Origin of the sequence: Bacillus salacetis, from assembly GCF_003581585.1 — a bacterium.
GTDB classification, from domain to species: Bacteria; Bacillota; Bacilli; order Bacillales; family Bacillaceae_B; genus Rossellomorea; species Rossellomorea salacetis.
In genome coordinates this window covers 1-54,423 of sequence record NZ_QXIR01000034.1, presented here as the reverse complement: position 1 = coordinate 54,423, position 54,423 = coordinate 1, and the positions used below count along the sequence as shown (strand labels likewise).

At 43.4% G+C, this 54,423-nt stretch carries 47 protein-coding genes and 1 other annotated feature; of the genes, 42 read left to right on the top strand and 5 right to left on the bottom strand.

What is annotated here, in order from left to right:
- Positions 1–282 precede the first annotated feature (282 nt).
- The 30 genes from dpaA to D3H55_RS19310 all read left to right on the top strand — a co-directional run bounded on the left by dpaA (position 283) and on the right by D3H55_RS19310 (position 33,975).
- Positions 283–1,176, top strand: a complete 894-nt coding sequence (gene dpaA, locus D3H55_RS19460; RefSeq protein WP_119548965.1) for a dipicolinic acid synthetase subunit A — start codon at positions 283–285, stop codon at positions 1,174–1,176.
- A 5-nt stretch (positions 1,177–1,181) separates the two neighbouring features.
- Positions 1,182–1,778 (top strand): dipicolinate synthase subunit B, encoded by a 597-nt coding sequence (gene dpaB, locus D3H55_RS19455; RefSeq protein ID WP_119548964.1) that lies wholly within the window; start codon positions 1,182–1,184, stop codon positions 1,776–1,778.
- 268 nt (positions 1,779–2,046) lie between these two features.
- Entirely contained in the window at positions 2,047–3,099 is a 1,053-nt protein-coding gene (gene asd / locus D3H55_RS19450; RefSeq protein ID WP_119548963.1) for an aspartate-semialdehyde dehydrogenase, read from the top strand.
- A gap of 99 nt (positions 3,100–3,198) precedes the next feature.
- Positions 3,199–4,437 carry an aspartate kinase gene (dapG, locus tag D3H55_RS19445; protein ID WP_119548962.1) on the top strand — a complete coding sequence of 413 codons (1,239 nt, stop codon included), beginning with the start codon at positions 3,199–3,201 and terminating at the stop codon, positions 4,435–4,437.
- Between the two features lie 43 nt (positions 4,438–4,480).
- Complete coding sequence (gene dapA, locus D3H55_RS19440) at positions 4,481–5,323, top strand: 4-hydroxy-tetrahydrodipicolinate synthase (protein WP_119548969.1); 843 nt, start codon at positions 4,481–4,483, stop codon at positions 5,321–5,323.
- Positions 5,310–5,495 (top strand): hypothetical protein, encoded by a 186-nt coding sequence (locus tag D3H55_RS24520; RefSeq protein ID WP_119548961.1) that lies wholly within the window; start codon positions 5,310–5,312, stop codon positions 5,493–5,495. The genes dapA and D3H55_RS24520 overlap by 14 nt, the downstream gene beginning before the upstream one ends.
- A gap of 163 nt (positions 5,496–5,658) precedes the next feature.
- Complete coding sequence (locus D3H55_RS19430) at positions 5,659–7,326, top strand: ribonuclease J (RefSeq protein ID WP_119548960.1); 1,668 nt, start codon at positions 5,659–5,661, stop codon at positions 7,324–7,326.
- A 138-nt stretch (positions 7,327–7,464) separates the two neighbouring features.
- A complete protein-coding gene (locus tag D3H55_RS19425; protein WP_420808777.1) occupies positions 7,465–8,199 on the top strand; it encodes a ClpP family protease in 735 nt (244 codons plus the stop codon).
- Positions 8,196–8,402 carry a YlzJ-like family protein gene (locus tag D3H55_RS19420; RefSeq protein WP_119548958.1) on the top strand — a complete coding sequence of 69 codons (207 nt, stop codon included), beginning with the start codon at positions 8,196–8,198 and terminating at the stop codon, positions 8,400–8,402. Before D3H55_RS19425 ends, D3H55_RS19420 begins: the two co-directional genes overlap by 4 nt.
- Before the next feature lie 239 nt (positions 8,403–8,641).
- Positions 8,642–10,990, top strand: coding sequence for an FtsK/SpoIIIE family DNA translocase (locus D3H55_RS19415; protein ID WP_119548957.1), 2,349 nt, complete (start codon positions 8,642–8,644; stop codon positions 10,988–10,990).
- A gap of 488 nt (positions 10,991–11,478) precedes the next feature.
- The gene (locus D3H55_RS19410) at positions 11,479–12,201 is read left to right on the top strand and encodes a GntR family transcriptional regulator (protein WP_119548956.1); all 723 of its coding nucleotides are present in this window, start codon (positions 11,479–11,481) and stop codon (positions 12,199–12,201) included.
- A gap of 58 nt (positions 12,202–12,259) precedes the next feature.
- A complete protein-coding gene (locus D3H55_RS19405) occupies positions 12,260–13,345 on the top strand; it encodes a BMP family lipoprotein (protein WP_205685510.1) in 1,086 nt (361 codons plus the stop codon).
- Positions 13,346–13,551: 206 nt separating this feature from the next.
- The gene (locus D3H55_RS19400; protein WP_119548955.1) at positions 13,552–15,087 is read left to right on the top strand and encodes an ABC transporter ATP-binding protein; all 1,536 of its coding nucleotides are present in this window, start codon (positions 13,552–13,554) and stop codon (positions 15,085–15,087) included.
- Positions 15,080–16,123 carry an ABC transporter permease gene (locus D3H55_RS19395; RefSeq protein WP_119548954.1) on the top strand — a complete coding sequence of 348 codons (1,044 nt, stop codon included), beginning with the start codon at positions 15,080–15,082 and terminating at the stop codon, positions 16,121–16,123. The genes D3H55_RS19400 and D3H55_RS19395 overlap by 8 nt, the downstream gene beginning before the upstream one ends.
- Positions 16,124–17,089, top strand: coding sequence for an ABC transporter permease (locus D3H55_RS19390; protein WP_119548953.1), 966 nt, complete (start codon positions 16,124–16,126; stop codon positions 17,087–17,089).
- A gap of 641 nt (positions 17,090–17,730) precedes the next feature.
- Positions 17,731–19,005, top strand: coding sequence for an EF-P 5-aminopentanol modification-associated protein YfmF (yfmF, locus tag D3H55_RS19385; RefSeq protein ID WP_119548952.1), 1,275 nt, complete (start codon positions 17,731–17,733; stop codon positions 19,003–19,005).
- A 3-nt stretch (positions 19,006–19,008) separates the two neighbouring features.
- Positions 19,009–20,301 (top strand): EF-P 5-aminopentanol modification-associated protein YfmH, encoded by a 1,293-nt coding sequence (gene yfmH / locus D3H55_RS19380; RefSeq protein ID WP_119548951.1) that lies wholly within the window; start codon positions 19,009–19,011, stop codon positions 20,299–20,301.
- Between the two features lie 67 nt (positions 20,302–20,368).
- Complete coding sequence (gene ymfI, locus D3H55_RS19375) at positions 20,369–21,091, top strand: elongation factor P 5-aminopentanone reductase (protein ID WP_119548967.1); 723 nt, start codon at positions 20,369–20,371, stop codon at positions 21,089–21,091.
- Positions 21,092–21,245: 154 nt separating this feature from the next.
- Complete coding sequence (locus D3H55_RS19370; protein ID WP_119548950.1) at positions 21,246–21,503, top strand: DUF3243 domain-containing protein; 258 nt, start codon at positions 21,246–21,248, stop codon at positions 21,501–21,503.
- 348 nt (positions 21,504–21,851) lie between these two features.
- Positions 21,852–22,643 (top strand): DUF3388 domain-containing protein, encoded by a 792-nt coding sequence (locus tag D3H55_RS19365; RefSeq protein WP_119548949.1) that lies wholly within the window; start codon positions 21,852–21,854, stop codon positions 22,641–22,643.
- A 9-nt stretch (positions 22,644–22,652) separates the two neighbouring features.
- Positions 22,653–23,576, top strand: coding sequence for a helix-turn-helix domain-containing protein (locus tag D3H55_RS19360; RefSeq protein ID WP_240628681.1), 924 nt, complete (start codon positions 22,653–22,655; stop codon positions 23,574–23,576).
- A 48-nt stretch (positions 23,577–23,624) separates the two neighbouring features.
- Positions 23,625–24,203: a CDP-diacylglycerol--glycerol-3-phosphate 3-phosphatidyltransferase gene (gene pgsA / locus D3H55_RS19355; RefSeq protein ID WP_119548948.1), complete on the top strand. Its 579-nt coding sequence runs from the start codon at positions 23,625–23,627 to the stop codon at positions 24,201–24,203.
- 126 nt (positions 24,204–24,329) lie between these two features.
- A complete protein-coding gene (locus tag D3H55_RS19350; protein ID WP_119548947.1) occupies positions 24,330–25,577 on the top strand; it encodes a competence/damage-inducible protein A in 1,248 nt (415 codons plus the stop codon).
- Between the two features lie 309 nt (positions 25,578–25,886).
- Positions 25,887–26,924 carry a recombinase RecA gene (gene recA / locus D3H55_RS19345; protein WP_119548946.1) on the top strand — a complete coding sequence of 346 codons (1,038 nt, stop codon included), beginning with the start codon at positions 25,887–25,889 and terminating at the stop codon, positions 26,922–26,924.
- A 273-nt stretch (positions 26,925–27,197) separates the two neighbouring features.
- A complete protein-coding gene (rny, locus tag D3H55_RS19335) occupies positions 27,198–28,760 on the top strand; it encodes a ribonuclease Y (RefSeq protein WP_205685509.1) in 1,563 nt (520 codons plus the stop codon).
- Between the two features lie 257 nt (positions 28,761–29,017).
- Positions 29,018–29,818: a TIGR00282 family metallophosphoesterase gene (locus D3H55_RS19330; RefSeq protein ID WP_119548943.1), complete on the top strand. Its 801-nt coding sequence runs from the start codon at positions 29,018–29,020 to the stop codon at positions 29,816–29,818.
- A gap of 364 nt (positions 29,819–30,182) precedes the next feature.
- Entirely contained in the window at positions 30,183–30,443 is a 261-nt protein-coding gene (gene spoVS / locus D3H55_RS19325; protein WP_119116493.1) for a stage V sporulation protein SpoVS, read from the top strand.
- A gap of 138 nt (positions 30,444–30,581) precedes the next feature.
- Positions 30,582–31,505 (top strand): dipeptidase, encoded by a 924-nt coding sequence (locus D3H55_RS19320; protein ID WP_119548942.1) that lies wholly within the window; start codon positions 30,582–30,584, stop codon positions 31,503–31,505.
- Between the two features lie 471 nt (positions 31,506–31,976).
- Complete coding sequence (gene miaB / locus D3H55_RS19315; RefSeq protein WP_119548941.1) at positions 31,977–33,542, top strand: tRNA (N6-isopentenyl adenosine(37)-C2)-methylthiotransferase MiaB; 1,566 nt, start codon at positions 31,977–31,979, stop codon at positions 33,540–33,542.
- 1 nt (position 33,543) lies between these two features.
- Positions 33,544–33,975 carry a YlbF/YmcA family competence regulator gene (locus D3H55_RS19310; protein ID WP_119548940.1) on the top strand — a complete coding sequence of 144 codons (432 nt, stop codon included), beginning with the start codon at positions 33,544–33,546 and terminating at the stop codon, positions 33,973–33,975.
- A gap of 20 nt (positions 33,976–33,995) precedes the next feature.
- Here the strand turns inward: D3H55_RS19310 and brfA are convergent, their stop codons facing one another.
- A complete protein-coding gene (gene brfA, locus D3H55_RS25560; protein ID WP_119548939.1) occupies positions 33,996–34,220 on the bottom strand; it encodes a ribosome rescue factor BrfA in 225 nt (74 codons plus the stop codon).
- Between the two features lie 79 nt (positions 34,221–34,299).
- Positions 34,300–34,977, bottom strand: coding sequence for a class I SAM-dependent methyltransferase (locus D3H55_RS19300; protein ID WP_240628683.1), 678 nt, complete (start codon positions 34,975–34,977; stop codon positions 34,300–34,302).
- A gap of 486 nt (positions 34,978–35,463) precedes the next feature.
- On the opposite strand from D3H55_RS19300, the gene cotE reads away from it, so the two are divergent.
- The 5 genes from cotE (at position 35,464) to glpK (ending at position 43,011) form a co-directional block, all read left to right on the top strand.
- Positions 35,464–36,000, top strand: a complete 537-nt coding sequence (cotE, locus tag D3H55_RS19295; RefSeq protein ID WP_119548937.1) for an outer spore coat protein CotE — start codon at positions 35,464–35,466, stop codon at positions 35,998–36,000.
- 254 nt (positions 36,001–36,254) lie between these two features.
- On the top strand, positions 36,255–36,623 hold the full coding sequence (locus D3H55_RS19290) for a VOC family protein (protein WP_119548936.1): 369 nt from the start codon (positions 36,255–36,257) through the stop codon (positions 36,621–36,623).
- A 172-nt stretch (positions 36,624–36,795) separates the two neighbouring features.
- A complete protein-coding gene (gene mutS / locus D3H55_RS19285; protein WP_119548935.1) occupies positions 36,796–39,420 on the top strand; it encodes a DNA mismatch repair protein MutS in 2,625 nt (874 codons plus the stop codon).
- 12 nt (positions 39,421–39,432) lie between these two features.
- Entirely contained in the window at positions 39,433–41,328 is a 1,896-nt protein-coding gene (mutL, locus tag D3H55_RS19280) for a DNA mismatch repair endonuclease MutL (protein WP_119548934.1), read from the top strand.
- A 192-nt stretch (positions 41,329–41,520) separates the two neighbouring features.
- Positions 41,521–43,011 carry a glycerol kinase GlpK gene (gene glpK, locus D3H55_RS19275; protein WP_119548933.1) on the top strand — a complete coding sequence of 497 codons (1,491 nt, stop codon included), beginning with the start codon at positions 41,521–41,523 and terminating at the stop codon, positions 43,009–43,011.
- Positions 43,012–43,388: 377 nt separating this feature from the next.
- On the opposite strand, the gene D3H55_RS19270 is transcribed toward glpK, so the two are convergent.
- Positions 43,389–43,724, bottom strand: coding sequence for a DUF948 domain-containing protein (locus tag D3H55_RS19270; protein WP_119548932.1), 336 nt, complete (start codon positions 43,722–43,724; stop codon positions 43,389–43,391).
- Positions 43,725–43,878: 154 nt separating this feature from the next.
- Positions 43,879–44,113 (top strand) — a binding site (T-box leader).
- Positions 44,114–44,150: 37 nt separating this feature from the next.
- Here D3H55_RS19270 and D3H55_RS19265 point away from each other — a divergent pair.
- A complete protein-coding gene (locus D3H55_RS19265) occupies positions 44,151–45,146 on the top strand; it encodes a tryptophan--tRNA ligase (protein ID WP_119548931.1) in 996 nt (331 codons plus the stop codon).
- A 108-nt stretch (positions 45,147–45,254) separates the two neighbouring features.
- Here the strand turns inward: D3H55_RS19265 and D3H55_RS19260 are convergent, their stop codons facing one another.
- Positions 45,255–45,509, bottom strand: a complete 255-nt coding sequence (locus D3H55_RS19260) for an alpha/beta-type small acid-soluble spore protein (RefSeq protein ID WP_119548930.1) — start codon at positions 45,507–45,509, stop codon at positions 45,255–45,257.
- 127 nt (positions 45,510–45,636) lie between these two features.
- On the opposite strand from D3H55_RS19260, the gene D3H55_RS19255 reads away from it, so the two are divergent.
- The 5 genes from D3H55_RS19255 (at position 45,637) to spoVK (ending at position 50,433) form a co-directional block, all read left to right on the top strand.
- Complete coding sequence (locus D3H55_RS19255; RefSeq protein ID WP_119548929.1) at positions 45,637–47,094, top strand: FAD-binding oxidoreductase; 1,458 nt, start codon at positions 45,637–45,639, stop codon at positions 47,092–47,094.
- Positions 47,091–47,666, top strand: coding sequence for an MFS transporter (locus D3H55_RS19250; RefSeq protein ID WP_119548928.1), 576 nt, complete (start codon positions 47,091–47,093; stop codon positions 47,664–47,666). Before D3H55_RS19255 ends, D3H55_RS19250 begins: the two co-directional genes overlap by 4 nt.
- A 367-nt stretch (positions 47,667–48,033) precedes the next feature.
- Positions 48,034–48,975, top strand: coding sequence for a tRNA (adenosine(37)-N6)-dimethylallyltransferase MiaA (gene miaA / locus D3H55_RS19245; protein WP_119548927.1), 942 nt, complete (start codon positions 48,034–48,036; stop codon positions 48,973–48,975).
- 39 nt (positions 48,976–49,014) lie between these two features.
- Entirely contained in the window at positions 49,015–49,248 is a 234-nt protein-coding gene (gene hfq, locus D3H55_RS19240; protein ID WP_119548926.1) for an RNA chaperone Hfq, read from the top strand.
- A gap of 234 nt (positions 49,249–49,482) precedes the next feature.
- Positions 49,483–50,433 (top strand): stage V sporulation protein K, encoded by a 951-nt coding sequence (gene spoVK / locus D3H55_RS19235; RefSeq protein WP_119548925.1) that lies wholly within the window; start codon positions 49,483–49,485, stop codon positions 50,431–50,433.
- Positions 50,434–50,705: 272 nt separating this feature from the next.
- Here spoVK and D3H55_RS19230 read toward each other — a convergent pair whose 3' ends face one another.
- A complete protein-coding gene (locus D3H55_RS19230; protein WP_119548924.1) occupies positions 50,706–52,739 on the bottom strand; it encodes a sigma-54 interaction domain-containing protein in 2,034 nt (677 codons plus the stop codon).
- A gap of 160 nt (positions 52,740–52,899) precedes the next feature.
- On the opposite strand from D3H55_RS19230, the gene yfcC reads away from it, so the two are divergent.
- Positions 52,900–54,402, top strand: a complete 1,503-nt coding sequence (gene yfcC / locus D3H55_RS19225; RefSeq protein WP_119548923.1) for a putative basic amino acid antiporter YfcC — start codon at positions 52,900–52,902, stop codon at positions 54,400–54,402.
- The last annotated feature ends 21 nt before the right edge of the window (positions 54,403–54,423 follow it).

Genomic DNA, 54,423 nt, shown 5'->3' with positions numbered 1-54,423 from the left:
TCAAAGGTTTTACTCTCGAAAAAGAAAGAGCAGCACTTTTCTTTCCTGCTTCCCTGGGGTTTAACGTGACAACGATTTACCAGGAAAATATCTGATATCTAATAAATAGGAGCAAAGTCCACGAAAAAGACTTCCAAATAGAGGGTTTTACATACAATGATTTATCTCTATTCCTTATTTTCCTAAGGCTACTCACCTATTGCCCCTGCCCTTCATACAATGTTGAAGTGATAAACCTTTGCAGGTGCAACGCGATTACGTTAAAAGAAGGTGAAAGCATTGATGTTGACTGGAATGCAGATCGCAGTCTTAGGCGGAGATGCGCGTCAACTCGAGATTATTCGAAAGCTTACTGAGCTCGATGCGAAAATTTCCTTGATAGGATTTGAACAATTGGACCATGCTTTTACAGGTGCGCTGAAAGAGAAGATAGATGAAGTCGATTTTGAGACTGTAGATGGCATCATCCTCCCGGTTCCGGGGACGAATCTGGAAGGGGAAATTGAGACGATTTTCTCTAACGAAAGGATCGTGCTGACAGAAGAAATATTGCAAAGCACTCCCTCACATTGCAAAATTTATTCCGGCATTACAAATAAGTATCTGGATGAGATTACTTCTTCGGCGAATAGACAACTTATTCAATTATTTGAACGGGATGATGTGGCAATTTTCAACTCGATTCCTACAGTGGAAGGAACAATCATGATGGCTATTCAACATACAGACTTTACGATACATGGTTCAAATCTGATCGTACTTGGGCTGGGCCGTGTTGGTATGAGTGTAGCGAGATCCTTTCATCATTTGGGGGCGAGGGTAAAGGTCGGAGCAAGAAAAAGTGAACATTTGGCCCGCATAACCGAAATGGGGCTTAAACCGTTTCATTTGGATGATTTTGAGAAAGAGGTCGGCGACTGTGATATGTGTATTAACACGATACCGGCTCAGGTCGTTAATGCCGGTGTCATTGCCAGGATGCCTGCCCACACATTGATCATTGACCTTGCGTCAAAGCAGGGCGGTACAGATTTCAGGTATGCAGAAAAGCGGGGGGTAAAAGCGCTGCTTGCACCAGGGCTCCCTGGAATAGTAGCTCCGAAATCAGCGGGACAGATTCTCGCAAATGTACTATCCCAACTTTTGCTTCAAGATTTATCATCAAGAAAGGAGTAGTTTGAATGAGTGTAAAAGGAAAACGAATCGGATTCGGGTTAACTGGTTCCCACTGTACTTACGATGCAGTTTTTCCAGAGATTGAAAGACTGGTCAAGGAAGGGGCCGATGTCATTCCCGTTGTCACTTCGACTGTAATGAATACGGTCACCAGGTTCGGAGATGGAGAAGATTGGATCAAGAGAATTGAAGAAGTGACAGGAAACGCTGCAGTGGACACCATTGTAAAGGCAGAGCCCCTTGGCCCGAAACTTCCTTTGGACTGTATGGTCATAGCTCCTTTGACAGGGAACTCAATGAGCAAGTTTGCAAATGCAATGACAGACTCCCCTGTGTTGATGGCTGCTAAAGCAACATTAAGGAACCACCGTCCGGTTGTGCTCGGCATATCCACAAATGACGCATTAGGTTTAAACGGGGTTAATCTTATGAGGCTAATCTCTACAAAAGATATTTACTTCATACCATTCGGTCAGGATGATCCTGAGAAAAAGCCAAAATCAATGGTAGCCAGAATGAACAGGCTAATGGATACAGTGGAAGCTGCGATGGAAGGAAAACAACTGCAGCCAGTAGTAGTGGAAAGGTATCTGGATTCATGACTCATCTCTGTTAACACTTTTAGAATGCTTCTATAAAAAAATGCCGCTCCATTCAAGGGGGCGGTTTTGGCTTGCCCAGCAGGAGAGACTCGGCCTGCTGCCGGCATGTTACAGCAGAGTAAAAGACTTCCAACACTATTCAAGAAAAAATAATATTGTCGGACTATTGTTTATGTTAAAATATTCTTTATTACGGTAAATGATTAAAATGTTTTTCATTCCGAATATTACTATTATAGATTTATATGGTCTGGAAGGAGAATATAATATGAACACACATGGTTATCGTGTAGCGGTAGTCGGCGCAACAGGCGCTGTCGGCCAGCAAATGATCAAAACACTGGAAAGCAGGGATTTTCCCATTGATAAGCTGACCCTTTTATCTTCTGCACGCTCAGCGGGCAAAAAAGTTACTTATAAAGGTGAAGAAATAACTGTCCAGGAGGCAAAACCAGAAATTTTTGACGATATCGATATTGCTCTGTTCAGTGCCGGCGGCAGCGTATCAAAAGAACTGGCACCGGAAGCAGCCAAACGCGGAGCGGTCTGTATCGATAACACTAGTGCTTTCCGAATGGACCCGGACGTTCCACTGGTTGTGCCTGAGGTGAATGAAGAGGAAATCAGGAACCATAATGGCATCATTGCGAACCCTAATTGTTCCACTATACAAATGGTGGCTGCTCTTGAACCTGTCCGGAAGAAATTCGGACTTGATAAAGTCATCGTCTCTACTTATCAAGCTGTTTCCGGCGCTGGAGCTGCAGCAATTGATGAACTTCATAGTCAATCCCAGGCAATATTGGATGGCAGAGAGGCTAAAGCGGAGGTGCTTCCTGTAAAAAGCGGGAAGAAACATCATCAAATTGCTTTTAATGCCATTCCACAGATTGATAACTTTGAGGAGAATGGGTATACATTTGAAGAAATGAAGATGATCAATGAAACAAAGAAAATCATGGCCATGCCTGAATTGAAAGTGGCGGCGACCTGTGTGAGGCTGCCAATTGTCACAGGACATTCCGAGAGTGTATATTTTGAAATTAAAGATGAGAATGTAACAGCAGAAGATATCAAGACATTGTTAAAAGATGCACCTGGTATCATTCTGCAAGATTCACCTGAAGAACAGCTCTATCCAATGCCGGCAGACGCAGTGGGGAGCAATGATGTATTCGTAGGAAGAATCAGGAAGGATCTTGATGACCGCCGCAGCTTCCATATGTGGGTGGTTTCTGATAATCTCCTGAAAGGCGCTGCATGGAATTCTGTGCAGATTGCCGAGAGCCTGATCAAGCTGAATCTAATCACCAGGAAATAAGCGATTATTGAGGTATATCAACCAATGGACACTCTAAACTTCCTTATATGATCTCCAGCAAGCCTCTTGTTTTTATAATAAAAACATTGGGGTGTAGACATGAAGATAACTGTTCAGAAATTCGGGGGGACTTCGGTTCGTGACGAGGCAGGCCGTACAAAAGCTGCAGGACATGTATTGAGGGCTATTCAAGAGGGCTACAAAGTAGTCGTCGTCGTTTCCGCCATGGGAAGGAAGGGAGAACCTTATTCTACTGATACACTGCTTTCATTAATCAACGGTAAAGAAACAAAGGTAAGCAGCAGGGAACAAGATATCCTTCTTTCGTGCGGGGAAACGATTTCCACTGTCGTATTCACAAACCTTCTGAGGGAGCAGGGAATCAAAGCGACAGCATTAACAGGAGCTCAGGCGGGCTTTCTTACGAACAGTGACCACACAAATGCTAAGATCATCAATATGAACTGCAATCGATTATTATCTGAATTAGAGGAAAATGAGGCCGTTGTGGTGGCTGGGTTTCAAGGATTGTCTCCCAAAGGAGAAGTCACGACGATCGGGCGGGGTGGCAGTGACACATCTGCTGCGGCACTTGGTGCTGCATTGAAAGCTGATTGGGTGGACATTTTCACAGATGTGGAAGGAATTATGACTGCTGATCCGAGGGTGGCAGAAAAGGCAAGGCCGCTTTCCGTGATTTCGTATAATGAGGTTTGCAACCTTGCGAATCAAGGAGCAAAAGTCATTCATCCACGTGCAGTTGAAATTGCAATGGATTCAAGGATCCCGATCCGAATCCGTTCAACTTATTCCGACAACCCGGGAACTTTGGTGACATCCCTTGAAAAGAAGAAGGAAAAAGGGCTGGAAGGCGGCATAGTGACAGGTATTGCCCATGTGGGGAACTTGTCGCAAATAAAGGTTTCTGCCAGAAAAGACCAGTATAATCTGCAATCAGAGGTGTTTAAGGCAATGGCAAATGAGAACATCTCAGTCGATTTCATCAATATATCACCGCAGGGGGTCGTTTACACAGTTCCAGCGGATTTAACGTCAAGAGCATTCCGGGTACTGAAGGATCTTGGCCATGATCCGTTAATCGAGACAGAATGTGCAAAGGTTTCGGTTGTAGGAGCAGGAATGAGAGGGGTACCGGGAGTCACAGCTGCCATTGTGACAGCACTTTCGGAAAGGAATATAAGAATCCTTCAATCTGCAGACAGCCACACAACAATATGGGTCCTCATTAAAGAAAATGACTTGAAAATGGCAGTCAATGCCCTTCATGACTGTTTTCAATTGGAAGTAGAGCAGGGTACACTGTTTATAGAAGAATGAAAAGGAGTGGGAAAACGTGCATTTTGGCCGTGTCTCAACAGCAATGGTTACGCCATTTGATAATAAAGGAAACATTGATTTTCAAAAAACTGCACTGCTGGTAAACTATTTGATCGAAAATGGATCTGACTCTCTTGTTGTAGGTGGAACAACAGGTGAATCCCCTACTTTGTCTCAAGAGGAGAAATTAGCTTTATTCAACCATGTCGTGAAAACCGTAAATGGCAGGGTGCCCGTCGTTGCAGGAACAGGAAGCAACAATACCTACCAATCTGTTGAATTCACCAGGAAAGCGGCTGAAACGGGAATCGATGCAATCATGGTAGTCGCACCGTATTACAATAAACCGAGTCAGGAAGGGCTTTATCAGCATTTTAAGGCAGTTGCTGAAGCTGTGAGCCTTCCTGTCATGCTCTATAATGTACCAGGCAGGGCAGTAACGAAAATCGCCCCGGAAACCATCATCAGACTTTCAGAAATTGAGAACATTACGGCAGTCAAAGAAGCGAGCGGTGATCTAGATGCCATGACGGAGATCATTGCTAATACACCGGACGGCTTTCTTTTATACAGCGGGGATGACGGCTTGACCCTCCCAGTCCTTTCTATAGGCGGAACTGGAATCGTGTCGGTTGCTTCCCATGTCATTGGGAATGAAATGCAGGAAATGATCCGCTATTTCCTTCAAGGGGAACTTCGTCCAGCGTCTAAGCTTCATGGAAGGCTGCTGCCCATCATGAATGAGTTATTCGCAGCCCCGAGCCCTGCGCCAGTCAAGACAGCCCTTCAATTAAAGGGATTGGATGTCGGATCAGTAAGGCTCCCGCTCATCCCTTTGACAGAGGAAGAAAGAAAACGTCTTTCCAACGTCCTTGAGCATAATTGAATCAAAACCAAGAAGGCTCCCTCCAGCAAGGCTGACAGGGGGCTTTTTTGGGTTCTTTTCAACAGGCTATTCCTATTGTTCAGAAAGCAGCAACTTTGCGAGGCAGCCTTTTTATAAGGAAGAACATAGAAGCAAAGAGTTAAAAGGAGATTTACAGGGGTATGGAGAATAGTAAAGAAGACCGTCAAAGATCGGTGAAACAGGTCAGGAAATGCATAATATTTAGAATTTATTGACCGTTCAAGATGATTTTCGTTGTAAAGATAAAATTCAATAAAGTATAATGTATCTAACTGATTATTGATCGGGAATTACAGCATAGGAGGAAAACGACATTGAGCAAGAAAAAGAATGAAAGTATAAAAATCATTCCCCTTGGAGGAGTAGGGGAAATTGGCAAGAACATGTATGTAATCGAAGTGGACGAGGAGATTTTTGTTGTAGATGCAGGGCTTATGTTCCCAGAGGACGAAATGTTCGGGATTGATATGGTGATACCGGATATTCAGTACCTTATCGAAAATAAAGAGAGAGTCAAGGGAATTTTCCTAACACACGGACATGAAGATGCCATAGGTGCAATCACCTATGTCCTTAGAAAGATAAAAGCCCCTGTTTACGGTACAAAGCTGACTAATGCCCTTGTAAAGGGAAGGCTGAAGGATGAAGAATTCAAGGAAGATATCAAATTCTACAATATCCACTCGGACAGCAAACTGAACTTTGATGGTGTGACTGTGACATTCTTCAGGACAACACACAGCATTCCCGATTCAGTAGGCGTTTGCATCAATACATCCGAAGGCGCGATTGTCCATACTGGCGAATTCAAGTTCGACCAGGCAGCTAGAGGTCTCTATCGTCCGGATATTGGGAAAATGGCCAAAATCGGCGATAATGGCGTCCTGTGTCTTCTATCAGATAGCACAGAAGCCGAAAGACCTGGTTATACAACTTCCGAAGAAGTGACGGCAAATCAAATGAATTCCGCTTTTCATGCTGCAAAGGGCAGAATCATCGTGGCAAGCTATGCTTCTAACTTGATAAGGATCCAGCAGGTATTCGATGCAGCCTTTAAGAATAATCGTAAGGTGGCAGTTGTTGGCAAAAGTCTCGAACGGGTGTATGAGATTGCATTGAACCTCGGCTATCTTCAAATCAAAGAAGATGTAATCATCCCGATTCAGGATATATCCAAATACAGTGAAGATGAACTTGTTGTCATTGCTACTGGAAATCAAGGCGAACCTTTTGAAGCACTCCAGAAAATGTCCAAACAGAATCATAAATTGGTGAATATCCAGGAAGGGGATACTGTCCTGATCACTGCGACTCCTTCCCATGGAATGGAGCTGACCATGGCCAAAACGGTGGACATGCTTTATCGTTCCGGTGCCAACGTCCTGACAGCGAACAAAAAAGTACATGTATCAGGGCATGGGAGCCAGGAAGATTTAAAACTAATGCTTAACCTGATGAAACCAAAGTATTTCATTCCTATCCAGGGGGAATACAGAATGCTGATTGCCCATGCGAAGCTGGCGAACTCTATCGGCATCTCCCATAACCGTGTATTCATCCTTGACAAGGGTGATGTGGCGCAATATAAAGACGGAAAGATGAAAATGAGCGGGAGGGTGCAGGCAGGCAATGTCCTGATCGATGGAATCGGTGTAGGAGATGTGGGGAATATTGTCCTGCGTGACAGAAAGCTGTTGTCACAGGATGGGATCTTCATCGTGGTTGTCACTCTCAGCCGTAAAGGAAAGACACTTGTATCCGGTCCGGAAATTATTTCCCGTGGATTTGTTTATGTCCGCGAATCGGAAAAACTGATGGACGAGTCGACAAAGCTCGTCAAACAAATCGTCGATGGATATCTGGCAAAAGGTAAATTTGAATGGTCCAATATCAAACAGGATATCCGTGATCAGCTGAGTCACCTTCTGTTTGGCAAAACACGGAGAAGGCCGATGATTCTTCCAATTATCATGGAAGTGTGAACGACCGGCATATGAAAGGAGAGCAGGGCAGTAAGCCTGCTCTTTTTTCGTCTTTGGGGGAATGAAACCTCTGATCAGGAAGATACTAAAAAATATTATTGCTTAAGAAGGAGAGTGTCTCGAGTAATGGATTTTAGTATGAAACATAATCAAGCAGACAAAAGTGAGGAAAAAGAAAAAGAGGGTAAATCAGGTTTGATGGAAAAAATTCAACAGCTCGGCCAGACGAATGTACCCCAGCTTTCAAGCGATTCAAACATCCACTGCCTGACGATTGTAGGTCAGATTGAAGGGCATATGCAACTGCCGCCGCAAAATAAGACGACGAAATATGAGCATGTCATTCCTCAATTGGTTGCAATAGAACAAAATCCAAAGATTGAAGGATTGCTTGTTGTCCTTAACACAGTGGGAGGGGATGTAGAAGCAGGGCTTGCCATCTCGGAAATGCTCGCTTCACTGTCGAAGCCAACCGTTTCGATCGTCCTTGGCGGGGGGCATTCCATTGGTGTGCCAATCGCGGTTTCATGTGACTATTCCTTCATCGCCGGAACTGCGACCATGACGATTCACCCTGTCAGGCTGACAGGGCTGGTCATTGGTGTTCCACAAACCTTTGAGTACCTGGATAAAATGCAGGAAAGGGTTGTGAATTTCGTTACCAGGCATTCCAAAGTTTCTGAAGAGGACTTTAAAGAACTGATGTTTGCCAAAGGAAATTTAACGAGGGATATCGGAACCAATGTGGTAGGCGAAGATGCAGTTAATTATGGATTAATTGACGGAGTCGGCGGTGTGGGCGAAGCCATCAAAAAGTTGAATGAATTGATTAATCTCAAAAGCGGTAACAAGGAAGAAGGGATGCTGCAGTGATCCTTCATACAACTGTTCCTCAGGAATTGATCTTTCCAGCAGACCAAAGTGAATACGCTCAGCAGAAGGTTGTCGAATGGCAGGGTATACCCCTTCTTGTCGAACAATCCCAGCAGCAATACAGGGTGCTCAGGGTAATGAGCAGTGATCCGGCTGATTACTTGAATGAGCAGGTCTGTCCTGGGCAGTATCTGCAGATGTAATGTTTCCAACCATTGATTTTCGCCAATGGGAGTATGTGATATAATATATGGAGAAATCGGCATTAATTTGAAATCTGCTTGTTGATCTCTCCTGATACACGGGACTGGTATTTTCAGCTTTTTGATAAAGCGGTGAATGCCAGCCCTTTCTTCATCTTTGCGATGAAGTCCCGGAATGGACGGGAAGTTCAAAAACCATAGGCAGATGCATAATATTAGAGAATTTAGGTGAAAGAACGTTGGCGAAAAGAAAAAGAAGAAGCAGGAAAAAATCCACAACCATTAAACATACAATCAAATATGAATTGTTCGGCATGCTGCTGATAGCACTGAGCTTGATAGCCATTATACAACTGGGAGCAGTGGGCAAGGCATTTGTCCTCTTTTTCCGTTTTTTTCTCGGCGAATGGTATATGCTTGCGTTCATAGGAATGCTGTTAATAGCAGGATACATGATGGTGAAACGGGAAATGCCTGCGTTTTTTTCCAGGAGGCTCTCAGGGATTTACATAATCTTGATAAGCACATTGCTGCTCAGCCATGTGAAACTGTTTGAACTTCTCTCAAATGACGGGGCATTCCAGAATCCGAGTGTCATAGCAAACACTTGGGAACTGTACTGGATGGAAGTCAGAGGTGAAGCAAGCACATCAGATCTTGGCGGGGGAATGATAGGTTCCATCCTATATGCTGTTGCCTTCTTCCTGTTTGAATCCGCCGGAACAAAAATTCTGTGTATGGCACTGATAGCCATTGGGATTGTCCTGATAACCGGTAAGTCTTTCGGATCGGCACTGGGGAAGATGGGGTCAGCTGCCTCCGAGTTCTTCGGGAATCAATGGTCCGCTTTCCGCCAGGATTTGAAAGAGTGGAAAGAAGAAAGAATTGATAAGAAAGAGGAAAAGCAGAAACTGAAGAACGAAATTGCCAAAGAGAAAGATAATGACAAATCCCGATCGGAACCAGTTGAGGAAGTTAATGTTGAGCCGATCATTTCAAGCTTCAATGAGAGGGCCTATCCTGAAGAAACCGCTCATCCCCCTTTGGAGGAAGAACATGACATTTCCTCCGGCCCTGCCGGTGATAACAGCGGAGAACCATCTTCCGAGGGGGACGATGAGGCACCGCCCATCACGTTTACAGAAGTGGAGAATAAGGATTACAAACTTCCCCCTATTTCGTTATTAAGCAGGCCGAGCCAGACCGACCAGAGCAATGAATATAAGATGATCCATGCCAATGCAGCCAAGCTGGAAAGAACCTTTCAGAGTTTTGGCGTTAAAGCTAAAGTTACCCAGGTCCATTTGGGACCGGCTGTCACCAAGTATGAAGTTCACCCTGATACAGGTGTCAAGGTCAGCAAAATTGTGAATCTGAGTGATGATCTGGCTTTAGCCCTTGCCGCAAAGGATATCAGGATCGAAGCCCCGATTCCGGGAAAGTCAGCAATTGGGATTGAAGTCCCCAACACTGAGGTGGCAATGGTATCACTGAGGGAAGTCCTTGAATCGAAGTCAAATGATAAACCAAACTCCAAGCTCTTAATCGGTCTGGGCCGTGATATAACGGGAGAGGCTGTATTGGCAGAATTGAATAAGATGCCGCATTTGCTTGTTGCCGGGGCAACAGGCAGCGGGAAGAGTGTATGTATCAATGGAATCATAACAAGCATCCTCATGAGAGCAAAGCCGCATGAGGTCAAATTAATGATGATCGACCCGAAAATGGTTGAGTTGAATGTATACAACGGTGTCCCTCATCTTTTAGCACCTGTGGTTACTGACGCCAAAAAAGCATCACAGGCTTTAAAAAAGGTTGTCAGCGAAATGGAAAGAAGGTACGAACTGTTTTCGCATACAGGTACAAGAAACATTGAGGGTTACAATGAACATATCAAACGCCATAATAAAGAAAATGAGGAGAAACAGCCGGAACTTCCATTTATAGTCGTAATAGTAGATGAACTTGCTGATTTGATGATGGTTGCTTCCAATGATGTAGAAGATGCAATTACGCGCCTTGCCCAAATGGCACGTGCTGCCGGAATACATTTGATCATTGCTACCCAGCGCCCGTCAGTCGATGTCATAACAGGTGTAATCAAAGCGAATATACCTTCAAGGATAGCGTTTGCGGTGTCTTCCCAGACCGACTCCAGAACGATATTGGACAGCGGGGGAGCAGAAAAGCTCCTGGGACGCGGAGATATGCTGTTCACGCCGGTAGGTGCTTCGAAACCGACGAGGGTTCAGGGGGCATTCTTATCAGATGATGAAGTGGAAGAGATCGTAGATTATGTCATCGGCCAGCAGAGGGCACAATATCAGGAAGAGATGATTCCCGATGAAGTGCCGGAAGGAGACAGTGCTGCTTCAGTGGAGGATGACCTGTATGATGATGCGGTCCAGTTGATAGCAGAAATGCAGACGGCCTCTGTTTCGATGCTGCAGAGAAGATTCAGAATAGGGTACACAAGGGCTGCCAGATTGATCGATGCTATGGAGGAAAGAGGGGTGGTCGGCCCTTATGAAGGAAGCAAGCCAAGGACTGTATTGGTTGGCAAGCCCTCAGAAGAACATTCTTCATAGGTATAATGAAACTGTCCGGAAGTTTTCCGGGCAGTTTTTTTAGTGCCGGGGCAAAAGACCTAACCATCTGATTTGGAAATTCCCTGTACTATTTGACCCCCTTCCGCCCCGGAAATCTTCTGTTTAATTAGAGTAGCCTGATAAGGATTCGAACTCAGAAGTGTAAGCGTTTTTTCACTAAATCTAAAATAAATTTAGAAATATGAGGTCAGACCTCTATCCTTGGGGACGGTCAATGTGTTATACTTTTAAAAGCGTTTACATTTTCTTTTGTCTGTATGAAAGCCTGATTCGGAGGATGTCACCATTTCTTAAAAGCCTGTTGGACCGCAGTTGAAAATTTTGAAAGTTTTGATTATCTGCTTTTTTCGACAAAAATCCATTAATCTATTTATTTATTTTTTGAAAAATGATATAGTATTTTGGATTAGTAGGAAAGATATACATCAGAGTCTGGTGTCTTGAGAAAAAATGGTGGTGGTTCTTGGATGACAATTAAAGCAGACAATAGGCATTTATACTTACAAGTGATCGACCGTCTGAAAAAAGATATTGAAGAAGGCTTGTATAAAGAAAAAGAGAAACTTCCTTCTGAATTCGACCTTGCTAAACAGCTTGGAGTAAGCCGGGCGACACTGAGAGAAGCTTTAAGGATTCTCGAAGAAGATAATGTCATCATACGCAGACACGGGGTTGGCACCTTTGTAAACGCTAAACCGCTCTTTACTTCCGGTATCGAGCAGTTGAACAGTGTCACGAATATGATAAAACAGGCCGGCATGGAACCTGGGACCATTTTTCTGAGCTCAAGTTTTCAAGGCCCGACAGATGAAGATATCCGTCGTTTTTCATTGGAAGAAGAAGACATCGTCATGGTGGAAAGGGTCAGGACGGCGAACGGTGAACCAGTGGTTTACTGTGTGGATAAAATGCCATCAAGTGTTTATCCGCATAAGTTCACAACTGAAGTGAATTCTCTCTTTCGCGTTCTGGAACAGGAAGAGAATAAACGCATCACCTACGCTGTGACACAAATTGAACCATTGGGGTACCACGAAAGGATTTCGCCGATACTCAATTGTGATCCAGAATCTGCACTGCTTGTCCTGAAGCAGCTTCATTTTGATGAAAACGATAGTCCGATCTTATATTCTGTCAACTATTTCCGTTCAGACAAGTTCAGCTTCCAAGTGTTAAGAAAGCGGGTCTGATCATTTTGCAAGTCTATTTTTCTTACTACATCAACATAATTTACAGGGGGTAACCAAGGTGAAAAAACGTAAATTTGGTTTAGCACTTTCTATGGTTCTTGCAGCAGGTACTCTTCTAGGGGCATGCGGCAGCAACGGCAACAATGATTCTGAGGACGTGGCTCCGGCTAAAGACGGACAAGCAGATAAGTTCACTGCAGCAATGGTAACGGATGTCGGCGGTGTCGATGACAAATCCTTCAACCAGTCAGCATGGGAAGGCCTTGAAGCGTTCGGGCAGGACAATGGTCTGGAAAAAGGAACTGACGGATACGATTACCTGCAATCTAAATCAGATGCTGATTATAAAACAAACCTGAATACAGCTGTTCGTAACAAGTTCGACCTTATCTATGGAATCGGTTATAAGCTGCAGCCTGCAATTGAAGAAGTAGCAAAGCAGCGTAAAGACAGCAACTTCGTGATCGTGGATAGCGTTATTGAAGGAATGGACAACGTTGCAAGCGTAACGTTTAAAGAGCATGAAGGTTCTTTCCTTGTTGGTGTGGCAGCAGGCCTAACTACCAAAACAAACAAAGTTGGTTTCATCGGGGGAACTGATTCTGACTTGATCAACAAATTTGCTGCAGGATTCAAAGCAGGCGTCGAAGCTGTTAATCCTGATGCTGAAGTGGACATCCAGTTTGCTGGTGCTTTTGATAAAGCGGATAAAGGCCAGTCAATGGCTGCTTCCATGTACCAAGCTGGCAACGATGTTATCTACCATGCAGCGGGCGGTACAGGAAATGGTGTATTCACTGAAGCGAAGAACCGCAAACAGCAAAATCCTGATCAAGAGCTATGGGTTATCGGTGTAGACCGTGACCAGGCTGCTGAAGGATCTGTAACAGTTGATGGAGAAGAAATGAATATCACTTTGACTTCAATGGTTAAGCGTGTGGATACAGCTGTAATCGATATTGCTGAAAGAGCAATGAAAGGCGAATTCCCTGGCGGGGAAATCGTTGAATACGGATTGGAAGATGATGGTGTGGGAATTGCTCCGACACAGGATAATCTTTCTGAAGAAGTATTGGCTGCAGTTGAAGAGTGGAAAGAAAAGATTGTTAATGGCGAAGTTGAAGTTCCAACAAAGCCTGAGTAATAACAAGTCAACGGCCGGGGAAGGTCATGATCAGAACATCCCCGGCCAGCTTTTGAAAAAAGTTTTAAATAAAAAGTAGAATTAATGAATTCTGCTTTTTATTTAGGATTTTTTGAGGGAGGAGGCTCCCTTTTCCTAAAAATTTCAAAGTCTGACCTCATACTTTAGAATTAACAGACTCTATTCATAGCAAGGAGTGAAACTGGGTGGAATATGTAATTGAAATGCTTAATATCCGCAAGGAATTCCCTGGTATCGTGGCTAATGATAATATCACCCTTCAATTAAAACAGGGCGAAATCCATGCGCTCCTGGGAGAAAACGGCGCAGGAAAGTCGACTCTCATGAACGTTCTTTTCGGTCTTTACCAACCGGAACAGGGTGAAATCAAGGTCAATGGGAAAAGTGTGAAAATCACGAATCCAAATATTGCAAATGACCTGGGAATCGGAATGGTTCACCAGCACTTTATGCTCGTGGATACCTTTACGGTTACAGAAAATATCATCTTGGGCAAGGAGCCTAAATCAGGCGGAAAGATTGATATTAAAAAGGCGGAAAAAGAAGTTCGCGAAATTTCAGACAGGTACGGACTGGCTGTCGACCCGCAGGCTAAAATTTCTGATATTTCAGTCGGTATGCAGCAGCGTGTTGAAATCCTAAAAACACTGTACCGCGGTGCGGAAATTCTCATTTTTGATGAGCCGACGGCTGTACTGACTCCACAGGAGATCAAAGAATTGATCGAAATCATGAAAACGTTGATCAAAGAAGGTAAATCCATCATCCTGATCACTCACAAACTGAAAGAAATAATGGAAGTATGTGACCGCTGCACCGTCATCCGCAAAGGTAAAGGAATCGGTACTGTCGATGTAGCTGGTACCGATGTGAACGAGCTCGCAAGCCTGATGGTTGGACGCGAAGTTACATTCTCCACTGAGAAAACCAAAGCCGAACCAAAAGAACCTGTTTTGGAAGTCAGTGATTTGAAGGTGAAGGATTCACGTGGAGTGGAAGTGGTCCGTGGATTGAACCTGACAGTAAGAGCCGGTGAAATCGTCGGGATTGCCGGGGTCGACGGAAACGGCCAGTCTGAACTTATTGAAGCGATTACAGGTCTTCATAAAACATCCCAAGGGACCATTAAGCTGAATGGCAAGGAAGTGCAGAACAACAAACCGAGAAAGATCACTGAATCAGGCTTGGCGCACATTCCTCAAGACCGTCACAAGCATGGTCTTGTCCTTGATTTTCCAATTGGGGAGAATATGGTCCTGCAAACCTATTATCAAAAACCATATTCTAAGACTGGCATCATGAATTTCAAAGAGGTATATAAGAAAGCCTCATCCTTGATTGGCGAATATGATGTCCGGACACCGAGCGAATATACACTTGCAAGGGCATTATCAGGTGGAAATCAGCAAAAAGCCATTATAGGACGTGAAATTGACCGTAACCCTGATCTGCTTATAGCTGCCCAGCCAACAAGGGGACTGGATGTAGGTGCAATCGAATTTATCCATAAGCGCCTAATAGAACAGCGTGACAATAATAAAGCAGTCCTGCTGGTATCATTTGAATTGGATGAAATCATCAATGTCAGTGACAGGATCGCCGTTATTTATGAAGGAGAGATCGTGGCTGTTGTAGATCCTAAAGAAACCACCGAACAAGAATTAGGCTTGTTGATGGCTGGTTCCAAGCGCAAGAAAGAAGGTGAGTCTGTCAATGTCTAATAAATATCAAAATATATTGATTCCGGTCATTTCAGTAGTTCTGGGTTTGGTTGCCGGAGCAATCATCATGCTGGTGACGGGTTATAACCCGGTAGAAGGGTATGCAGCCCTCTGGAATGGTGCATTTGGTGACAGATTCTATGTCGGCGAAACATTAAGGCAGGTCATACCATACATCTTAGCAGGTTTGGCTGTGGCATTTGCCTTCCGGACGGGACTGTTCAACATTGGAGTTGAAGGACAGCTGTTGGTCGGCTGGACTGCGGCGGTCTGGGTTGGTATTGCTTTTGACCTTCCTAAGTTCATCCACCTGCCGGTATCAATCATTGCTGCGGCAGCAGCCGGTGCTGTATGGGGACTGGTGCCTGGTATCCTTAAAGCGAAATGGCGGGTCCATGAAGTAATTGTCACAATCATGATGAACTATATTGCACTTTATACTACTAACTATCTTATTAGAAATGTAATAGCAGATGAAGCTGATGCAACAGACAGCATTGCGGAATCTGCCTCACTTAAGAGTGGTTTTTTTGAAACTCTGACTGATTATTCAACACTTCATAATGGAATTTATTTAGCTGTGATTGCGGCAATCATCATGTGGTTCCTTCTTGAGAAAACAACTACTGGTTATGAACTGCGTTCCGTTGGTTTCAACCAGCATGCCTCTCAATATGCTGGTATGAATGTAGATAAGAATATTGTTTTATCAATGGTTATCTCCGGTGCGTTTGCCGGGCTGGCGGGTGCTATGGAAGGCCTTGGAACTTTCGGTTTCGCTTTCTTGCATTCCAGCTTTTCCGGGGTCGGTTTTGATGGTATCGCGGTTGCCCTTCTTGGAGGAAATACAGCAATCGGTGTTATTCTGGCAGCAATTCTGTTCGGCGGATTAAAAGTCGGAGCATTGAATATGCCTTTGGAATCTGGTGTTCCAAATGAACTTGTGGAAATCGTTATTGCCTTGATCATCTTTTTCGTAGCATCAAGCTACATGATCAGATGGCTGTTGAATCGTTCGAAAAAGGGGGTGAAATAAGTGGATTTCATGACAATACTGGAGATCATCATCTCTTCATCATTGGTTGTAGCTGCTCCGCTTATTTTCACTGCATTGGGCGGAGTGTTCTCGGAACGTTCCGGAGTAGTTAATATTGGTTTGGAAGGCCTTATGGTCATCGGCGCTTTCGCAGCCATTGTATTCAACCTGACTTTTGCCTCTACATTTGGGGCTGCAACACCGTGGGTAGCCTTGATTGCTGCGATGGCAGTGGGCGGATTGCTATCGCTTCTTCATGCACTTGCATCCATTACATTTCGTGCGGATCAGGTCGTCAGTGGTGTAGCGATCAATTTCCTTGCCCTTGGCGCAGGATTGTTCCTGGTTAAATTGATTTATGGAAAAGGACAGACAGATATCATCCGTACAGAATACAGCTTCAAAAAAGTGGATATTCCATTCTTGAGCGATATCCCGGTCATAGGGAATCTGTTCTTCAGCCGTGTGACATATACAGCATACATTGCCATCATCCTGGCATTCGTCGTTTGGTATATACTCTACAAAACTCCTTTTGGATTACGGTTACGTTCTGTCGGGGAGCACCCAATGGCTGCTGATACAATGGGAATCAATGTTACAAAAATGCGTTATATCGGTGTATTCTTGTCCGGGTTGCTTGGCGGTCTCGGCGGCGCTGTTTACGCTCAATCAATTTCATTGGATTTCAGCCACTCTACAATCACAGGACAAGGATTCATGGCCCTTGCTGCCATGATTTTCGGTAAGTGGAATCCGCTTGGAGCAATGGGAGCTGCGCTGTTCTTCGGATTTGCGCAAAGTCTAAGTATTGTCGGATCAAGTATCCCATTGTTTGAAAATGTTCCAAGCGTTTACTTGCAAATTGCGCCATACGTACTGACAATCCTGGCACTTGCCGGATTCATCGGCCGTGCAGACGCACCAAAAGCACTTGGAAATCCTTATATCAAAGGCAGCAGATAATTCTTATAGAAGGCTCTTTTCGTAAACTTTGTTACTATTCAATATAAATTTCTACTAATATCCTGGTATTTCATCTTAAAAACTCCCGGTGAGATGGAAAGAAAAGTGCTGCTCGTTCTTTTTCGAGATAAAACCTTTGTATACAGGGGAAAAATCAGGCACCTGGGATTTTTCCGAAAGCAACAATATATGCGAAAAAGCCTTATAGAAAGAGCGCGGACCGTCATGGGTCCGTGCTCTTTTTCCTTATGTTAATCGTTTGCGGGATGTCATCAGGGTTAACTGATAATCCATTTTACAGAACTGTACTGCCTAAAAATGCAGGTGAGGGTGAAGGCAGTGATGGTCGCTGCTGTGAAGAGTCATGTTAGCTGTTCCCTGGATCAGGTTTTGCTAGCAAAATGGAAATCAGATACAAAGCGATTTGAATTTAGAACTTTCCTTTGTATTTGGAGCATATAGTAAAATAATAAATGGTAATTATAATTGGCAATGCAGGTAAAAACTTGAATCCGTTTAACTGTAACATGTATAGTAAAAGAGAAATTATCTCAAAATAGATATGATTATCAGCATTTTCAATGAGCTAAAGGTATTTAAACCACATGTAAATGGATCCGTCAGCAAAAGGAGGATGGCAAATGTCTAAAGTCAATGAAGTAGTGAAAACAAAAAATGGTTATTCGTTACATATCGTCCAGACTGAAAAATATAAAACAAACACTCTTGTTTGGAGAATGAAATCCCCTTTAAAAGCAGAAGAGATAACATTAAGAGGTCTCCTGCCTCATGTACTTCAAAGCAGCTCGAAGGAATTTCCGAGCACAACGGCACTTCGTTCTTACCTGGATGAATTATATGGGGCGAGTTTCTTTGTCGACCTTGCCAAAAAAGGCGAATACCATGTTATGAGCTTTTCCGTTGAAATTGCCAACGAGAAATTTCTTAAGGAGTCGGAGCCTTTGCTGCAAAAGGGATTGCAATTCCTCGCTGATGCAGTGCTTCAACCCAATGCAGAGAATGGTTCTTTCCACGAGGAAACGGTAGCTAAAGAGAAACGGAACCAGAAGGTAAGAATACAGTCCGTTTTTGATGATAAGATGAGATATGCCAATTCCCGTCTGGTTGAGGAGATGTGCAGGAACGAAGCATATGCCCTCCATCCGAACGGCATCTTGGAAGATGTGGATAAGATAACAGCAAAGAACCTTTTCACATATTATCAGGAAGCAATACAGAAGGATGAGTTGGACTTGTATATAATCGGTGATGTCAATCCTGCGGAAGTGGAAAAGATGTGCGAGGATATCTTCCCGCTTCAAAACAGACAGCCGGAAAAGGTGGACAATGAGGGTCCGGTTCAATCTGCTGAAGTAAATGAAGTCATTGAAAAGCAGGATGTTAAACAAGGGAAGCTTAATATCGGCTACAGGACGAATGTTGCTTATGGTGCGGATGACTATTGGGCACTCCAAATTTTCAATGGCATTTTCGGCGGATTTTCACATTCAAAGCTTTTCATCAATGTACGTGAAAAGGCCAGCCTTGCCTATTATGCTGCAAGCAGGCTTGAGAGTCATAAAGGATTGATGATGGTCATGTCGGGAATCGATGCGAAAAATTATGAACAGGCCGTGACCATTATAAAGGAACAAATGCAGGCAATGAAAAACGGGGATTTCACGGAGGCGGAAATACAGCAGACGAAAGCTGTCATTCGCAACCAAATCCTTGAGACCATTGATACACCGCGGGGGCTTGTTGAAATTCTTTATCATAATGTTGTTTCCGGCCGGGATATTGATCTGGATGACTGGCTGGGCAGCATTGAAAAAGTGACCAAAGAGGAAATCACTGCAGTAGCGCAAAAAGTGAACATGGATACCATCTATTTTCTTACAGGAATGGAGGGATAGAGTATGGAAAAGATCTCATTTGACCAGCTTCAGGAAGAACTATTCTATGAAAAGATGGATAATGGACTTCAAGTGTATGTCCTCCCTAAAAAGGGGTTTAATAAGACTTATGCTACATTCACGACGAAATACGGTTCAATAGATAATCACTTTGTCCCTAAAGGGAGCAGTGAATTTACCAAGGTTCCTGATGGAATCGCCCATTTTCTCGAGCACAAGCTTTTTGAAAAAGAAGATGAAGATGTGTTCCAAAAATTCAGTAAACAAGGCGCGTCTGCCAATGCCTTCACTTCTTTTACAAGAACCGCCTATTTATTTTCTTCTACATCCGAGGTAGAAAAGAATTTGGAAACTCTCATAGATTTCGTCCAGGCCCCTTACTTTACAGAGAGTACCGTTGAAAAAGAAAAGGGGATCATCGGCCAGGAAATCACCATGTATGATGATAATGCTGATTGGCGTCTGTACTTTGGCGTCATACAGAATATGTATAAAAATCATCCTGTAAAGATTGATATAGCGGGTACAATCGAATCTATTTCACATATAACCAAGGATATGCTTTACCAATGCTATGAAACCTTCTATCATCCAAGTAATATGCTCATGTTCATTGTTGGTGCTGTCGAACCGGAAGCCATCATTCAACAGGTAAGGGATAACCAAAGTAAAAAAGAGTACAAAGAGATGGCAGAAATCAAGCGGCAGTTCGATGATGAACCATCAGAAGTAGACCAAAAGAAACAGGTACTTCATATGAATGTGCAGGCTCCTAAATGCCTGTTAGGTGTCAAAGCCCTTAACACAGAGATCCAGGGGGCGGAAATGCTTAAATTTGAGCTGTCGATGAATATCGCGTTGGATATGCTTTTCGGCAAAAGCTCTGAAAATTATTTTTCATTATATAATGATGGTCTTATCGATGAGACCTTCCATTATGACTTTACACAGGAAAAGGGCTTCGGTTTCGCCATTCTCGGCGGAGATACGGAGAAGCCGGATGAACTGGCAGAACGTTTATCAGAAATCCTACTGAACGCCGCAGCAGGCAAGGATTTATCTGAAGAGGCGCTTGAAAGGACAAAGAAAAAGAAAATCGGGGCTTTCTTGAGGGCAATCAACTCTCCTGAATATATTGCAAACCAGTTTACCCGTTATGCATTCAACGAAATGGATTTATTCGATGTTGTACCGACATTGGAAAAAATCACATTCGACGACGTACTATCGGTTGTCAAAGAGCTTTTTGAAGAACAGAGGTTCACAGTTTGCCAAATATTGCCCAAAGAGAATTAAAGGATAGTCAAAAAAGGGGAGAAAATCCCCTTTTTTATTATTTATGCACGAAAAGGATGGAGAAATCATGAAGAAGTTTGCGTTGATAACTGGAGCGTCAGGCGGCATTGGCAGCCAAACAGCCAATATTCTTGCTGAGCAGGGCTGGAATCTCTACTTGCATTATCATTCCAACGAACATGCTATGAAAGACCTCCTTCGTCATCTTGATCAATTTCAAGGAGAGTTCATCCCGGTGAAAGCAGACTTGACAGCTGAAGGAGGGCCAGAAGAACTGCTTTCCCATATCTTTCAAGTCGATGCAGTTGTATTTGCAAGCGGCAAGCCGTTGTATGGGTTGTTCCAGGATATTGCCGATCGGGAAATGGATGACATGTGGAATTTGCATGTCAAATCACCGGTGAGGATCATGCAGGGAATGCTGCCCAAGCTGCTTAACAGTCCGGTCGGAAGCGCCGTCATCGTCAGTTCCATATGGGGAGAGACAGGGGCAGCTTGTGAGGTTCTGTATTCCACCGTAAAAGGTGCCCAGATTGCCTTGGTCAAATCATTAAGCAAGGAGTTGGCGAGGAACGGGATAAGAGTCAATGCCATTGCACCGGGAGCTGTGAATACTGATATGATGAGCGGTTTCTCAACGGAGGAATTAGCTATGATAGCAGAGGAGATTCCAATGGGAAGGATGGCTGAACCTTTTGAGGTGGCAAACACAATTGAATTTTTGCTTTCACCTAAAGCATCTTATATAACCGGTCAGGTCATTTCAGTGAACGGAGGGTGGTATACCTGAACGGGTAAGATGAATATTTAATTGAAGAAGATGAATATTTTCCTTTTGAAGATGCAAACTAAGGTTGTATTTCACTTAAGAAATGCAAGGAAGGCCTTTAACCTGCAGATTGAGGCCGTTAATTACGTATGACTTCTAAGGAGGCTCCATTATTATGTCTGTACTTGATAACTGGCAAGACTGGAAAAACTTTTTGGGTGACCGTCTTAACCAAGCTCAGCATGAAGGAATGCAAGGAGGAGTAGTATCAGACCTTGCATATCAAGTAGGTGACTACCTGGCAAATCAGGTAGAACCTAAGAACGAGCAGGAAAAAGTTCTTGCTGATTTATGGTCTGTTGCTTCGACTGAAGAGCAGCATGCAATAGCCAGCATGATGGTCAAACTTGTAAAGAATGATGGTACTCGCTAAGAGAGGATTTGATCCTCTCTTTTTTTGTTTAGTTACGGCCATCTTCTTTTAAGCAGCTACAATACGGATTTCAGATATCCATGCAGTGCCGGCTGGGTCAATGAAATGATATTAAGCTGAAAATAGGGATATTGAATATGCTTCGAATGATTTGACTTTCTGCATAACGGGTAAGATGAGAAAGGGATGAGGAAATATTCCGCTCCTTTTATAAGGTTTTCCTTTTCTAAACAGCCAAAATCATATATTATAGAAGCTAATGATACTTGACTTAAAATCTCTAATTTTCAGGATATATGCAGAATTTTGTCAAATGACCCATGTCACTTTTTATTTCGGAGGGAACTTATGGAACGAAAAGAATGGTATTTAGAATATGAAATTCAAAAAAACCGTCCTGGGCTCCTTGGTGACATTTCTTCATTGCTCGGTATGCTTTCCGTCAACATAGTGACCATCAATGGCGTCGATGAAGGCCGGAGAGGGATGCTCCTCCTGGCTAATAATGACGAGCAGATTACAAGGCTTGAATCAATATTGCAGACAATGGATACGATAAATGTAACAAAGCTTCGTGAACCAAAGTTAAGGGACCGTCTTGCTGTCAGGCATGGAAGATACATCCAAAGAGACGCAGATGACAAAAAGACTTTCAGATTCATAAGGGACGAACTTGGACTGCTGGTTGATTTCATGGCAGAGTTATTTAAACAGGAAGGCCATAAGCTTGTAGGAATACGGGGAATGCCGCGTGTCGGGAAAACAGAATCGGTTGTGGCTTCTTCTGTTTGTGCCAACAAAAAATGGCTTTTTGTTTCATCGACTTTATTGAAGCAAACGATCCGCAGCCAGTTGATCGATGATGAATATTCTTCCGAAAACATCTTCCTCATTGACGGTATCGTTTCAACAAGAAGAGCGAATGAACGTCATTGGCAGCTTGTGAGGGAAATTATGAGATTGTCTGCTGTCAAAGTAATTGAACATCCCGATATTTTTGTGCAGAACTCGGAATATTCACTTGATGATTTCGATTATATCATTGAACTTCGTAATGATCCTGACGAAGAAATTACATATGATTTGGTAGAAAAGAACAACTTATTCCAAAACTCCGATTTTGGAGGATTCGATTTTTAAAATTGGCAGGTGTTTGTTTTGACTGAACTAGGAACACGACTAAGAGAAGCTCGTGAAGCAAAAGGTTATTCCCTTGACGATTTGCAGAACATGACCAAAATCCAAAAAAGATATTTAATAGGAATAGAAGAGGGAAATTATGATATGATGCCGGGCAAATTCTATGTCAGGGCATTTATCAAACAATATGCTGAAGCAGTCGGATTAGATCCTGAGATGATTTTTGCAGAATACCCAAATGACATTCCTGTAACAAACACAAGTGATCTTCCGGAACTTTCCAGGGTTCAATCCAGAAAGCCCGTTTCTGCTGGTTCATCAAAAGTGATGAATATAATTCCAAGGATACTTGTTGCCCTGTTTGTCATCGGAGCCATATTTGTGGTTTGGTACCTACTGCCGAATCAGTTTGGCGACAATAATCAGGGTACCGGGGATGATCAACAGGAGTCTGTCGATTATTCCGAATCTGACGAAGTTCAACAGCCTGAAGATGAAGGGGCTGAAGGATCGGAAGAATCTGCCGAGGAAGGCAGTGAGTCCGGAAAAAACACTGATACTGAAGAAAGTGAGGAAGAGCCGGAAGAACAAGCTGATGAACCTGCACAGGAAATCTCTGCTACGAATGTAAGCGGCAAAGAAACCACCTATGAATTGAAGAATACAGAAGACTTCAATCTGGAAATTTCAGCAGCTGGCGGTGACACCTGGATTGGTGTGTATAATGCGAAAGATGAACAGCTCCTTAATGAGATGCTGAAGGATGGGAACACTGAAACCTTCGATCTATCTGAAGGAGGAGAAGCTTTCATCATCGTCGGAGATGCCTCGGCTACGACGATCAAGGTTAATGGCGAACAAATTAATTATGAAGTATCACCAACAGAGGTTGTAAGACAGGACATCATAATCAGACGTCCTGCTCAGGAATAGTCACTTGGTGGCTATTCTGTTTTGTTATGATTCTAGGAGGTAGTAAGAGTGAACTTACCAAATAAGATTACAATATCCAGGATTTTTTTAATCCCTCTTTTTATGATCATCATGCTTTATCCATTTGACTGGGGAACAATCTCCGTTTTGGGAGCAGATATGCCTGTGACCCATTTTGCGGGAGGCATCCTGTTTATCCTTGCTTCTACCACGGACTGGATTGATGGGTACTATGCACGTAAACTGAACATGGTTACCAATCTTGGGAAATTCCTGGATCCGCTGGCAGATAAACTGCTTGTCTCAGCAGCGCTGATTGTCTTGGTGGAGATGGGGTTTGCCCCGTCATGGATCGTCATTATCATTATAAGCAGGGAGTTTGCTGTAACAGGATTGAGGCTGGTGCTTGCAGGTACCGGGGAAGTCGTGGCGGCCAACATGCTTGGAAAGATAAAAACATGGGCACAGATCATTGCGATTTCATCGTTATTGCTTCACAATATTATCTTTGAAGCGGTATCCATACCATTCGATACCATCGCACTATGGATTGCCATGATCATTACAATCTGGTCTGGTCTGGATTACTTTTCCAAAAACCGCCAGGCTTTTGTCAATTCAAAATAACAATAAGATCATTGGAAGTCCGGCCGCTTTTCAAAAGGTTTAGGGCTTCTTTTTTGTGGTATCAATGCAAAAAGCCTATAATTTAGGATGTAGAAATTCAAAGTTAAATAAGAAGGGGATAATGGTATGAACGCAGAAATCATTGCTGTAGGTTCTGAATTGCTTCTTGGGCAAATTATAAATTCCAATGCTAAATTTTTATCAGAACAACTGGCTGAAGTGGGTGTGAATGTATACTTTCATACTGTTGTCGGGGATAATCCCGACCGATTAAAAGAAGCTATTGAAACGGCCGAATCCCGTGCCCAATTAATTGTCTTCACAGGGGGACTCGGACCGACAAAAGACGATTTGACGAAAGAAACGATTGCGAGGCACTTAGGTACTTCATTAGAAAAGGATGAAGATGCATTACTATATATAAAAGATTATTTCAAAAGGGCCCAAAGGGAAATGACACCAAACAATGAAAAGCAGGCTCTTGTCCTGAAAGGTGCCAAGGTACTGAAAAATGAACAGGGAATGGCACCGGGTATGTTCTATGCTCAGTCATCAATAAACTATATGCTGCTTCCCGGTCCGCCATCGGAAATGATCCCTATGTACAAAAACTATGGAAGGCCCGCTATCGAGAGAGCATTGGGAAGAAAAGAAACGATTGCATCCCGTGTATTAAGGTTCTTTGGAATAGGGGAAGCCGAGCTTGAAACAGAGCTTATGGACCTTATTGAAGCACAGTCAAATCCGACCGTTGCCCCGCTGGCTTCTGACGGTGAGGTGACTATTCGATTAACAGCAAAGCATGAATCGAGAGAGTCAGCAGAAAAACTGCTTGATCAATCGGAAGAGGAAATATTGAAAAGAGTAAGGCCGTATTTTTACGGTTATGATGATACAACTTTAATGGAAGAAACCTCAAAGGCACTTAAAGAAAAAAATCTGACCATTGCCTGTGCAGAGAGTTTGACAGGCGGGATGTTCGAGGCGCAGCTGACTTCAATTTCCGGTGCCGGGGGAATATTAAAGGGAGGGATTGTCTGCTACTCACCTGAAGTCAAAAAGAAGCTGCTGGACGTGTCCAGAAACACAATCGCCATCCATGGTACAGTGAGTAAGCCTTGTGCTGAAGAACTGGCTGAGAATGTGAGGGAGAAATTCGATTCGGATATTGGCATCAGCTTCACCGGAGCAGCAGGTCCCGGCCCTCATGAAGGGAAAGATGAGGGAACCATCTGGATAGGGATTGCAAGAAAAGACAGGGAAACAAAAACCTACCTATTGAATCTTGCAGGCACAAGAAACGGGAACCGAGCAAGGACTGTGAAATATGGCTGCCACTTCCTCTTGAAAGAACTGAAGAATGAGCAGGAATGAAGACCGGAAGCCAACAGAATAGCTGTTGGCCCCGGTTTTTATTCTGCTTGCTTAATGAAATAAGAGATAAAATGATAAAGAGGCATTTTCCGGACAGATCCTCCTTGGAAAAGATAATTTTTCCTGTAAAAAACAAGATTATTGAGTAAAACCTCCATTGAAAAAAACCGAATGAATGTTCGATTTTTCTCTTGTTAAATTGACCGAAAAGGTTTATAGTAGAGATAGGTTGTTGAAATGAGACAAGCAGTTGATAAATTGCTATATTGTCTTTCTATATATGTAAGAGATTAAAAGGAGGAAATTTTAGTGAGCGATCGTCAAGCTGCCTTAGACATGGCACTTAAACAAATCGAAAAACAATTCGGTAAAGGTTCTATCATGAAATTGGGAGAACAAACAGATAGAAATATTGTAACAATTCCAAGTGGGTCATTGGCTTTGGATGTGGCTCTTGGTGTGGGAGGATATCCGCGCGGAAGGATCATCGAGACATACGGACCGGAATCTTCAGGTAAAACAACTGTTGCCCTTCATGCAATAGCTGAAGTACAGGCAAATGGCGGACAGGCTGCATTCATCGATGCCGAGCATGCACTGGATCCTGTATATGCCCAAAAACTTGGTGTAAACATAGATGAACTTCTGCTTTCACAGCCGGATACCGGTGAACAGGCTTTGGAAATCGCTGAAGCGCTTGTTCGAAGCGGTGCAGTCGATATACTTGTTATCGACTCGGTGGCTGCGCTTGTTCCTAAAGCTGAAATTGAAGGGGAAATGGGAGATTCACACGTTGGTCTCCAGGCACGTTTGATGTCCCAGGCGCTAAGAAAGCTGTCCGGTGCCATCAATAAATCGAAAACAATCGCCATATTCATTAACCAGATTCGTGAGAAAGTAGGGGTCATGTTCGGTAACCCTGAAACGACACCGGGAGGACGTGCGCTGAAGTTCTATTCTTCTGTCCGTCTGGAAGTACGCCGTGCTGAAGCCTTGAAGCAAGGGAATGAAATGGTCGGAAACAAAACAAAAGTAAAAGTTGTCAAGAATAAAGTGGCGCCACCATTCAGGGTTGCCGAAGTAGATATCATGTATGGACAAGGTATTTCCAGAGAAGGGGAGATCATCGATATGGGCTCCGAACTCGACATCGTCCAAAAAAGCGGTGCCTGGTATTCATATAATGAAGAACGACTTGGCCAGGGACGCGAGAATGCAAAAATATTCTTGAAGGAAAATCCTGAAATCCGTAACGAAATCATGCAGAAAATCCGAGATCATTACGGGCTGGACACTGGCAGGACAGAAACGGAAGAAGGCCAGGATGAATTGTTCCTGGAAGAATAAGCCTTTATCAGAAGCGGGGACTCGTTCTCTGCTTCTTTTTTTCATCAAAGGTATAAATCCAGAAGAAATACTGAAAAAATCCAGCAAAATCAAGGGGAAAAGGCTCACCCCCTTGACAATGAATATTCTGAGATTTAAAATTAACATGTATATTTTACAAATTTTCGAATGTTAATATTTGAAAGCCTAGCGCTGTATATTGAAACCTTTGGAAACAATGTACCAGCCGACATGTAAAAGACATGACAAAAGTTCATAGCAAGGGGAGGTGAAATGATGGAACTCATTACAATCATCTCCATTTTGCTTGGCCTAATCGTCGGTGTAGTTGTTGGATATTTTATTCGTAAATCCATTGCTGAAGCAAAAATTGCGGGAGCTAAAGGTTCTGCAGAGCAGATTCTTGAAGATGCAAAGCGCGAGGCAGAAGCTCTGAAGAAGGAAAAGCTCTTGGAAGCAAAGGATGAAAATCATAAGCTTCGTACTGATATGGAAAACGACCTTCGTGAACGAAGAAATGAACTGCAAAAGCAGGAAAATCGTTTAATGCAAAAAGAAGAGAACCTCGACCGCAAAGATGAATCGCTGGATAAGCGAGAATCCCAGCTGGAAAGAAAAGAGGATGCTCTAAACGAAAGACAACAACATATTGAAGAGATGGAAAGCAAAGTGGACGAGATGAGACGCTCACAACAGACTGAACTCGAACGCATCTCTGCACTTACACGGGATGAAGCGAAAGCAATTATCCTGGACCGCACTGAGAATGAATTGTCTCATGACATCGCCTTGATGATCAGAGAACATGAAACCCGTGCGAAAGAGGACTCTGATAAGAAAGCCAAAGAGATTCTTTCACTTGCAATCCAGCGTTGTGCAGCAGAGCATGTTGCAGAGACGACGGTATCAGTTGTGAACCTTCCGAATGATGAGATGAAAGGCCGCATCATTGGTCGTGAAGGACGTAATATTCGTACATTAGAAACGCTGACAGGAATCGATTTGATTATCGATGATACACCAGAAGCGGTTATCTTATCGGGGTTTGACCCAATCCGACGTGAAACGGCAAGGATTGCGCTTGAAAAATTGGTGCAGGACGGAAGGATCCATCCAGCCCGTATCGAAGAAATGGTCGATAAAGCAAGACGGGAAGTGGATGAGCATATCCGTGAAATCGGTGAACAGACAACATTCGATGTTGGTGTTCATGGGCTCCATCCAGATTTAATCAAGATTTTAGGCCGTTTGAAATTCCGTACAAGCTATGGTCAGAACGTTCTGAAACACTCGACGGAAGTAGCATTCCTTTCAGGTTTGCTAGCTGCCGAACTGGGTGAGGATGTAACGCTTGCCCGACGTGCGGGACTGCTTCATGATATTGGAAAAGCGATTGACCATGAAGTTGAAGGGAGCCACGTCGAAATCGGTGTGGAACTGGCAACGAAGTACAAAGAACATCCGGTTGTCATCAATAGTATTGCTTCGCATCATGGTGATACTGAACCGACTTCAGTCATTTCCGTGCTTGTCGCAGCTGCTGATGCACTTTCAGCTGCAAGACCAGGTGCGCGAAGTGAAACACTTGAGAACTATATCCGCCGCTTAGAAAAGCTGGAGGACATCTCGGAATCCTATGAAGGTGTCGAGAAGTCATTCGCTATTCAGGCAGGCCGGGAAGTTCGCATTATGGTTAAACCTGAATCAATCGATGATCTGGAAGCTCATCGTCTGGCTCGTGACATCCGTAAACGGATTGAAGAGGAACTGGATTACCCAGGCCATATCAAAGTCACAGTCATACGGGAAACAAGGGCTGTTGAATATGCTAAGTAAAGCGGTGTGATTTCACACCGCTTTTTTCTTTGGGATGAAGACGGAAGCGGGGATGATTCAAATCTTTGGGCAAGCTTTTCTTCAATAAGGTAAAGAACCTGCCCGGGGGTTAACCTTATCCCCGGCGAGGCTGATTGTTACAGATAAACTTTCATGCCACTAAGATGTCTTTCTTAACGTGTTAATGTGGTAAAACATGAGTTTTTGTATAAGCTATGATAATATATAGGAAACGTTTAAAGAGAAAGGGTTTATAAATGAATATCTTATTTATTGGAGATGTAGTCGGCTCGCTGGGCCGTGAAATGGTTTCAGAATACTTACCGAAGCTGAAGGCAAAGTATCGTCCTTCCGTTACCATCGTGAATGGTGAAAATGCAGCAGGCGGCAGGGGGATAACTGAAAAGATTTATAAGAGATTCTTGAATGATGGTGCCAATATTATAACAATGGGTAATCATACATGGGATAATAAAGAAATCTTTGATTTTATCGACAATACTAAATTGATGGTAAGACCAGCAAACTTTCCAAAGGGCACTCCGGGAACCGGCCTGGCATTCATCAATATTAACGGATTTGAGACAGCTGTGATCAATCTGCAGGGCAGAACATTCATGCCCCCTCTGGATTGTCCATTTGAAGCTGCAGAGGAGCTTGTGTCACAGGCGAAAGAACGTACGCCGTTTGTTTTTGTTGATTTTCATGCAGAAGCAACAAGTGAAAAGCAGGCAATGGGCTGGTTCCTGGATGGAAAGGTTTCAGCGGTAGTGGGAACTCATACACATATCCAGACAGCCGATAACAGGGTCCTTCCCAATGGAACGGCATTTATAGCCGATGTGGGAATGACAGGCCCTTATGATGAGATCCTGGGAATGAATAAAGAATCAGTCATTACAAAGTTCAGAACAAGTCTTCCTGTCCGATTCGAAGTTCCCAGCCAAGGCAGAAAGGTATTGAGCGGGGTCATAATTGATATAAATGAAAAAACAGGTATGGCAAAAAGCATCAGCCGGATATTAATCAATGATGATCATCCATTTATATCTGAATAAATCGAGGAGCAAAAGTACTATCAAAAGTACTTTTGCTTTTTGTTTCTAAGGCCCTCCTCGTAAACTTGGACTAATGGATGTATATCATTGAGAAATCCAGCTGAAATGCCGATAGAGGGGCTCAGCGGGACCTGACAGTGCCACTTCGAAATAAAGTGCTGATAGCATAAACCAACAGCGCATAATTAATCGAAAACTCCCGATCATCCTTCGGTCTTTATAACCCTGGCCAATGTGTCCGCTTTTTTGGGCCAAGCGGGAATGATTTTACTAATTCGTGAATATAGTAGCAGTGGAATCGTTTATACCAGGTTGTTCTTTGCTTGGAACATTCGGTATGGGGAAATGACAAGGAGGAAAAGAAATGGAAATATTAAAAGTTTCAGCAAAATCCAATCCTAATTCTGTAGCTGGTGCACTTGCCGGAGTTCTTCGTGAGAGAGGGGCAGCAGAGATACAAGCGATAGGGGCTGGAGCCCTTAATCAGGCAGTCAAGGCGGTTGCGATTGCCCGTGGATTTGTCGCTCCCAGCGGGGTAGATTTAATATGCATTCCTGCATTCACCGATATACAGATAGATGGAGAAGAACGCACTGCTATCAAGTTGATCATTGAACCTAGATGAATCGAGTGGAGGCTGTCCCTGGAGAGTGAATGGGAGAGCCTTTTTTAGTTTACTGGGAAATTTAAAATGAAGAAAAGGAGTTTAGTGAGATTTCAAGAAGTATATATAGAGAGCAAGAACAATGAGAGGAGTTTTGGTATGATTTTTGATGGTCACTGCGACGTGCTTTTGAAGCTTCATCATTACAAGGATGAAGTTTCCTTTGATAGCAAAGGCGATTTACATATTACATATCCACAGCTGAGCCAGGCGGGGAGCAAGGTCCAGCTTTTTGCCATTTACCTTCCTTCCTATCTAAAACCCGGCCAGCGCTTCCAGGCAGCCTTGGAAATGGTGGAGGTTTTTCATAAGCAGGTCCTTAAGCCGAACCCGAAAATGAAAATGGTCCGTTCCAAGAAGGAAATCGCTGCATTGAAAGAGGATGAGATTGGAGCCATGCTCACACTTGAAGGCTGTGAGGCCATTGAAGAGGATCTGGTCAAGCTCCATGCACTTTATCAGCTTGGAGTCAGGGCAGTCGGCCTGACGTGGAACTGGGCCAATGCTGTGGCAGATGGTGCACTGGAACCAAGAGCTGCAGGTCTGACAAAGTTTGGAAGGGAAACCGTGGAATTCCTGAATGACCATAAGATCATCACAGATGTTTCCCATCTTTGCGAAAGGTCTTTTTGGGATACAATTGAAATTGCTGAGTATCCAATCGCTTCCCATTCGAATACTTTCAGCCATTGTGCCCACCCAAGGAATTTAAAGGATGAACAAATCAAGGCGCTTATTGATAAAGGAGGAGTGATGGGGTTAACGTTTGTCCCTCCATTCCTGAACCAGAATGGAGAGGCCGGGGTTCCCGATATTCTCCGTCACCTTGATCATGTCTGTTCATTAGGAGGCGAGGATCATGTTGGCTTCGGTTCGGATTTTGACGGGATATCCGAGACTGTTAATGGGCTGTCCTGTTACCGGGAATATGATAACTTAGTAGAAGCGCTCCATAAACATTACAATGAGAGCCAGGTCCGGAAATTCCTCTTTGATAACTTCTTTGAGGCACTGCCGGAATAAGACCGAAACTATACAGCTGTCCCGCCGATTCAAGTCGGCGGGACGGCTTTTTCATTTACCATGTTAAAGCATTAAAAGGGACCGTCCCTCTTAGTGCTTTAACATTATAAATTGAACATTTTGCAACATCTGGATGCATCTATTGTCTCAGGGGCGAAAAAGCTTTATACTAGATTAACGTGCAATCCTTTTGTGAAAAACTATCAGTATTTTATAATAAGGCTGTTTTCGTATAAAATGTTGCTTTCGGGTTTTTTCTTCCGAAAAAGGGAGAGTAGCTCTTTTCTTTCCTGCTTACCGGGGTTTTTCCGGTGAATTACCAGGATATGATTTAAAATTTATAGTGAATTTCAACAAAGTTTACGAAAAGAGCCTATAATAAAGAGAATCGTTCTTACAAATGCGTCGGCTGGTATTCGTACATGCCTGCAAAACGCAGTTGAGCAATACCAGGAAAGGAGTCATTTTTCGATGAATGAAGAACAAAGAAAACACGGCCAGCAAGCTGCCGGTCAAGAAGATAAAAAGACTGAAAAAGATTATTCGAAATATTTTCAGAGTGTATACATTCCTCCGTCATTGAAAGACGCAAAAAAGCGCGGGAAAGAATCTGTTCAATACCATAATGATTTTAAGATTGATGAAAAGTTCCGCGGAATGGGTGATAACAAGAAATTCTATATCCGTACATACGGATGCCAGATGAATGAACATGATACAGAAGTCATGGCAGGAATCTTCATGGCGCTGGGGTATGAAGCCACCAACAGCACTGAAGATGCAGATGTCATCCTCCTTAACACATGTGCCATCCGTGAAAATGCAGAAAACAAAGTGTTCGGTGAGCTTGGGCACTTAAAGCATCTTAAGCGTGAAAAGCCGGAACTGTTGATCGGTGTTTGCGGATGTATGTCACAAGAAGAGTCCGTCGTGAACAAAATCCTTAAGACGTATCATCAGGTAGATATGATTTTTGGTACACACAATATCCACCGCCTTCCAAACATCTTGAATGATGCCTACATGTCAAAAGCGATGGTTGTAGAGGTATGGTCCAAAGAAGGGGATGTCATTGAGAACCTTCCTAAAGTCCGCCGCGGCAATATCAAGGCGTGGGTGAATATCATGTATGGCTGTGACAAATTCTGCACGTATTGTATCGTTCCTTATACAAGGGGTAAAGAAAGAAGCAGAAGACCGGAAGAAATCATACAGGAAGTACGCCACCTGGCTTCACAGGGATATCAAGAGGTTACCCTCTTGGGACAAAACGTAAATGCGTACGGCAAGGATATCGAAGATCTTGAGAATTACGGTCTAGGGGACTTGATGGATGAGCTGCGCAAGATCGATATTCCTCGTATCCGATTTACAACAAGCCACCCTCGTGATTTTGATGACCATTTAATCGAAGTCCTTGCGAAAAAGGGGAATCTTGTAGAACATATCCACCTTCCTGTGCAATCTGGCTCATCTGCCGTACTGAAAATCATGGCGCGTAAATATACACGAGAAAGGTTCCTTGAACTGGTAGGGAAAATTAAAGCGGCAATGCCGGATACAGCACTGACTACAGATATCATTGTCGGGTATCCGAACGAAACAGAAGAGCAGTTTGAAGAAACTCTTTCCTTGTATCGTGAAGTCGGCTTTGAATCAGCTTATACGTATATCTACTCTCCAAGGGAAGGTACTCCTGCAGCGAAGATGAATGATAATGTGCCTATGGAAGTCAAAAGGGAGCGTCTGCAGCGCTTGAACAAGTTGGTGAATGAATACTCAGCAGAAGCACTTAAGCAATACGAAGGCAAAATTGTTGAAGTCCTTGTTGAAGGGGAAAGCAAGAAAAACCCCGAAATACTTGCAGGGTACACACGCCGAAACAAGCTTGTAAACTTTAAAGCTCCTAAAACGACTATCGGCAAAACGGTAAAAGTAAAAATCACAGATACTAAGTCCTGGTCGCTCAACGGAGAATTCGTTGAAGAAGGCCGAATTGGTTCTGAATTTCTAGAAGAAGCAGCAGAGGTGAAGTAAAATGACAAAATATACAAAAGACGACATTATGAAAAGAGCGGCTGAACTGGCAAGTATGATTTCTGAAACAGAGGAAGTTGACTTTTTCAAACGTGCAGAAGCACAAATTCATGAAAATCAAAAGGTCCGCGAAATGATCGCAAGCATCAAGAGCTTGCAAAAACAGGCAGTGAACTTCCAACATTACGGTAAAACGGAAGCGTTGAAAATGGTTGAAGCCAAGATCGAAAAGCTTGAAGAGGATATCGATGCCATTCCTGTTGTACAGGAATTCAAACAGTCCCAAGTGGACGTGAATGATCTTCTGCAAATAGTGGCCTCCACGATCTCCAACACGGTTACAGACCAGATCTTAACATCAACAGGTGGCGACCTTCTTAGAGGGGAAACGGGTTCACAAGTGAAGAATTCAACTCCTGGGAGCTGCAGCTGATTTATTTGACAACTGATTTATCAGCAGGGATAAGAAAAAATTAAAAAAGCGCTATCTTCAAGATGATGTTTCTGAAGATAGCGCTTTTTATGTTTTGTTTCGCTTTTTCTCATTGTTTCCTGTTTGGTCATCGTTTTTCTTTCGTGTGTGCTGAATCCATTTGCAGAACCCCTAAAGTCTGTAACATCTTTCCCTCTGGTCCTCAAAACGTGCTCTCGTTTCTTCTTCGCGCTGCTTTTGCCCATACGTTGTTCACCTCATACGTTAATTCCCCCTGTGGAGGTAATTCCATTTAATCACGAAATGAGGAAGGATGAAAGCCATTTATTTCTGAAGCTGCACTATAAGGATTAGCGGTATTCTCAATCTTCTTTGAAATTCCTCTTCATCTTGGAAAGCATCCTTTCTCGGGGCTGCTTCCTTTAAGTTTTTGAATGTAAATCCGTTGGTCAGAGCCAATGAAACATACTCTTCAATTGTTCTGTGATACTTAACAACGGAATGGTCCATCCAGGCCTCGACTCTTTTCCCTGTTTCAAAATAGTTATCTACGACCCAGTGGGTGCGTTTTTCTGTTCCGGAAAAATGGTCAAACGTGGCTGTAATGACAGGATGCATCACGGAGAAAACGAATTGGCCACCGGGTTTTAACGCTTTATATACAGTGTGAATCACAGCTTCCAAGTTCTCAATATAATGAAGGGCCATCCGTGATACGATCAAATCATATTTAGACTCCTCGAGCGTCAAGTTCTCCAGATCCCCTAAAAGAAAGTCAGCCTTCTCAGAGGCGTATGATGAAATTGCGCTCTCCACCATATTCTTGGAGCCGTCGACCCCTGTATAGCGTGAAGCACCTGAATCAAGCAGTTCCTTTCCAAATAAGCCATCGCCGCATCCAAGGTCCAGGATGGTCTTGCCCCGGACATTGCCGATTAATTCAAGGAATACCGGTTTTTCCATAGCATTGTTAGGGCTTTCCTGTTTTTGTCTGCGTGCCATGAATCGGTCAAAAAACTCTTTCTCTTCATATACACTGGATCCTTTATGTATCAACTTCATTCCTCCCTGTATTTAAAAGTCCTATTTTCCTTTAACCATCATAATATAGTACGGATGAAATTACCCTTCTTTTATGATTTTTATTTTTAAAGTGGCAGGCATGATATTTCTGCTCTGCCTGAAGATCCTGAGGTTGATCTCCTAAAAGAGCGGAGTGAAGTTCATTCTTTACAGGTAGAGAAGTTTTCTTTTCGCTGACTTAGGATTGCTGAGAATTTTGTGTAAATAGCAGCAAAGTGCTTGGGAAGAACCAAGGTTAAGGCTGCTCAATGGATTGCGGCGCATCCCGAAAATGGGAACATTCACTATTTTTAAGCATACAATGAACTATCTCGAAACTAATTTGTCACCGTTCTAAAAATACTCGCACAAACGTCTAGATGCCCGCATAAGATGAATTGAAAATGAATGAGGAGGTACGCTCGAATGGCAGAATACAGAGAGATCATCACCAAAGCGGTCGTAGCGAAGGGACGTAAATTCACTCAATCCCATCATACGATTAGCCCGCCGCATCATCCATCGAGCATTTTAGGCTGCTGGATCATAAATCACACGTATGAAGCACACAAAGTCGGCAAAAAAGTCGAAGTGTCTGGTTACTACGAGATCAACGTGTGGTATTCCCATGATGACAACCGCAAAACTTCAGTTGTTACAGAGAAAGTTGAGTACTGCGATGTCATTAAGTTGAAATACCGTGATCCTGACTGCTTAGATGATAAAGAGGTCAATGCAATCGTACTGCAGCAGCCTAACTGTGTTGAAGCGGTAATCTCACCAAATGGAAACAAAATCATCGTACATGTAGAACGTGAATTCCAAGTCGAGGTCATCGGCGAAACAAAGGTATGTGTACTTGTAAATCCTGATGGCTGTGACGATGATTGGGATTGCGATTTTGACGATGAAGATTTTGAAGAGCTTAATCCGGACTTCCTGGAAGGGCTCGACGAAGAATAACGGAGACTAGGAAGACGGCCTCTTCCTAGTTTTTTTTATTGCTGAGAGAAATAATATTATATTGTTCATCCAGCTGTAAGGCCCGGTCAGTACGCAGCTGACCGGGCCTTACGGCTTTAGTGATAAGTATTCCTTTGATTGCTGACACTCATTGTGGATCCCATATCTCATGACAGGTTCATCAAGACCTTTTTGCATTTTAAATGAAAAAAGCCCCGTGAAAGTAGTATGATGTAGGAAAGAGGAGGGATAGTATGGATTTTACAATACTTGGTCTGGATCATGTACAGCTTACTGCTCCGAAAGGAACGGAAGAAAAGGCTAGAGGATTTTACGGAATAGTTCTCGGACTCAGGGAAATCGAAAAGCCCGGGCAGCTTAAGTCGGGAGGGGGCTGCTGGTTTGAATGCGGAAATCATGAAATACATATTGGGGTTGAAAGCGATTTTGCTCCTGCATTGAAAGCCCATCCCGGAATCGTGGTCAAGAACATCGGTGCCATAAGGAGCAGGCTTGAAGAAAATGGATTCGAGGTAAAGGAAGACACCCGGATTGAAGACCGGAAGAGGATTTTTGTTAATGACCCGTTTGGAAACAGGGTCGAATTTCTTGAATATCTTTGAATCCTGCTTCCTAAACAGCCGCTTCTCATATTTAGGAGCGGCTGTTTCCTTCCTTTCTGTCTGCAAATTCTCAACCTTTCCTGTTGTTTCCTTCAATATTAAAAATGCCTTTGCTATGATATAATTAGTGTTTGTAGATTACTAGATGAGATCGGAAAGGTTTGGTTGGCCAATGGCGACATACACTCCAATGATTATGCAATACTTAAAGGTAAAGGCAGAGTATCAGGATGCCTTTTTGTTTTTCCGTTTAGGCGATTTCTATGAGATGTTCTTTGAGGATGCAATCAAAGCTTCACAGGAGCTTGAAATCACTTTGACAAGCCGGGACGGAGGCAGTACCGAGCGGATTCCCATGTGCGGTGTGCCTTACCATTCAGCACCGAATTATATCGAACAGCTGATTGAAAAAGGCTTCAAGGTGGCAATTTGCGAACAGACCGAAGATCCCAAGCAGGCAAAAGGCGTGGTGAAAAGGGAAGTTGTACAGCTCATTACACCTGGCACTGTGATGGACGGTAAAGGACTGCATGATAAAGAAAATAATTATATAGCCTCTATAAGTCTATTTAATGATCATACAGCAGGATTGGCTTACAGTGATTTATCCACAGGTGAAACAAAAGTGACCCAGCTGGCAGCGACTTTTGACGACTTAGTTAATGAACTTGCAACGATCGGGGCAAAAGAAGTGGTCATACACACAGAATTCGATGAAGATTTGAAAAAGAAAATGTGTGAACGGACGGGCGTGACAGTATCATATGAAAATGAAACGGAGCTAAGTGTGAAATTCAGTTCCCTCATGGATGATTTGAAACAGGACAAGCTGCAAACTACTGTGTGCAGACTGTTAAACTACTTATTCAAAACCCAGAAGAGAAGTTTGGACCATTTGCAAAAAGTTGAAACCTATCAAGTTCAGCAATTCATGAAGATCGACTACTACTCAAAGAGGAACCTTGAATTGACCGAAACCATCCGTGCCAAAGGAAAGAAAGGATCATTGCTATGGCTTCTGGATGAAACAATGACAGCCATGGGGGCACGTATGCTAAAACGGTGGATAGACCGTCCGCTGATCGACCTAGGGGAGATTGAGAAGAGGCACAGCATGGTTGCACTGCTGCAGGAGCGGTTCTTTGAGCGGGAGGATATCAGGGAACTGCTTAAAGAGGTTTATGACCTTGAAAGGCTCGCCGGAAGAGTTGCCTTCGGTAATGTCAATGCAAGGGATTTGATTCAGCTAAGGAAATCTCTTGCCCAGATTCCGCTTTTGAAAAATATAATTAGTGAACTTGGCCAGGATATCGCTGATGAAATTATGGAAGCAATCGACCCTTGTGATGAGTTGACCAATATGCTTGAGGATTCGCTTCACGAGCAGCCTCCGCTTTCCATTAAAGAAGGAAATATTATCAAGGACGGTTATAACGGGGAACTTGATGAATTCCGAGATGCAAGCAGAAACGGGAAAACCTGGATTGCCCAGCTTGAGAGGGAAGAACGTGAAAGAACTGGAATCCGGTCATTGAAAGTGGGTTACAATCGTATATTCGGCTACTACATCGAAGTGACCAAGGCAAACCTCGGATCACTGGAAGAAGGACGATATGAACGAAAGCAGACTCTGACGAATGCTGAACGCTTCATTACCCCTGAATTAAAGGAGAAGGAAGCATTGATCCTGCAGGCAGATGAAAAAAGCATCGAGCTCGAATATGAGCTTTTCCTGAAAATCAGGGAAACAGTCAAAGACTATATCCCGCGTTTACAGAAGCTGGCCAGGATTGTCAGTGAGATAGATGTTTTGCAGTGCTTTGCCACCGTCAGTGAAAAAAGGCATTATGTGAAACCAGCATTCAATCGTGAGAGGCGGATCATGATCAAAGACGGCCGCCATCCTGTGGTGGAAAAAGTCATGGATGCCCAGGAATATGTTCCAAATGACTGCTATATGGATCCGGAAAGGGAAATCCTGCTGATAACAGGCCCGAACATGTCCGGTAAGAGCACCTATATGAGGCAGCTCGCCCTTACTGCAATCCTTGCCCAGATCGGGTGCTACGTTCCTGCCAAAGAAGCGGACCTGCCCATTTTTGATCAGGTATTCACGCGGATTGGAGCAGCAGACGACCTTATTTCCGGTCAGAGTACCTTCATGGTCGAAATGCTTGAAGCAAAAAATGCCATAACCAATGCCACACAAGACAGCTTGATATTATTTGATGAAATTGGAAGGGGAACGAGCACCTATGATGGTATGGCTCTTGCCCAGGCGATCATTGAGTACATTCACGAAAAGATCAAAGCAAAGACGCTTTTCTCAACCCACTATCACGAATTGACGATTCTTGAGCAAGAACTGGCCAATGTGAAGAATATCCACGTCAGTGCCATGGAGCACAACGGCAGCCTGGTATTCCTCCACAAAATCAAAGAAGGAGCGGCGGACAAGAGTTATGGAATCCACGTGGCACAGCTGGCGGAACTTCCTGAAAACCTTATCTCGCGCGCTAATGAAATATTGAGCAGGCTCGAACAGAAGAAAGGACAAGCCGGAGACGTCAGTGTAACCCCTCCGCAGGCATCACCTGCCTTCAAAGAGATAAAAGAAGAACAGCCTTCCCAGCTTTCCTTCTTCCAAGAACAAAAATCTGAGAAGGATAATGCAAGTAATTTAAATAAAAAAGAACGCAAACTGCTGGAAGAATTGAAATCATTTGATATTCTTGAGATGAATCCCCTGCAGGCGATGAATGCCCTCTATGATCTTCAAAAGAAATTGAAAAAATAAGGAGGTGGGAATATGGCGAAAATCTTTCAGCTTGATGATGCTTTGTCCAATAAAATCGCAGCCGGTGAGGTAGTGGAAAGGCCTGCTTCAGTTGTAAAGGAACTGTTGGAGAATGCGATTGATGCCAATGGTACAATAATTGAAATCCATGTAGAGGAAGCGGGTCTGGGCTTGATCAGGATCATCGATAACGGTGACGGTATTTTGGAGGAAGATGTCCTGACAGCGTTCAGCAGGCATGCAACAAGCAAAATTAAGGATGAAAATGATTTGTTCCGCATCCGTACCCTTGGATTCAGGGGGGAGGCACTTCCAAGTATTGCGTCTGTATCTCACCTGGAGATGTATACAAGCACGGGAATGGGAGCTGGAGTGAAAATCAAGCTCCAAGGCGGAAATGTCGTCACACATGATAAGTCCTCCAGCAGAAGAGGGACGGATATTACCGTCTCCAATCTCTTCTACAATACTCCCGCGCGATTGAAATACATGAAGACGATCCATACCGAGCTTGGAAATATTACGGATGTGACCAATAGAATCGCCCTGTCCCATCCGGAAATTTCCATCAAGTTGATCCATAACGGCAAGACTCTCCTTCATACGAATGGAAATGGAGATGTACGACAGGTGCTTGCCGCCATATATGGTACCAATATTGCAAGGAAAATGGTGAAAGTTGAAGCATCCTCATTGGATTTTAAGGTGAAAGGATATATATCACTTCCAGAAATCACACGGGCTTCCCGAAATTATATTTCGACAATGATAAATGGCCGGTTCATTAAGAATTACGGGCTTGCCAAAGCAATAGGTGAAGGGTATCATACCCTGCTTCCTATAGGCAGGTACCCGATTGTCCTGCTTTCAATTGAAATGGATCCGCTTCTGGTCGATGTCAATGTACATCCATCTAAAATGGAGGTAAGAATCAGTAAAGAACCTGAACTGTTTGAACTGGTTTCGAACACCATAAAGGATTCTTTCAAAACCAAGGAATTGATTCCTTCAGGCTACAAAGAACCAAAGTCGATGAAGCCCCAGCCAGAGCAGACAAGGCTGGCGCTGGATCATCTCCCGGAAGGAAGTCCGGCAAAGGGATATGCGGATAGAACAAACCAGCAGAAAAAGGAGTGGGATAAACCGGAAAAACCATATAGTAGGGAAAAGCTGCCTCCAAAAGAGGTCATGGAGCTCCTTTATAAGAAGGATGAAGCTCCGATGACAGAAGAGGATGCATCTACGGTTTATGAGGATCACGCCGCTATGCAGACAGAATCTCCTTCCCCGGATGCGGAGAAAACCACTGAAGAACCACAATCATCCAGGGTTCCGCCATTGTATCCAGTTGGACAGATGCACGGGACGTATATTTTTGCCCAGAATGAAAATGGTTTATATATCATCGACCAGCATGCAGCGCAAGAACGGATCAAATACGAATATTACAGGGAAAAGGTCGGAAGAGTGGAAAATGAACTTCAGGAAATGCTCGTACCGATAACACTGGAATATTCAACAGATGAATATATGAAAATCCTCGAACATAAAGAAGAGATGGAAAAAGTCGGTGTCTTCCTGGAAGAGTTCGGACATAACAGCTTTATTATCCGTTCACATCCCCAATGGCTTCCTGCCGGCCAGGAGGGTGAACTCATCGATGAGATGATCGAACAGCTCCTTCATATGAAAAAGGTGGATATTAAAAAGCTGCGGGAAGAGGCAGCTATCATGATGAGCTGTAAAGCATCAATCAAGGCGAACCAGTACTTGAAGAATGATGAAATTCAAGCATTGCTGGATGAGCTGAGACGTTCTGAAGATCCATTCACATGTCCGCACGGCAGGCCGATCATCATTCATTATTCAGTATATGAAATGGAAAAGATGTTTAAAAGGATCATGTAAGGGAAAAAGGGCTTATGCGCTCCCATGCGTATAAGCCTTTCTTAAACCAGATGATTGACAACGCTTCCAAATTTTATTACTCTAAAAGCAAGTTAAAAGAATCCGGAAATATAAGAGACTCACACATGAGATCCCAGTCGATAATTGTGTGGGTTTTTCTGCATTAAAAAGACAGATAAAGGAGTGGGGAACTTGGCACAATACATATTATCCCTGGATCAGGGCACGACCAGTTCAAGAGCAATTCTGTTTAACAAAAAAGGGGAAATTGTCCATACTGCGCAAAAGGAATTCACCCAGCACTTTCCAAAAGCAGGCTGGGTGGAACATGACCCAAATGAAATCTGGGGTTCAATCCTTGCTGTTATTGCTTCAGTCCTCTCTGAATCATCGGTTAAACCGCAGGAAGTTGCAGCGATTGGCATTACAAATCAGCGGGAGACAACAGTGGTATGGGATAAGAAGACAGGTGAACCTGTCTATAATGCAATCGTTTGGCAGTCACGCCAGACCTCGCACATTTGTGAGGAACTGAAGGGGAAAGGACTGCAGGAAACATTCCGCAATAAGACCGGTCTTTTAATCGATGCCTACTTCTCCGGGACAAAAGTGAAGTGGATCCTGGATCATGTTGAAGGGAGCAGAGCGAAAGCGGACAATGGAGAGCTGCTTTTTGGCACGATTGATACATGGCTGATCTGGAAACTCTCTGGAGGAAAAACCCATGTTACTGACTATACCAATGCTTCCCGTACACTTATGTATAACATCCATGAGTTGAAATGGGATGCGGAGCTGCTTGATATTCTTGGAGTTCCGGAAAGCATGCTCCCGGTGGTAAAGCCTTCTTCCGAGGTGTATGGCCGCACCGTCCCCTATCACTTTTTTGGAGAGGAAATTCCCATTGCAGGTGCAGCGGGGGATCAACAAGCCGCTTTGTTCGGCCAGGCCTGTTTTTCGGAAGGGATGGCAAAGAACACCTATGGGACTGGCTGCTTTATGTTGATGAACACTGGAGGAAAGGCTGTTAAATCCGAGCATGGCCTGCTGACGACGATTGCCTGGGGTTATGATGGAAAAGTTGAATATGCACTTGAAGGAAGTATTTTTGTTGCAGGTTCAGCCATCCAATGGCTCCGCGATGGCCTTCGCATGATCAAGGAGGCGGGCGAGACCGAGCATTATGCAGAGAAAACAAATGGGAATGACGGTGTTTATGTAGTTCCCGCCTTTGTAGGACTCGGTACGCCATACTGGGACAGCGAAGTAAGAGGAGCAATATTTGGATTGACAAGGGGAACCTCTAAAGAACTTTTTATCCGCGCGGTCCTGGAGTCTCTTGCCTACCAGACAAAAGATGTACTGACGGCCATGGAGGCTGACTCCGGGCTGGCACTTCAGACGCTCCGTGTAGACGGAGGGGCAGTCAAAAATAACTTCCTGATGCAATTTCAAAGTGATATACTGTCTGCTGAAGTCGAACGCCCTGTGGTAAATGAAACAACTGCACTGGGTGCAGCATATCTTGCAGGACTTGCTGTCGGCTACTGGAAGGATACCAGTGAAATTACAGCACAGCGGGATCTGGACAGGAAATTTGAACCGGCAATGAAACCGGAGGAAATCGACGGATATTACGGTGGCTGGAAGAAGGCAGTGCGTGCTGCAATGGCATTTAAATGATGATTGTTTTTGTATGAACTGCTGCTTTTGGAAAGGCTGTTTTCGAATATATTGTTGCTTTCGGTACAAAGGTTTTACTCTCGAAAAAGAACGAGCAGCTCTTTTCTTTCCTTCTCACCGGGGGTTTTACGACGATATATCAGGAAATTAGTTGGAATTTAAATTGAATAGCAATAAAGTTTTCGTAAAGAGCCTTTGGAAAAATTCAAGAGCAGAGTTTTTTTCGGATACTACGGATTTCCTCTTCAGACAGAGTGAGGAGCTCTTACCTTTCTTATATACCAGGATGTTTCGGTTAAATATGACCTTCTTCCGGGAAACTTACATAAAAAGGTATACAAAAAAGTCTCATACATTTTCGTATGAGACTTTTCGATTCAGCCGTTTGAAGTGCGGTAATTCTTGCCTTCATCCGGTTTCTTAAAGTTGTTTTCCCAAATTCTTTTCACAGGCTTAGGCAGCTGTTTAACGGCTCCCACAGTATATTGGATACTGTCTTTCTTTTCATCGATATCTTCCTTGATCTCCTGGCTGTGTGCAGAAAGTTCATTTGTTTCCTCCTGCAGGGATTGAGCTCTTTGCTGCAGGTTTTCCACGGTTTTATTCAGGTGATTCAAAGTGGGTTTTGTTCTCTTCATAAACTTAATTCCTTCGTATCCCAAATAGGCGATGGAAAGGACAAATAATGCTATGCTTAAATAAACGATGATCATGGTAAAACCTCCTATAGCTTCTGTAATCCAGATATGCAGAGAATCAATACTTCTCTTTACCCTGAATGAAGGGATTAAAACAGAAAGGAAAACAGTGGAAATAGGATTGCCTTCCTTTCAGCAATGAGCTATAATGAAAACAAAATTTTGTAAATAGTATGCGATGAAAAAGAAGAGTATGCATGGAAAAGACTTAAGAGAGCTGATGGCTGGTGGGAATCAGTGTCGGACCATGCGGAATGGGCTTTAGAGCATCCAGGCTGAACAAATAGGCCGGCGGAGGGTTCCACCGATAAAAGGAACAAAAGAGTGAATATCACTGAGCTCTTTTTAAGATTGCCCTTTTTGAGGGTAAATGAAGGTGGCACCGCGGGTCTCTCGTCCTTTTTGGAAGAGGGGCCCTTTTTTATTTTTAGGAGGGGTATTATGGAACGACCAACCGTGTTAACAGGCATCAAGCCTACAGGACACCCGCACCTTGGAAACTATATCGGAGCGATCAAACCTGCACTTGAGATGGCCGAAGACAACAGATCACAGGGAATCTATTTCATTGCTGATTACCATGCATTGAACTCAGTGCAGGATAGGCAGGAATTCAAGGAATATACGTATGAGATCGCAGCAGCATGGCTTGCTCTCGGTCTGGATCCAGATAAGGTCATTTTCTACAGGCAGTCAGATGTGCCAGAGATACTGGAACTTCATTGGATCCTTTCTTGTATGACACCAAAGGGGCTTATGAACAGGGCGCATGCATATAAAGCGAAAGTGGAGGAGAATAATCTGGAAGGAAATGACCAGGATTCAGGTGTGAATATGGGTCTTTTCACCTATCCTATTCTGATGGCGTCCGACATCCTGTTATTCAATTCCGATCAAGTGCCGGTAGGGAAAGACCAGGTGCAGCACGTGGAGATTGCAAGGGACATAGCCGAGAATTTTAATCGCACATTCGGTGAAGTTCTCAAACTCCCTCAGTATGTCATTGAAGAAGAGACAGCCGTCATCCCTGGACTTGATGGAAGGAAAATGAGCAAGAGCTATGGTAATACCATTCCGTTGTTCACTGAGGAAAAAGCACTGAAGAAATTGATCAACAAAATTGTTACTGATTCCACTCCTCCGGAAGAACCGAAAGAGGTTAAAGGCTCCTCCTTGTTTACTCTTTATAAAGAGTTTGCAGCAGAAGATGAAATCGAGTCCATGAGAGAGAAGTACCGTAAAGGCATAGGCTGGGGACAAGTGAAGAAGGAAGTGTTTGAAGTCATCAACAGGGAACTGCGGGAACCGCGCCGGAAGTATTATGAATATCTGGAGGATACAAAGGCTCTTGATGAAGTACTTAAGAGGGGTGCACAGGAAGCACGCAGCATTGCAGCGGTTCAACTTCGAAAGGTAAAAGAAATGATCGGTTGTTGAGTGCGGCGGTTGTTAACCTGACCACTTGTAAATGAAGCTTTGCCCTATTTCATATCAAACCGAGTAAAGACCAAACAAAATAGTTTGGTCTTTTTCCAGTAAACTCGTTTATTCCCCCTTTTTGGCCAGGGCCGCTTCTGCCATCTTGATCATCTCTCTGACCATATTGCCGCCGATCACGCCGCCGACTTTTCCGGCATCATGGGAACTTAATGCACCATTATAGCCTTTACTTAAAGAGACTCCCTGTTCCTTGGCAGCTTCATATTTTACCTCTGCAGGATCCTGTTGATTAAATAAGCTCGCTTTCAAGGTGTTTAACCCGCTGCGTGCTTCTGGGACGAGAAGTCTATTTCTACCCATATCCACCATCCTTTCACATAGTAATAGTATGGAGTAAATAGAACATTATATTAAAAAAACATTGTAATTAATCTTAAATAGTGTAAAATTACACTAAGAATAATTTGGTAATATCGGGGTGGATTACATGATAATCAATACAGGCTATTCAAAAAAAATCGTGGTTCTATGCTTATTTCTCATTGCCTATTGTTTAGTATTTTTAAAGCTTACACAGCAGACAGAAACCGAAGACCCTAATATGGTAAGTGACGTAGGAGGCTTGATGCCCACCAGGGTTGAAAAAGTGGTAAAAGGGCAGGAAGAACTCAAGCTTGTTGATATAGTCAATGATGCGGCCGAAAAAGATATGAAAATTTCGATTGCCGGGAAAATGCACAGCCAGGGTGGACACACCTATTATCCGGGAAGTGTTGTTCTGGATATGACCGGCTACAATAAAGTTCTTGACCTGGATGTTGAGAAGAAAACCATCCGTGTCCAAAGCGGGGCTACATGGGAAGATGTTCAAGAAGCAGCCAATCAATATGGGCTGGCTGTAAAGGTGATGCAGTCACAAAATATCTTTACAATTGGAGGTTCCCTTTCTGTCAATGTCCATGGCCGGGACATCAGGCATGGCTCATTGATCGAAACTGTCAATTCGTTCAGGCTGTTGAAGCAAAATGGTGATATCATCAATGTCTCTCGTACTGTAAATGAAGAGTATTTTCCACTTGTTATAGGGGGATATGGATTATTCGGTGTCATTCTTGATGCCGAAATCCAACTTACAGATGATGAGCTGTACAGTATGAAAACAACAAAGCTCCCCTATGATCAGTACAGTGAGTTTTTCAAGAAGGAAGTGAGGGGCAATCAGGATGTTAAAATGCACCTTGCCAGAATTTCCACTGCCCCCGATACATTTTTGAAAGACATGTATATTACTGATTATGTCCAAACAGAGGATCAGGAAGCTTTCAAAGAGTACAGTGAGCTCAAAGGGGAAGAAGGTACATTCGTTTCCAAGTTCATGCTGGGTGTCTCAAGAAAAACAGATTGGGGAAAAAACCTTTTCTGGGACATGCAGGAAACTTATTTTACAGGTAAAGATGGAGGACGTATCACAAGAAATAACGCAATGAGGTCGGAGTCCAAGTTTATGGAATATGAAAGCAGTAAGGATACGGATGTGCTCCAGGAATATTTTGTTCCTGTGGACGAATTTACAAGTTATATCGATGATATGAGAGAAGCATTGAAAGGGGAAGACCTTAATTTAATCAATATTACCATTCGGTATGTGGAAGAAAACGAGGACGCTGTATTGTCTTATGCGAAGGAGGATATGTTTGCGCTGGTTCTGTTGATAAATCAGAAAAAATCGATTGATGGTGAAGCAGAAACAGAAAGGGTCATCAGGAAGATGTTGGACGTGACGCTCAATCACAATGGAAGCTATTACCTCCCGTATTACTCTTATCCATCCAGGAAACAAATGAATGCTGCATATCCAAGAACCCAAGAGTTTTTTGAAAGTAAAAGAAGATTGGACCCGGAGGAAATTTTCATGAATCATTTTTACGAGGTGTATGGAAAATGAACTTTTTTATCTTATCGCAAAGCTTCGCCACGATGGCAAGTTCAATATCGTTTCCTTTCTATTTACTATTTATTAAGAACATAGGATCCAATTTCTCCAGCTTCGGTTTTGCTTATGGATTATTTACACTGAGCTCAGCTTTGTTTCACAGATTGGCCGGTACGGCTGCTGATAGAATAGGAAGCCGGTATCTGCTGATAGGATATGCTTGGGGAATGGCGTTCACCTTCCTGCTGATTCCGGAGGTGGAATCAATAGCTGGTGTTTATCTTATGCAGGTCGTACTGGGGTTTTTGGGAGCAGTCCAGAAAACCTGTGAAAAGACAATGGCCGGCGAGGTCTTTCAAGGAATAAAGGCAGGGAGGAAGATAGGAAAATACCACTTCTGGACGTCCCTTTTTGCCTCTTTTGCCGTATTCGCCACAGGAGTGCTCATTGACTTCTTTACCATTTCATTCATTTTTTACATTGGATCGTTCTTATTTGCCGGAAGCGGTATCACCCTGCTGTTCTACAAACCAAGGGGACGAAAGGGGCATTCCGCAAAGGATCTGGCTGCTGAGAATGGTTGATAGTTGAAGGAAGCGGGGGGAAAGCGAATATAAGCCTGGAAAAGGGATTTGTGAATAGGAAAATACTGAGCTGGACGGCTAAAAAACCGGTACCAGGAGGTGTCTGGCTGCATCTGGTTACCTAATGTGAAGCATCCCAGCCCCAGCCGGTTCTAAGCGGCTGCACGTCACACAAGCATCAGGGAGGGGGCGGAGCAGTCAGAGGATATTATGGAAACTCATCACCGGGATGCATTGGAGAATTTATGATTACAAACAATGTATAAAAAAGATGAAGCTGGTTACAATAATCTGATATGTAACAATGGAATTCTTATGGTACGATAATATGTAAACTTATCCTTTTACATAGAAAGCAGTGAATTAGTTGACACAGAAAGAAAAACTTATCGTACTGATAGGCCCGACTGCAGTTGGAAAGACAGCGGCAAGCATACAATTGGCGAAAAAGTTCAATGGTGAAATCATCAGCGGTGATTCCATGCAGATTTATAGAACAATGGATATCGGGACAGCCAAGATCCATAAAGAAGAAATGGATGGGATACCCCACCATCTCATAGATATACGGGAACCGGAAGAAGGTTTTTCGGCAGCGGAATTTCAAGAGCTGGTCAGGGAGAAGATATCGGAAATTCACCGCCGGGGCAAGCTGCCGATGATAGTCGGAGGAACCGGGCTGTATATTCAATCGGTCATATATGATTATCACTTTACAGATGCTCCCGGGGATGAGGAGTACCGAATGAAATTGGAAAAGGAAGCTGAAGAAATTGGAAATGAGAAAATCCATCGGATGCTTGAACAAATCGATCCCAAAGCTGCGTCCCATATACACCCAAACAACATAAGAAGAGTCATCAGGGCGTTAGAAATATATCACTGCACCGGCAAAACGATGAGCGGGCTTCAGGAAGATCAAAATAATGAACTAATATACGATGTTGCACTGGTCGGCTTGACGATGGACAGGGAGTTATTGTACAGCAGAATCGATTTCCGAGTGGATATTATGATGAAAGAGGGCCTTTTGGAAGAGGTGAAATCCTTATATGCTAAGGGGATCAGAGGGGTTCAATCCATACAAGCGATCGGGTATAAGGAAATTTATGAATATCTGGATGGAAGAGTGACCCTGGATGAAGCTGTTGAAAACCTGAAACAGAACTCCCGGAGGTATGCAAAACGCCAGCTGACATGGTTCCGCAATAAAATGGATGTAGAGTGGTTTGATATGACAAACTCAAGGGAAAAGAACAAAAAAATTGAACAGATATCCGATTTTGTTGCAGGAAAGCTGGGCTTGTAGTCGAATAGTTAAGATAGAGATAGAAGAGGAGGACTTAACATGAAACAAGCGATTAATATTCAAGATCAATTCCTTAACCAATTGCGAAAAGACAGCACGCAAGTAACTGTATTTCTATTGAACGGGTTTCAAATCCGCGGTCTTGTAAAAGGGTTTGATAACTTTACAGTTCTGTTTGAGTCGGAAGGAAAGCAGCAGATGGTATACAAGCATGCAATTTCAACCTTTTCGCCTCAGCGCAACGTCCAAATTAATTTCGATGAATCCCAATAATTCCATTTAAGTGATAAAACACACCGGATAATTTTCTGGTGTGTTTTTTTATTTATCTAACTTTACATAACATAGTTATTGTCAAACTAAGAACAAGCTCTCCGGACAAAAAAAAATAATGATTTCCTGATTCTTGGAATAGGATGATAAGAGAGTTTTTAGAGATATAGATGGGCTTTTGTCACCGTTAAAAACCTCCAGACGTATACTGTATAGAAATGGTGAGGTGAAAATATGGATCAGCCGATGAGAATGAAGAATAATGGACAAATTAGTATTGTTCTGAATTCACATAAACGAAACCCGGTACGGGAGATCAGAAAAGCGGAGGAACCTGTCAAAGTCCTCCCGCAGGAACATGCAGCGCTGAAAGAAATTGAAGCTGAACTCGCCACTTTGGTCGGCATGGAAGATATGAAAAAAATGGTGAAAGAAATATATGCATGGATATATGTCAATAAAAAACGTGAAGAAGCCGGCCTTAAAGCAGGGAAGCAGGCTCTTCATATGATGTTCAAAGGCAACCCGGGCACAGGGAAAACGACTGTAGCGAGGCTTATAGGCAAGTTGTTTCATAAAATGAATGTTCTTTCCAAGGGCCATCTTATAGAAGCGGAAAGGGCAGATTTAGTTGGGGAGTACATCGGACACACCGCCCAGAAAACAAGGGATCTCATCAAGAAAGCGATGGGAGGGATTCTGTTCGTCGATGAAGCCTACTCACTTGGACGGGGTGGGGAGAAGGATTTCGGGAAAGAGGCGATCGATACCCTTGTAAAACATATGGAAGACAAACAGCATGAGTTCATACTTATCCTTGCCGGATATTCCCGGGAGATGGACCAATTCCTGACGCTTAACCCCGGACTTCATTCGCGTTTTCCGCTTGTATTTCAGTTTCAGGATTATTCGGTGGAACAGCTCATGGAAATTGGCCGAAGAATGGTGGCCGATAAAGAATATCAGTTAAGTACTGATGCTGAAAGGAAAATGAGGGATCACCTTCTGCATGCCAAAACAGCAATCGGACCGGCTGCCTTCTCCAATGGAAGGTATGTCAGGAATGTCATCGAAAAATCAATTCGATTACATGCGATGCGTCTGCTTATGCAGAATTCATATGACCGGCATGAATTGGTGACAATCCGGAGCAATGATTTATTATTTCCATCAACTGAAGATTAGCACTCATTCAGCCAGCCAGAGGGTCAGTAAGTCTCTGCTGGCTGAAGTTGGTTGGTACACTTATAAGATGGAATCTCAATTTCCTCGTAACCTGTGCATGCCAAAAAAGCTGTGAACTATTTTTGTGGAGAGCTTCAGGATTTTCTAATATACACATCGCAATGCGGGACTTTGATCCAATCAATATATCCCGCACTAGGAAGACCGTTTTATTGCCTGAGTCCCCTCTCTTCCTCATTGTGGTATTTCAGGGATTGCAGGAATAAGGACAACTATGTTGCTTTTAAAGTATTTATCATGTTCATGCCCTTTTCCGTCAATTCTGTGCCTTTCCTGCCTTTGTGAATTTTTATCCATTCTAGATCTTCGAGCTCTTTCATCCTCGTTCGGATTTGCTGAAGGGAAAGAGGAGTAGGGGTGTCTGCCAATTGTTCCCTAAGCTTTTCCCTGCTCGCATTTTGATTACTGGATAATAGCTTCCTCATTTCCAGCAGCAGTGCTATATATTCTTTTTTTCTGATCGGGGAGATCCCTGCCGGCACCTTAAGAGAACGTTCCTGCTGATTGAAAGATGAGGACCTGGGAAGGTCGTGTACCGTCAAGATGCCGGATTCAGATACGGCGATCATGTAAAGGATGGTATTCTTCAATTCACGGATATTTCCTTTCCAATCGGCATTATTTAAGGTATGTATCAGTTCACTGTCAAGGGCTTTACCGGCACCTGTCTCTTGTAGGATAAACGACTCCGCCAACAGTGGAATGTCCTCTTTGCGCTCCTGAAGGCTTGGCAGATTTATAGTCAGGACCTTTAATCTATGATAAAGATCTTCCCGGAAAGTCCCGGCCGCAACCAGATCGGATAGAGGTTTGTTGGTAGCTGAGATAATCCTTACGTCAACTGATATATTTTTGGTTCCTCCAATTCTCCTTATCTCCATCTCTTCCAAAACCCTTAGAAGTCTTGCTTGTAATTTCAGGCTGATGTCCCCGATTTCATCCAGAAACAAAGTGCCTCCATCTGCCTGCTCAAAAACCCCTTTTTTTCCTCCTTTCACTGCTCCAGTAAAGGCGCCTTCCTCATAGCCGAATAATTCACTTTCAAGCAAGTCTTCCGGAAGTGCACCGCAATTGATGGCTAGAAAGGGTTCGTCTTTCCTGTTTGATTCATTGTGTATCGCAGAAGAAAACAATTCTTTACCTGTCCCGGTTTCTCCGTGGATCAAGACGGGAAGGCCGCTTTTAGCAAGTTTTGCAGCGATGGTTTTTGTTTCATAGATTGCAGGAGATGACCCCAGGATATTGGAAAAGGTATATTTGGCAATGTAGCCTCTTTTTTGCAGCTCCTGCTTACGGAGCTTTTCCATTTCAATTGTTTCATCCATATCTTTAAAGGTCGCAACTGTAACTGCTTCATCATTCATCCTGAAACGAAAGATCATTACATCCCTTTGTCTTAGAGTAAGGAAGACTTGGGCTTCTGTTTCTTTGGAGTAAAGGAAATTCGTCAGCTCGTGATTCCTGAAAACCTGTGAAAGCTTCTTCCCGATAGCAAAGGAAGGTGAAATCCCCAGCATTTTTTCAAGCACTTCATTGAAAACGGTAATCTCCCCATCCTCCTGAAAAGCCAATATCCCATCATTCACTCCGTCTACTACTCTATTCAGGAATCGATTAAGGGTCTTGGCTTTCATGTGAACCTGTGAAAGCTTCTGGCTTAAATCTATAATTTTCTTAGTGTATCGGTTGGTGATATCTATACTGAGATTATCTGATAGTTGGAAGTGGCTTATGATTTTCATTATGGTGTTCAGGTCGATCAGCCGCACCCCTATATCGATCCTGGTATTGATGCTGGACGGTATCAAGTGCCCTTCACCAGGGGAGATGGCGATATCTATGCCCTGTGGGATTTCTCTGCTTTCACTTGAAAATGGGACATAATCAATATGGGTAATTCCCAGTCCTTTTAACGTGGCAATGGCCTCTTCGGCGGTTCTCATAAAGTCATTTACATACAAAACCTTTTGTCCGGGAGCAAGCGCGAAAATGCGGTCTATGAATTCGTAATTGACAGTTCTTGTGGCGACAATGATTTTACAGGTGGAGAAATCTATATGCTTTTCAACCTCATCTTCTATTAAGGAAGAAGAATACAGAATGAGTTCATTTTCAAACAGGTCAGGGAGTCCCTCGTCAATGGCATATCCTTCAAACTTAATGAGCTTTCCGAAAATGGAGATCAATTGATTTGTAAGTGCAATTTCTGTTTCTTTTGTGCCGGCAACGACTATCAATTTTCGCATCTCTTTACACCTCTTTAATGGTTTTTATAAGTGGTTATTGGTTGTAATTGGTTAACCATTTTATCTAGCATACCACATTTTTATTAGTATTTTCTGATTTTTTAAGTTGGCATGATTCTTGCATATTTATTAATGAAAATAAATTGAGGGGGAGATAAGCGTGAACAAAGAACAAAAAGCCTGGAAGGTGCCGCATACTTTCATCATTGTCTTCTTTGTGGTCATATTGGCTGCATTGCTGACCTATGTAGTGCCGAAAGGGCAATTTGAAACCCAGGAAGTAACTTATATGGAAGGCGGCGAGGAACAAACAAAAACGGTCCTTGATTCCGATTCTTTCAGCTACTTAACAGACGAAGAAGGAAATCTCGTCAGGGAGGGGACTGGGTTATTCGAGCCGGGCGGCGGTGCAGGTTTTCTTAACTATGTCTTTGAAGGACTTGTATCCGGAGATAAATGGGGCTCTGCAGTAGGGGTGATTGCCTTCATTTTGATCATTGGGGGAGCATTCGGAATCATCATGAAAACCAGGGCTATTGAAGAAGGGATCTTAAAGGTGATTGACCGGACCAAAGGGAAGGAAGTTTTAATAATACCAATCATGTTTTTCCTGTTCTCACTTGGAGGGGCTGTTTTTGGGATGGGCGAAGAAGCCATTGCCTTTGCGATGATCCTGGTTCCGATTATGATAGCGATAGGCTATGATGCGATTACTGGCATCATGATTACTTATGTAGCGACTCAGATAGGATTTGCCACTTCCTGGATGAATCCCTTCGGAGTGGCGATTGCACAAGGGGTTTCCGGAGTCCCGGTGCTTTCAGGTGCAACATTCAGGATTGTGATGTGGGTTGTATTTACAGCATTTGGAATATTCTATACGTGGAGATATGCCCAGAGTATCAAGAAAGACCCGAAGAGAAGCGCTTCTTATGAAACCGACAGTTATTTCAGAAAAGAAGGCAAGGTGCAAGACCTGAATTCTTCTTTTACAATAGGCCATATGCTTGTTGTTGCCGCAGTGGCTGTCGGGATAGGCTGGATTATTTGGGGAGTCATTGAACATGCATACTATATTCCGGAAATCGCAAGTCAGTTCTTTACCATTGGATTGACTGCCGGAATTATAGGAGTATTGTTCAAGCTGAATGGAATGACATGGAACGATTTAGCGGAAGGGTTTATTGAAGGAGCTAAAGATTTGCTGCCTGCAGCACTTGTTGTAGGGATGGCGAAGGGAATAGTCATCATTCTTGGCGGTGACAGCCCTGATGCGCCTTCAGTGCTTAACACTGTTCTGTATGGAGCGGGAAAGGTTGTGGGAGACTTTCCAGAAGCGGTTTCCGCATGGAGCATGTATCTCTTCCAGTCGATTTTCAACTTTTTCGTTGTTTCCGGCTCCGGACAGGCTGCATTGACAATGCCATTGATGGCTCCGCTTGCTGATATCGCAGGTGTAACACGTCAGGTAGCGGTCCTTGCCTTCCAACTTGGGGATGGGTTGACAAATATATTTGTGCCGACATCTGCTGCACTGATGGGAACTTTGGGTGCAGCCCGCATTGATTGGGGTGTCTGGGCTAAATTTATTCTCAAATTTATGCTGATCCTTTTCTTGTTGTCATCCATTTTTGTAATAACAGCTGTGTTTATGGGATATTAAGGCGGTTTTCGCATATATTGA

Bases quoted from the DNA above. Each gene is read 5' to 3' on its own strand.
- dpaA (WP_119548965.1), top strand. From the start codon at position 283: ATGTTGACTGGAATGCAGATCGCAGTCTTAGGCGGAGATGCGCGTCAA.
- dpaB (WP_119548964.1), top strand. From the start codon at position 1,182: ATGAGTGTAAAAGGAAAACGAATCGGATTCGGGTTAACTGGTTCCCAC.
- asd (WP_119548963.1), top strand. From the start codon at position 2,047: ATGAACACACATGGTTATCGTGTAGCGGTAGTCGGCGCAACAGGCGCT.
- dapG (WP_119548962.1), top strand. From the start codon at position 3,199: ATGAAGATAACTGTTCAGAAATTCGGGGGGACTTCGGTTCGTGACGAG.
- dapA (WP_119548969.1), top strand. From the start codon at position 4,481: ATGGTTACGCCATTTGATAATAAAGGAAACATTGATTTTCAAAAAACT.
- D3H55_RS19425 (WP_420808777.1), top strand. From the start codon at position 7,465: ATGAAACATAATCAAGCAGACAAAAGTGAGGAAAAAGAAAAAGAGGGT.
- D3H55_RS19410 (WP_119548956.1), top strand. From the start codon at position 11,479: ATGACAATTAAAGCAGACAATAGGCATTTATACTTACAAGTGATCGAC.
- D3H55_RS19395 (WP_119548954.1), top strand. From the start codon at position 15,080: ATGTCTAATAAATATCAAAATATATTGATTCCGGTCATTTCAGTAGTT.
- yfmF (WP_119548952.1), top strand. From the start codon at position 17,731: ATGTCTAAAGTCAATGAAGTAGTGAAAACAAAAAATGGTTATTCGTTA.
- yfmH (WP_119548951.1), top strand. From the start codon at position 19,009: ATGGAAAAGATCTCATTTGACCAGCTTCAGGAAGAACTATTCTATGAA.
- ymfI (WP_119548967.1), top strand. From the start codon at position 20,369: ATGAAGAAGTTTGCGTTGATAACTGGAGCGTCAGGCGGCATTGGCAGC.
- D3H55_RS19370 (WP_119548950.1), top strand. From the start codon at position 21,246: ATGTCTGTACTTGATAACTGGCAAGACTGGAAAAACTTTTTGGGTGAC.
- D3H55_RS19365 (WP_119548949.1), top strand. From the start codon at position 21,852: ATGGAACGAAAAGAATGGTATTTAGAATATGAAATTCAAAAAAACCGT.
- D3H55_RS19350 (WP_119548947.1), top strand. From the start codon at position 24,330: ATGAACGCAGAAATCATTGCTGTAGGTTCTGAATTGCTTCTTGGGCAA.
- rny (WP_205685509.1), top strand. From the start codon at position 27,198: ATGATGGAACTCATTACAATCATCTCCATTTTGCTTGGCCTAATCGTC.
- D3H55_RS19330 (WP_119548943.1), top strand. From the start codon at position 29,018: ATGAATATCTTATTTATTGGAGATGTAGTCGGCTCGCTGGGCCGTGAA.
- spoVS (WP_119116493.1), top strand. From the start codon at position 30,183: ATGGAAATATTAAAAGTTTCAGCAAAATCCAATCCTAATTCTGTAGCT.
- D3H55_RS19320 (WP_119548942.1), top strand. From the start codon at position 30,582: ATGATTTTTGATGGTCACTGCGACGTGCTTTTGAAGCTTCATCATTAC.
- miaB (WP_119548941.1), top strand. From the start codon at position 31,977: ATGAATGAAGAACAAAGAAAACACGGCCAGCAAGCTGCCGGTCAAGAA.
- D3H55_RS19310 (WP_119548940.1), top strand. From the start codon at position 33,544: ATGACAAAATATACAAAAGACGACATTATGAAAAGAGCGGCTGAACTG.
- brfA (WP_119548939.1), bottom strand. From the start codon at position 34,220: ATGGGCAAAAGCAGCGCGAAGAAGAAACGAGAGCACGTTTTGAGGACC.
- D3H55_RS19300 (WP_240628683.1), bottom strand. From the start codon at position 34,977: ATGGCACGCAGACAAAAACAGGAAAGCCCTAACAATGCTATGGAAAAA.
- cotE (WP_119548937.1), top strand. From the start codon at position 35,464: ATGGCAGAATACAGAGAGATCATCACCAAAGCGGTCGTAGCGAAGGGA.
- D3H55_RS19290 (WP_119548936.1), top strand. From the start codon at position 36,255: ATGGATTTTACAATACTTGGTCTGGATCATGTACAGCTTACTGCTCCG.
- mutS (WP_119548935.1), top strand. From the start codon at position 36,796: ATGGCGACATACACTCCAATGATTATGCAATACTTAAAGGTAAAGGCA.
- mutL (WP_119548934.1), top strand. From the start codon at position 39,433: ATGGCGAAAATCTTTCAGCTTGATGATGCTTTGTCCAATAAAATCGCA.
- D3H55_RS19270 (WP_119548932.1), bottom strand. From the start codon at position 43,724: ATGATCATCGTTTATTTAAGCATAGCATTATTTGTCCTTTCCATCGCC.
- D3H55_RS19265 (WP_119548931.1), top strand. From the start codon at position 44,151: ATGGAACGACCAACCGTGTTAACAGGCATCAAGCCTACAGGACACCCG.
- D3H55_RS19260 (WP_119548930.1), bottom strand. From the start codon at position 45,509: ATGGGTAGAAATAGACTTCTCGTCCCAGAAGCACGCAGCGGGTTAAAC.
- D3H55_RS19255 (WP_119548929.1), top strand. From the start codon at position 45,637: ATGATAATCAATACAGGCTATTCAAAAAAAATCGTGGTTCTATGCTTA.
- D3H55_RS19250 (WP_119548928.1), top strand. From the start codon at position 47,091: ATGAACTTTTTTATCTTATCGCAAAGCTTCGCCACGATGGCAAGTTCA.
- hfq (WP_119548926.1), top strand. From the start codon at position 49,015: ATGAAACAAGCGATTAATATTCAAGATCAATTCCTTAACCAATTGCGA.
- spoVK (WP_119548925.1), top strand. From the start codon at position 49,483: ATGGATCAGCCGATGAGAATGAAGAATAATGGACAAATTAGTATTGTT.
- D3H55_RS19230 (WP_119548924.1), bottom strand. From the start codon at position 52,739: ATGCGAAAATTGATAGTCGTTGCCGGCACAAAAGAAACAGAAATTGCA.